Origin of the sequence: Bacillus sanguinis, from assembly GCF_018332475.1 — a bacterium.
Taxonomy (GTDB): domain Bacteria; phylum Bacillota; class Bacilli; order Bacillales; family Bacillaceae_G; genus Bacillus_A; species Bacillus_A sanguinis.
On record NZ_BOQB01000027.1, the window covers coordinates 1 to 45,807 of the forward strand.

The 45,807-nt window shown below is 35.0% G+C and carries 45 protein-coding genes, 2 pseudogenes, 1 riboswitch and 1 other annotated feature; of the genes and pseudogenes, 29 read left to right on the forward strand and 18 right to left on the reverse strand.

The features are described from left to right. The first annotated feature begins 349 nt into the window (after window positions 1–349). The 5 genes from KI369_RS04120 to KI369_RS04140 all read left to right on the forward strand — a co-directional run bounded on the left by KI369_RS04120 (window position 350) and on the right by KI369_RS04140 (window position 5,309). Entirely contained in the window at window positions 350–1,027 is a 678-nt protein-coding gene (locus KI369_RS04120) for a response regulator transcription factor (RefSeq protein WP_212955116.1), read from the forward strand. 422 nt (window positions 1,028–1,449) lie between these two features. Then, window positions 1,450–2,463: a siderophore ABC transporter substrate-binding protein gene (locus tag KI369_RS04125; RefSeq protein ID WP_212955117.1), complete on the forward strand. Its 1,014-nt coding sequence runs from the start codon at window positions 1,450–1,452 to the stop codon at window positions 2,461–2,463. A gap of 19 nt (window positions 2,464–2,482) precedes the next feature. Beyond that, window positions 2,483–3,499, forward strand: a complete 1,017-nt coding sequence (locus KI369_RS04130; RefSeq protein ID WP_061679285.1) for an ABC transporter permease — start codon at window positions 2,483–2,485, stop codon at window positions 3,497–3,499. Beyond that, a complete protein-coding gene (locus KI369_RS04135; RefSeq protein WP_087959326.1) occupies window positions 3,496–4,560 on the forward strand; it encodes an iron chelate uptake ABC transporter family permease subunit in 1,065 nt (354 codons plus the stop codon). Before KI369_RS04130 ends, KI369_RS04135 begins: the two co-directional genes overlap by 4 nt. Then, the gene (locus KI369_RS04140; RefSeq protein WP_048566655.1) at window positions 4,557–5,309 is read left to right on the forward strand and encodes an iron ABC transporter ATP-binding protein; all 753 of its coding nucleotides are present in this window, start codon (window positions 4,557–4,559) and stop codon (window positions 5,307–5,309) included. Before KI369_RS04135 ends, KI369_RS04140 begins: the two co-directional genes overlap by 4 nt. Before the next feature lie 134 nt (window positions 5,310–5,443). Here the strand turns inward: KI369_RS04140 and KI369_RS04145 are convergent, their stop codons facing one another. The 3 genes from KI369_RS04145 to KI369_RS04155 all read right to left on the reverse strand — a co-directional run bounded on the left by KI369_RS04145 (window position 5,444) and on the right by KI369_RS04155 (window position 7,934). Continuing rightward, on the reverse strand, window positions 5,444–6,724 hold the full coding sequence (locus tag KI369_RS04145) for a purine/pyrimidine permease (protein WP_212955118.1): 1,281 nt from the start codon (window positions 6,722–6,724) through the stop codon (window positions 5,444–5,446). A 123-nt stretch (window positions 6,725–6,847) separates the two neighbouring features. Then, entirely contained in the window at window positions 6,848–7,297 is a 450-nt protein-coding gene (cynS, locus tag KI369_RS04150; protein WP_033665564.1) for a cyanase, read from the reverse strand. Between the two features lie 55 nt (window positions 7,298–7,352). Further along, window positions 7,353–7,934, reverse strand: coding sequence for a beta-class carbonic anhydrase (locus KI369_RS04155; RefSeq protein ID WP_212955119.1), 582 nt, complete (start codon window positions 7,932–7,934; stop codon window positions 7,353–7,355). A 167-nt stretch (window positions 7,935–8,101) separates the two neighbouring features. Here KI369_RS04155 and KI369_RS04160 point away from each other — a divergent pair, with 167 nt between their 5' ends. Further along, window positions 8,102–8,533: an Lrp/AsnC family transcriptional regulator gene (locus KI369_RS04160; protein ID WP_002008929.1), complete on the forward strand. Its 432-nt coding sequence runs from the start codon at window positions 8,102–8,104 to the stop codon at window positions 8,531–8,533. Between the two features lie 201 nt (window positions 8,534–8,734). On the opposite strand, the gene KI369_RS04165 is transcribed toward KI369_RS04160, so the two are convergent. After that, the gene (locus tag KI369_RS04165; RefSeq protein ID WP_212955120.1) at window positions 8,735–9,700 is read right to left on the reverse strand and encodes a DUF4822 domain-containing protein; all 966 of its coding nucleotides are present in this window, start codon (window positions 9,698–9,700) and stop codon (window positions 8,735–8,737) included. Window positions 9,701–10,138: 438 nt separating this feature from the next. Here KI369_RS04165 and KI369_RS04170 point away from each other — a divergent pair, with 438 nt between their 5' ends. Beyond that, entirely contained in the window at window positions 10,139–10,573 is a 435-nt protein-coding gene (locus KI369_RS04170) for an Lrp/AsnC family transcriptional regulator (protein WP_212955140.1), read from the forward strand. Window positions 10,574–10,613: 40 nt separating this feature from the next. On the opposite strand, the gene KI369_RS04175 is transcribed toward KI369_RS04170, so the two are convergent. Beyond that, on the reverse strand, window positions 10,614–11,171 hold the full coding sequence (locus KI369_RS04175; protein WP_212955121.1) for a cysteine hydrolase family protein: 558 nt from the start codon (window positions 11,169–11,171) through the stop codon (window positions 10,614–10,616). Between the two features lie 269 nt (window positions 11,172–11,440). Next, window positions 11,441–11,680 (reverse strand): DUF896 domain-containing protein, encoded by a 240-nt coding sequence (locus KI369_RS04180; protein ID WP_212955122.1) that lies wholly within the window; start codon window positions 11,678–11,680, stop codon window positions 11,441–11,443. Between the two features lie 163 nt (window positions 11,681–11,843). On the opposite strand from KI369_RS04180, the pseudogene KI369_RS29850 reads away from it, so the two are divergent. The 7 genes and pseudogenes from KI369_RS29850 to KI369_RS04210 all read left to right on the forward strand — a co-directional run. Further along, window positions 11,844–11,951 (forward strand): annotated as a pseudogene (locus KI369_RS29850) (winged helix-turn-helix transcriptional regulator); the annotation flags it as partial. A 71-nt stretch (window positions 11,952–12,022) separates the two neighbouring features. Continuing rightward, window positions 12,023–12,427: a phosphate-starvation-inducible protein PsiE gene (gene psiE / locus KI369_RS04185; protein ID WP_000834704.1), complete on the forward strand. Its 405-nt coding sequence runs from the start codon at window positions 12,023–12,025 to the stop codon at window positions 12,425–12,427. Between the two features lie 143 nt (window positions 12,428–12,570). Then, window positions 12,571–13,086: a spermidine N1-acetyltransferase gene (gene speG / locus KI369_RS04190; protein WP_212955123.1), complete on the forward strand. Its 516-nt coding sequence runs from the start codon at window positions 12,571–12,573 to the stop codon at window positions 13,084–13,086. 435 nt (window positions 13,087–13,521) lie between these two features. Further along, window positions 13,522–15,069 (forward strand): ABC-F family ATP-binding cassette domain-containing protein, encoded by a 1,548-nt coding sequence (locus KI369_RS04195; RefSeq protein WP_212955124.1) that lies wholly within the window; start codon window positions 13,522–13,524, stop codon window positions 15,067–15,069. 5 nt (window positions 15,070–15,074) lie between these two features. Beyond that, window positions 15,075–16,268, forward strand: coding sequence for an MFS transporter (locus tag KI369_RS04200; protein WP_212955125.1), 1,194 nt, complete (start codon window positions 15,075–15,077; stop codon window positions 16,266–16,268). Between the two features lie 190 nt (window positions 16,269–16,458). Next, a complete protein-coding gene (locus tag KI369_RS04205) occupies window positions 16,459–16,665 on the forward strand; it encodes a DUF3955 domain-containing protein (RefSeq protein ID WP_212955126.1) in 207 nt (68 codons plus the stop codon). A 138-nt stretch (window positions 16,666–16,803) separates the two neighbouring features. Then, on the forward strand, window positions 16,804–17,043 hold the full coding sequence (locus tag KI369_RS04210; RefSeq protein WP_000980969.1) for a DUF3947 family protein: 240 nt from the start codon (window positions 16,804–16,806) through the stop codon (window positions 17,041–17,043). Window positions 17,044–17,070: 27 nt separating this feature from the next. On the opposite strand, the gene crcB (KI369_RS04215) is transcribed toward KI369_RS04210, so the two are convergent. Together crcB (KI369_RS04215) and crcB (KI369_RS04220) are read right to left on the reverse strand one after the other, a co-directional pair. After that, window positions 17,071–17,427: a fluoride efflux transporter CrcB gene (crcB, locus tag KI369_RS04215; RefSeq protein WP_212955127.1), complete on the reverse strand. Its 357-nt coding sequence runs from the start codon at window positions 17,425–17,427 to the stop codon at window positions 17,071–17,073. After that, a complete protein-coding gene (gene crcB / locus KI369_RS04220; RefSeq protein ID WP_212955141.1) occupies window positions 17,424–17,828 on the reverse strand; it encodes a fluoride efflux transporter CrcB in 405 nt (134 codons plus the stop codon). The genes crcB (KI369_RS04215) and crcB (KI369_RS04220) overlap by 4 nt, the downstream gene beginning before the upstream one ends. 54 nt (window positions 17,829–17,882) lie before the next feature. After that, a riboswitch (Fluoride riboswitch) is annotated at window positions 17,883–17,942 on the reverse strand. Window positions 17,943–18,163: 221 nt separating this feature from the next. On the opposite strand from crcB (KI369_RS04220), the gene KI369_RS04225 reads away from it, so the two are divergent. The 5 genes from KI369_RS04225 (at window position 18,164) to tyrS (ending at window position 24,275) form a co-directional block, all read left to right on the forward strand. Then, window positions 18,164–19,222 (forward strand): endonuclease/exonuclease/phosphatase family protein, encoded by a 1,059-nt coding sequence (locus KI369_RS04225; RefSeq protein ID WP_212955128.1) that lies wholly within the window; start codon window positions 18,164–18,166, stop codon window positions 19,220–19,222. Window positions 19,223–19,249: 27 nt separating this feature from the next. Continuing rightward, entirely contained in the window at window positions 19,250–20,752 is a 1,503-nt protein-coding gene (locus KI369_RS04230; RefSeq protein ID WP_212955129.1) for a DUF4077 domain-containing protein, read from the forward strand. 196 nt (window positions 20,753–20,948) lie between these two features. After that, a complete protein-coding gene (locus tag KI369_RS04235; RefSeq protein ID WP_000573651.1) occupies window positions 20,949–21,344 on the forward strand; it encodes an SET domain-containing protein in 396 nt (131 codons plus the stop codon). 389 nt (window positions 21,345–21,733) lie between these two features. After that, a complete protein-coding gene (gene murB, locus KI369_RS04240) occupies window positions 21,734–22,651 on the forward strand; it encodes a UDP-N-acetylmuramate dehydrogenase (protein WP_212955130.1) in 918 nt (305 codons plus the stop codon). Window positions 22,652–22,747: 96 nt separating this feature from the next. After that, window positions 22,748–22,963, forward strand: a binding site (T-box leader). Window positions 22,964–23,015: 52 nt separating this feature from the next. Beyond that, on the forward strand, window positions 23,016–24,275 hold the full coding sequence (gene tyrS, locus KI369_RS04245; protein WP_212955131.1) for a tyrosine--tRNA ligase: 1,260 nt from the start codon (window positions 23,016–23,018) through the stop codon (window positions 24,273–24,275). 230 nt (window positions 24,276–24,505) lie between these two features. Here tyrS and KI369_RS04250 read toward each other — a convergent pair whose 3' ends face one another. From KI369_RS04250 to KI369_RS04260, 3 genes are all read right to left on the reverse strand, one after another. After that, a complete protein-coding gene (locus tag KI369_RS04250; RefSeq protein WP_000043194.1) occupies window positions 24,506–25,684 on the reverse strand; it encodes an NAD(P)/FAD-dependent oxidoreductase in 1,179 nt (392 codons plus the stop codon). A gap of 44 nt (window positions 25,685–25,728) precedes the next feature. Continuing rightward, a complete protein-coding gene (locus KI369_RS04255) occupies window positions 25,729–26,169 on the reverse strand; it encodes a DUF1641 domain-containing protein (protein WP_001115309.1) in 441 nt (146 codons plus the stop codon). Between the two features lie 434 nt (window positions 26,170–26,603). Further along, window positions 26,604–26,948, reverse strand: coding sequence for a winged helix-turn-helix transcriptional regulator (locus KI369_RS04260; RefSeq protein WP_000760481.1), 345 nt, complete (start codon window positions 26,946–26,948; stop codon window positions 26,604–26,606). Window positions 26,949–27,321: 373 nt separating this feature from the next. Here KI369_RS04260 and KI369_RS04265 point away from each other — a divergent pair, with 373 nt between their 5' ends. From KI369_RS04265 to KI369_RS04280, 4 genes and pseudogenes are all read left to right on the forward strand, one after another. Next, entirely contained in the window at window positions 27,322–28,485 is a 1,164-nt protein-coding gene (locus KI369_RS04265; RefSeq protein ID WP_212955142.1) for an MFS transporter, read from the forward strand. 15 nt (window positions 28,486–28,500) lie between these two features. Next, window positions 28,501–29,340 (forward strand): glyoxal/methylglyoxal reductase, encoded by an 840-nt coding sequence (pgoN, locus tag KI369_RS04270; protein WP_212955132.1) that lies wholly within the window; start codon window positions 28,501–28,503, stop codon window positions 29,338–29,340. A 107-nt stretch (window positions 29,341–29,447) separates the two neighbouring features. Beyond that, complete coding sequence (locus KI369_RS04275; RefSeq protein WP_212955133.1) at window positions 29,448–30,365, forward strand: thioester domain-containing protein; 918 nt, start codon at window positions 29,448–29,450, stop codon at window positions 30,363–30,365. Window positions 30,366–30,940: 575 nt separating this feature from the next. Further along, window positions 30,941–33,538, forward strand: a pseudogene (locus KI369_RS04280) (M60 family metallopeptidase); the annotation flags it as partial. Window positions 33,539–33,632: 94 nt separating this feature from the next. Here the strand turns inward: KI369_RS04280 and KI369_RS04285 are convergent. Further along, complete coding sequence (locus KI369_RS04285) at window positions 33,633–34,271, reverse strand: NAD(P)-dependent oxidoreductase (protein ID WP_212955135.1); 639 nt, start codon at window positions 34,269–34,271, stop codon at window positions 33,633–33,635. Window positions 34,272–34,572: 301 nt separating this feature from the next. Between KI369_RS04285 and KI369_RS04290 the strand changes: the two genes are divergently transcribed. The 4 genes from KI369_RS04290 (at window position 34,573) to KI369_RS04305 (ending at window position 40,997) form a co-directional block, all read left to right on the forward strand. Next, window positions 34,573–36,003 (forward strand): alanine/glycine:cation symporter family protein, encoded by a 1,431-nt coding sequence (locus KI369_RS04290; protein WP_212955136.1) that lies wholly within the window; start codon window positions 34,573–34,575, stop codon window positions 36,001–36,003. A 333-nt stretch (window positions 36,004–36,336) separates the two neighbouring features. Further along, entirely contained in the window at window positions 36,337–37,776 is a 1,440-nt protein-coding gene (locus tag KI369_RS04295; protein WP_087968626.1) for an alanine/glycine:cation symporter family protein, read from the forward strand. A 295-nt stretch (window positions 37,777–38,071) separates the two neighbouring features. Then, on the forward strand, window positions 38,072–39,253 hold the full coding sequence (locus KI369_RS04300) for a NupC/NupG family nucleoside CNT transporter (protein WP_212955137.1): 1,182 nt from the start codon (window positions 38,072–38,074) through the stop codon (window positions 39,251–39,253). A gap of 562 nt (window positions 39,254–39,815) precedes the next feature. Then, window positions 39,816–40,997 (forward strand): NupC/NupG family nucleoside CNT transporter, encoded by a 1,182-nt coding sequence (locus tag KI369_RS04305; protein WP_063222188.1) that lies wholly within the window; start codon window positions 39,816–39,818, stop codon window positions 40,995–40,997. Window positions 40,998–41,172: 175 nt separating this feature from the next. On the opposite strand, the gene KI369_RS04310 is transcribed toward KI369_RS04305, so the two are convergent. Both KI369_RS04310 and KI369_RS04315 read right to left on the reverse strand, forming a co-directional pair. Further along, the gene (locus KI369_RS04310; protein WP_144615194.1) at window positions 41,173–41,679 is read right to left on the reverse strand and encodes a ferritin; all 507 of its coding nucleotides are present in this window, start codon (window positions 41,677–41,679) and stop codon (window positions 41,173–41,175) included. A 53-nt stretch (window positions 41,680–41,732) separates the two neighbouring features. Further along, window positions 41,733–42,056: a MazG nucleotide pyrophosphohydrolase domain-containing protein gene (locus KI369_RS04315; RefSeq protein WP_000355762.1), complete on the reverse strand. Its 324-nt coding sequence runs from the start codon at window positions 42,054–42,056 to the stop codon at window positions 41,733–41,735. A 73-nt stretch (window positions 42,057–42,129) separates the two neighbouring features. Here KI369_RS04315 and KI369_RS04320 point away from each other — a divergent pair, with 73 nt between their 5' ends. Both KI369_RS04320 and KI369_RS04325 read left to right on the forward strand, forming a co-directional pair. Beyond that, window positions 42,130–42,708, forward strand: a complete 579-nt coding sequence (locus KI369_RS04320) for an LOG family protein (RefSeq protein WP_483297925.1) — start codon at window positions 42,130–42,132, stop codon at window positions 42,706–42,708. Window positions 42,709–42,826: 118 nt separating this feature from the next. Further along, window positions 42,827–43,111 carry a hypothetical protein gene (locus KI369_RS04325; protein ID WP_212955138.1) on the forward strand — a complete coding sequence of 95 codons (285 nt, stop codon included), beginning with the start codon at window positions 42,827–42,829 and terminating at the stop codon, window positions 43,109–43,111. A gap of 15 nt (window positions 43,112–43,126) precedes the next feature. On the opposite strand, the gene KI369_RS04330 is transcribed toward KI369_RS04325, so the two are convergent. The 4 genes from KI369_RS04330 to KI369_RS04345 all read right to left on the reverse strand — a co-directional run. Then, window positions 43,127–43,324 carry a hypothetical protein gene (locus KI369_RS04330; RefSeq protein ID WP_000656322.1) on the reverse strand — a complete coding sequence of 66 codons (198 nt, stop codon included), beginning with the start codon at window positions 43,322–43,324 and terminating at the stop codon, window positions 43,127–43,129. Between the two features lie 171 nt (window positions 43,325–43,495). Then, entirely contained in the window at window positions 43,496–43,909 is a 414-nt protein-coding gene (locus KI369_RS04335; protein ID WP_212955144.1) for a hypothetical protein, read from the reverse strand. A gap of 91 nt (window positions 43,910–44,000) precedes the next feature. Beyond that, window positions 44,001–44,441 (reverse strand): Dps family protein, encoded by a 441-nt coding sequence (locus KI369_RS04340; protein ID WP_001041892.1) that lies wholly within the window; start codon window positions 44,439–44,441, stop codon window positions 44,001–44,003. Window positions 44,442–44,655: 214 nt separating this feature from the next. Next, window positions 44,656–45,807 (reverse strand): alanine/glycine:cation symporter family protein (locus KI369_RS04345; protein WP_212955139.1); only part of this gene is annotated, 1,152 nt, incomplete at its 5' end.

Here is a 45,807-nt window from a genome sequence, read left to right on the forward strand (position 1 = left end):
TATACTGTGTTCACAGTATTTACATCCTCCCATAATATTCAGAAAACTCCAGAGTGATTTGATTTCTAGATTTAAAGTAATAGAAAAAATATCGTATTTTGTTTTGTAGTTTTATAAAATGCTTATGTTGATGGAGAAGGAGAGGTACCCCTTAATGATTAAACAACATGTATTTAAATCTTCATATGTTTTGTGTTTTTATCCATATCTATTGTAAGATTATATAGGGTTCTCCTAATAAGCTGTTATAATGGCTTTTTTTAGGGGTTTCATATTTATAAATCGTAAAATATTTTTTTGAGATAATTTTTATGTAACTAAGTTATATTGAAGTAGAGGTGAACCATCGGTGAAGCAGGTGTTAGTAATTAAGAATGAAAGGTCTTTAGCGAAGAAAATCGTAAGCGGTCTAACGCAAGAAGGCTATTTCATTTTAAAACTTCACAATGAAAACCAAGGTTTAAATATAGTATATGAACAAGATTGGGATATTATCATATTGGATTGGGATTCATTAAGTATATCGGGACCAGAAATTTGCAGGCAAATACGACTTGTTAAAACGACACCAATCATTATTGTGACTGATAACATTTCTAGCAAGGATTGCATAGCGGGGTTACAAGCAGGAGCAGATGATTATATTAGAAAACCATTTGTGAAAGAAGAATTAGTAGCAAGAGTTCAAGCTATTTTAAGAAGAAGTGACTATAATCAGCAAAATGAGATAAACTTTTTTCAGTTTAAAGATCTCTTTGTTGATGCATCTAGCAATATTGTGAAAAAAGATGGTAAAACCCTCTCGCTTACGAAGCGTGAGTACGATTTACTTTTATTTTTAATCAAAAATAAAAATACAATATTGAGCCGTGAAATGCTTTTGAATCAGGTTTGGGGATATAACGTAGTAGTAAATCCAAATGTAGTAGACTTATATATTGGGTATGTAAGAAAAAAGTTAAAATGTGAGAAGAAAGACAGATATATTCAAACGATACATGGTAGAGGCTATTCAATGGTTGATTGATAAAAATAAGATAATAGAAAAAACGAGTAAAACTATTACATTCAGTTTTACTCATTTTTTTATTAAATATGATATTCAAATAGTTTCTGAGAAATATTAGCTATTAATGGGTGTGTTTTGTAAGGGAAGTCGCTTATCTATTAGTTATTGTGGAGGGAGGACTCTCTCTCTCTCTCATTCGTTGAGAAAGTATTTAATGAAGGTAAACCAACATGCCTGACTTCACATATTACTTTTTGATCTTGATTTTATGAATTCACACCATTCACAAGATTTTCACATAATTAACGACTATACTTATTATCAGGATGTTCAAATGAAAATGATTATCAATAGCAATTTAGATGTATAAAAGTTACTATCTAATTTAATCTATGGACTTTATCATTTTCGAACTAAATTACATAATAAGGAGTATACGTATGAAAAAAACTATGCTTTTAAAATTAGTAAGTATTCTAGCAATTTTCACTTTAATGTTAGTAGCTTGCTCAGATTCAGGTAAAGAAACTTCGAAGGCTACTAAAGATAATAGTGGTGATAAGCCAAAAACGGTTGAAATCACTGATGCACATGGAAAGGTTACTGTTCCTGTAAATCCAAAGAATGTAGTTGCTTTAGATAATAGAACTTTTGAAACTTTAGCTGATTGGGGAATTAAATTAGCGGCTGCTCCAAAGGATATCATGCCTGCAGATTCAGCATATAAAAAGGATGAAAAAGTTCAAAATATTGGGAATCACCGTGAGCCAAATCTTGAAATTATTGCAGCGGCAAACCCTGAACTTGTAATCGTTGGTCAAAGATTTGCTGATCATTACGAAGAAATCAAAAAATTAGTGCCAGATGCAGCTGTTATTGATCTTAATTTTGATGTTTCTGAGAAGGCTACTAAGCCTGGAGAAAACTTAGTAAAAGGACTTAAAGACTCTACAACTACTTTAGGCAAAATCTTTGCTAAAGATAAAGAAGCTAAACAATTAGTAGCTGATTTTGATAAATCTATTGAAAAAGCAAAATCTGCTTATAACGGAAAAGATAAAGTGATGAGTGTTATCGTTACTGGTGGAAATATTGGCTTTGCTGCGCCGCACTCTGGTCGTGTTTGGGGACCAATGTATGACATTTTCGGTTGGACTCCAGCATTAGAAGTATCTAATTCTACTGCAGGTCATAAAGGTGATGACGTTTCTGTTGAAGCTATTGCACAAACAAATCCTGATTGGCTTTTCGTATTAGATCGTGATGCTGCAACATCTGATGCAGCTAAGTCAACACCTGCTAAGGATGTTATTTCTAAATCACCAGCTCTTCAAAACACAACTGCTGTTTCTAAACAACAAGTTGTTTATGCACCAGAAGATACTTACACAAATGAATCAATTCAGACTTATGTAGAGTTATTTGGAAATCTTGCAAAAACTTTAGCTAAGTAGTGTAAAGGGGTACGAAACAGTGTCAAAAAATATGATTTCTAGGGTTGAGAATATTTCTCAACCCCAGTTTTATAATCACAATAAAATATGGACAAAACCTTTTATAATAGCGGTTATAGTTGTTATAATTTTAGGGATTATATCACTGTTTACTGGAGTTTATGATATACGTGGACAAGAGGATGGAATGGAGATGTTTTTCATCACTCGTGTTCCGAGAACAGTTGCATTAATGCTTACTGGAGCTGCAATGGCGATGGCAGGACTCGTCATGCAACTCATTACACAAAATCGCTTTGTTGAACCTACTACAACGGGGACGATTGAATGGTCAGGCTTAGGCCTGCTTTTTGTGTATTTACTATTTCCTGCCCCGACTTTAGTTCAAAGAATGACTGGTGCAATCATTTTTTCTTTTATAGGAACTATGATTTTCTTTCTATTTTTAAGAAGAGTTAAGCTTCGCTCATCTTTAATTGTTCCGATTATTGGATTGATGCTTGGAGCAGTTATTTCTGCAGTGTCTACTTTTTTGGGACTCCTTTTTCAAATGACGCAAAGTATTGAAACTTGGTTTGTAGGTTCATTTGCTAACATTCAGGTGGGAAGATATGAATATTTATGGCTAATTGTTATCATTACTTTGCTTATTTTTATGTATGCGAATAGATTGACTTTAGCTGGACTAGGAGAAGATGTCGCAACAAGCCTTGGCGTTAATTACAATAGAATTGTTCTTTTTGGGACTGCTCTTATCTCTGTTGCTGTTGGAATTGTTGCAGCTGTTATTGGACACTTACCTTTCTTAGGATTAATTGTGCCAAATATTGTTTCCATGTTTAGAGGTGATGATCTTAGAAGTAATTTACCTTGGGTTTGTGTGATTGGAATGGGGACAATCACTGCCTGTGACATCATTTCTCGAACAATTATAAAGCCTTTTGAAGTCCCTGTTTCTTTAATACTTGCAACAGTGGGAGCGGTCGTGTTTATTACTATTCTATTGAGACAAAGAAAACCAAGGAGGCTGCGATGATCACATTAGAATATAAAAATAAAGAAAATGTCGAAATCGATTCTAGCCTTCATAATGCAAGTAGATCAGCTAGTGCTTTTCGTTCTAAGAAGGAAGCAAGACGTTATTGGATTTTACTCATAACATTGATTGCTTTAGGTCTCCTTTCTTCATATGGACTTTTAGTTTATAACAACCCAGTTCCGATAGATTCACCTTCTTTTATCCCAGTTGTTCAGAGAAGGATAGTAGCTATCGTTGCAATGATTATTGCTGCAGTTTGCCATAGCTTGGCGACAGTTGCGTTCCAATCTATTACGAATAATAAGATTATTACTCCTTCACTTTTAGGTTTCGAATCACTTTATTCAGCAATTCAAACGAGTACAATATTTTTCTTTGGTGCTAGTGCATTAATAAACTTTAATGGAATTGGATCATTTTTATTTCAAGTTGTTGTGATGGTCTTCATGAGTTTGATACTTTATGGATGGTTACTTTCCGGTAAATACGGGAATTTACAACTTATGCTTTTAGTTGGAATTATTATTGGTACCGGGCTAAATTCTGTGTCAACTTTCATGAGAAAACTACTTGCGCCTTCAGAATTTGATATTTTACAAGCGAGATTATTTGGTTCTGTTAATCATGCAGACCCTGCATATTTTCCTATTGTAATTCCCATGATTATAATTGTAGCAGTATTAATTTTTGCTCATTCTAAGAAGTTGAATGTTTTGTCATTAGGGAAGGATGTTGCTACTTCTTTTGGAGTTAAATATCAACCTAGTGTCATTTATACGCTTGTATTAGTAGCTATTTTGATGTCTATCTCAACAGCTCTAATTGGGCCACTTACGTTCTACGGCTTTTTAGTAGCAACTTTGAGTTATCAGGCGGCGTCAACTTATGATCATAGATATATTTTCCCAATGGCTTTTGCTATAGGATTTTTAATAATGACGAGTGCATACTTTTTAATGTATCATGTATTCCATGCTCAAGGTGTAGTTTCAGTTATTATTGAATTATTTGGTGGAATCATATTCTTAACTATAGTTTTAAGGAAGAGGGCTTTATGATAAAAATTGATAATGTTAAAAAGTTCTATACTGATAAGGTGAAAATAGGACCTTTGGATATTGAAATACCAAAAGCGGGCTTTACTTCTTTAATTGGACCGAATGGGGCTGGAAAGTCAACGACACTTTTGATGATTGGTAGACTTTTGGATATGGATGAAGGTCAAATCCAAGTAGCGAATATGGATGTTTCTGAATCCAAATCAAAAGACTTAGCAAAAGTTTTGACTATATTGCGACAAGAAAATCATTTTGTAACGAGGCTTACTGTTAGACAACTAGTTGGATTTGGACGCTTTCCGTATTCAAAGGGAAGATTAACTAAAGAGGATGAAGTTATTATTTCTAAATATATCGACTTCCTAGATTTAACTAATTTAGAGAATAGATATTTAGATGAGCTTTCTGGTGGTCAAAGACAAAGGGCATATGTAGCTATGGTATTGTGCCAAGAGACTGAATATGTGCTGTTGGACGAGCCTCTGAACAACCTTGATGTTGCTCGTTCTGTCCAAATGATGGAGCATTTGAGACGTGCGGCTAATGAATTTGGAAGAACAATTTTGACTGTTATGCATGACATAAATTTTGCAGCTAAATACTCTGATAAAATTTGTGCTATGAAAGATGGACAAATTGCTGCTTTTGGAACAGTAGAAGAAGTTATGGACCCAACACTTTTGACAGATATTTTTGAAACAAAAATAGAGATTATTAAGGGCCCTTATGGACCAATTGCTGTTTATTAGTTACAAAATTTCCTATTAACAATTGAAATAAAAGTTTCAATTGGAGGAACAACATTATACCCAACTGCCAGTATTAGTCATTAGGTATAAAAAGCGCCCTGTAAGCAGGGCGCTTTTTTACTTAGTTATAAATTTTACTCTTTCCAAAACTGTTCTAGCAAAATAACGATCATAGTACCTACGAGTAATCCGTTACTTAAAACATATTTTAAGGAAGAAGGAACTCCGCTAAATGCACTTTCTGGAAGAAACATTATACCCAAACTGATTAATAATGAAATTCCTAATATAGTGAATCGGCGTTGATTTAATTCTTCGCGTAAAATGGATTGAAATGAAATGCCTATGACTTGGACAAATGTTGCTAAAAGTGCAGCATTAGCAATAGGTCCTGGTAGCAAGGATATAAAGCTTACAATTGAGGGGATAAAAGAAATACCCGCTAATATAAGACTTGCTATAAGGAACGACTTCACTTTTCTTTGTCCTGTTAGTTGGATAAATCCTGCCGATGCAGGTAATGGTACAATTCCAATTGTAGAGAACAACGACGAGATAATATGTGATATACCTCCGACCCATACACCACGGTTCAGTGTTTGCTTTTCATCTTCTTTAGATAACGGAGCCACTTGTTTTACAGCCGAAATAGCAGCGATTGTATTTGCAACTAAAAGAAATGTAAATAAAGTTGCAGTTAGAGTCATTCCAATATCGAATCTAGGTGTACCCCAAGCAAATATCTCTGGTAACTTAACTAGCGTTGTGTGCGAAGGTATATGAGATGATTTTCCTAATACTGCATATAAAAGCCAACCGCATGAAATTCCAAGTAATACAGCGTAACTTTTCATCCATCCTTTCCCTTTAATTGATAAGAAAGTAATAAGGGCAAAAACAAAGAGCGCAATAGTAGCTGTTGTATAGTCAGGATGAGTTGCAGATCCTTGTAATCCCATCATGCCTTTTAGTAACACACCACTAAGCTGAAGTGCTAAGATTAAAAGAAAAGTTCCTGTAACTAAAGGGGTAAATAAACGTAAGATTCGATGAACAAGCCCTGTTATACCAAGAATGAAGAGTAATATACCTGTAATAATTAATCCGCCTTCTAAAAGTTGCAACACGTCTTTTGCACTTTGTCCCTGGTGCATAGCGACTTGTCCCAATATGACAAATATACTTACCCATGAACCGGCTGGCCCATCCGCAATAGGATAACGATGCCCAAACCATGCTTGTATAAATGAACTTAATCCTACAACTAAAAAAGTTCGCTGCATTAATGTTGAGATATCTTCTATTGGTAAATGGAATATGCTACCAATAATTATAGGTAATGCAATTGCATTTGCTAATAAAAAAACAAACCACTGTAGAATACTAAAGCTCGTATCAAAGTATTTTTTATTCATATTAATCTCCTTTGCCCAAAAAGAATTTCATAGTTAAAATCCATCCTTTCTACACAGTTAGAAAGGATGGATTTTGTAAATCTATAAAATTACTTTAAATATATAGATGAATTTTTAAATTATTTACCATGTACGGAATGGTAAGAATTTCCCATTAAGTGTAATGACGATACGAGGGTCGCCACCTTGTGGATCTTCTTGTGTATCCACACCTAGGTTGAAGTTAATTGCACTCATTACACCTTCGCCGGCTTTTTCTAAGATTAATTCTCTAATAGTTGGTGCATATTGTAACATCATTTCATATAAACGATATGCAATCGGGTCAGTAGGAGGCATTTCCATTACTTGGCCACGAAGTGGAACTACTGTTAATGCTTGAACTACTTCTTCATCTAATTCTAATAGTTTACCGATTTTTTCTGCTTCTGGACGTGTCATTGTAGCTTGTCCTAATAACGCTGTTACAACCCAAGTCTCAGAGTTTTCACTTACTTTTGCAATTTCTTCCCAAGTTAACCCTTTTTTAATTTTTGCCGCTAAAATTTTTTGCGTAGCTTCTTGTCTATTCATATCTAATACTTGTTTTTTCATGTCTCATAACTTCCCTTCATGTACGTAATAATTATTATTTTGTTTCACTATTTAACGCTTTATATCCATCAACCAATACATCTAATTTACCTGTGTGAGGGTCAATAACTAAACCATGTACAGGAACATCTTTTGGGATAAGTGGATGATTTCTTACTAAATCAACATTAGCTTGCGTTGAGTCGCAAACATCATCGAATCCGAATAACCATTTTTCAAGGTCAATACCAGCATATTCAATTGCTGATAAAATTTCTGGTGAAGCTACTCCGCGATCTAATATTTTTTGAAGGGTTCCTTTTGGATTCGTTTGGCTCGCACCACATCTATGGTGTCCAATAAGGAAGATTTCATCTGCATTTAAATCGTATACTGACGCTACAACACTTTGCATAACACTATCGAAAGCAGAAGCAATTTTACCACCTGCATTTCTGATAACTTTTGCATCACCATCGTGTATATCTAAAGCTTTTGGAAGTAGCTCAATTAAACGAGCATCCATGCAAGAAACAACAACCATACGTTTTTTAGGCATTTTCGTCGCTTCACGAGGAGCGTATTCTTTATTTTCTACAAAATGTTCATTGAACGATAGAATTTCTTGTAATAACATATTTGTAACCTCCTTTAAATCTAGATGTATTTTTTTGTTGCGTCCTCTGTGTTATAAGTAAATATAACTGATAAATAATGTGATGTAAGAGGATAAACTAAGTATAGTGAATTGTATCGATAAGCAGAATAAGTTGGCGAAACACTTTCGGGCTTTCTACTTTCACGGTGAAAGGATTGGTTTATATTATTGATCAAACAGATTTTGAGATACTGAAATTATTAGGAGAAAACTCAAGAATACAATGGAAAGAGCTTGGCCAAAAAATACATATGACGGGGCAGGCCGTAGGAAACCGAATTCGAAGATTAGAGGATTTAGGGATTATTGAGCAATACACAATCGCAATAAACCGAATCAAATTAGGACAAGTAGTGACTGCATTTGTTACTTTATTCGTAACAACAGCTAATCACCAAGAGTTTATGAATTTCTTTCAAGGAGAAGAAGGGATTTCTGAAGTACACCGTATAAGTGGTGAGGGGTGTTATTTATTAAAAACACATTTTGCTTCCAATGAAGACTTAGATAACTTTCTAGGACGACTATTAAAATACGGGAATTATCGTGTTAACTTATCAATAGGAAAGTTGAAATAAGGTTTCTTTTCCTTGGAGGGGATGGTAACATTATTTGCTACACTTTATTTGTATAGAGATAATGAAGTCGTTTAATGTTTATCTTAAATAGTCAAAGCCTTACTACAATTTATGTGTAGTAAGGCTTTTTTAAGGGAGTCATAAATAATTTCGCCTTAAAAAAATCCTGTAGCTCAGTACAGGATTTGTAATAAAATGTTTTTAAAAGCTAAATTGTGGTTTCATATCACTTTTATAAGGCTCATGTTCAACGAATATAGTTATGTCCTTACCAGCTTGATCTTTACCGGTTCTTTTATACGTAAATTTATTCTTATTCAACTCGGTAAGTTCAAGAGCGGCACCATATTTATTATTTCCAAGTGAAACATGAGCTCTTATTTTATTTTCGTGTAAAACATCGAAGTAGCCATAGTCACCACGGCTTTGACCTGTTTCGCTATTGAAGAACTCATATTTATTAGATTTGTCATCAAATTTTGCTAGACTAATAAAATTTGAATTAAACTGTGTTACGTCATTACCAGCTTCATCTAATACTTTTGTTCCGTGCCAAAGGGTTCCACCTAAAATTTTATCTCCATCAATGTTTTTAACGATATCGCCTGTAGTCGTGTTCAGTTGCTTGTCCGGATCAGTGAAAGAAAGCTCGTTTTCTTTATATGGAACATGTTCAACGAAGACTTCTACATCTTTACCGTTAGCATCTTTCCCCATTCGTTTATAAGTAAATACATTCTTATTTAGCTTTTTCATGTCAACAACAGCTTGATATTTCATTGATTCTGAAATTAATATTCTCTTCTTACCATCATTTGTGATAAAGAAAGTTCCTTTATCGCCACGACTTGCACCTGTTTTAGCATCAAAGAATTCATATCTTCCAGACTTTGCATCATATTTTGCAAGACCAATGAAGTTTGCATTCTCTTTTGTTACATCATTTTTATCTTTGTCGTATACTTTTGTACCTTGCCAATTTGTATCGCTAAGAATGTTAGCCATTTTTTGGCCTTTCGTTAACTTATTTTCCTTTTTTGTTTCTTTAGCAACTTGTTCTTGTTTCGGCTTACTATGATTTTCTTCAGCTTTAGTACCAACACACCCTGTTAGTGCTAATGTGAATCCGAGCAATATAGATGATAGTGTTTTCGTTTTTTTGTTCATTTTTATCGTCTCCTCATTTTATAATTTTCATGTTATTCACATGGCTTTAAGTAGTACAGTTTGTGATTATAGTAGCAGTTCGTTCTTCTAAAATTTTGTTATATGAAAAGCTTCGGGCTGAATCAATGAACTTATTTGCTACGTTTATTATGTTAATCCTCGAGTATAAACTGCCTCTAAATAAAACATTAAAAAAAGATAAACTAATTCCTAAAAAATTTTCATATTTATAAAAAACAACCGCTACTTTGCTGTATTATTCTTTTAAATACTTGGTTTCTACAGGTAACTCAAAGACATATTGTAAAGAAAAGGGACGCCGTTAACCAGATTAATAATGGAATTCCTAATATGGTTAATCAATTATATTGCAAAATTTTTGAGCAAAACTGTAGGGGAAATGAAAAGTTTATAGAAGTTGATTCATATAGGAAGGGGATGGCTATGTTTGATTCAACAGATTTTAAAATTATACAGTTACTACAAGAAAATGCTAGGATGAATTGGAAGGAAATCGGAGAGATAGTACATTTGACTGGCCAGGCTGTTGGGAAACGAATTAATAAATTAGAAGAGGCAGGTGTCATTCAAAAATATACGATAGATATCGACAGAGCTAAGCTGGAAGGATCTATCATGACCTTTGTTACGCTATTTTTGCATGCACCACATTATCATAATCAAATTCAAACCTTTTTCATAAAAACGGACGTAATTACTGAAATGTATCGTATAAGTGGCGATGGGTGTTATATCATGATTCTTCATACCTCTTCGCATCAGCAATTAGAAGAGACTCTTGCAGATGTTTTACATTATGGTGATTATCGTATAAATACTGTCATTAAGACAATTGAAAAAAAGAAAGAATAAGAGATTTATCCTTTCTTTTTTCATATGGAACTGTAATTCTTTATTTTCTTTTGTTTATAAAACAGTTTGTTGACATAACTTTTGCATAAATATCACCAAACTCTAATGCGCTCATAAACGATTGATGAGCGTGTACTGCGGGGATTAGATTTCCTTGGAATTCTAAATCTTTTGTTGTACAAGCATCTTCAATTACAACACATTGAAATCCTAAATCACTGGCAGCGCGTACTGTTGCATCAATACATACATGAGTCATCATACCGCAAATGACTAGTTGGTCTATTTTCTCTTCTTTTAATGTTTGTAATAAGTTAGTTCTTAAAAAACTGTTAGGGTGATGTTTTTGTATAACTCTTTCATTAGCAATCGGTTGAACATCATCGTGAATTTGAACACCTAATGTGTTGGGTAAGAAGAAAGTAGCTCCTTCATTGTTCGCAATATGTTGTACATGAATAACTGTTTTATGTGTTTCACGAAATAACCTCAATACTTCCTTTGCTTTTTGAACGGATTTTTCAGGTTGATGTAATTCCATATTGCCGCCTTCAAAGTAATCATTTTGTATGTCTACTAATAGTAACGCTTCGTTCATCGTTATTCCCCCATACTTATTGATTCAGCACTTTAGTTGTACTGTACCGTTATTATATAAAGTGCAACTATGTGGAAGTAATAACGTCGTGAAACGATTTTGATGTATATAGTTTCATTATGAAAAAGATAAAGGATACAAAGAAAAGATGGGGATAATTTGTTTGTAGATTTTTGATGTAGAAATAGAAAGTGTATGTTAACTTAATGATCCATCTAATAATATGTTCACCTAGACGAATCATTAAGTAACAAAAGTTCTTTTTATTTTCATGCGTTATTATCGATTTTTAGTGATAGCTTTTGTTGTTCTTTTAATTTTTCAGGTGTCACGTCATTTCCTAAAGGATCTAATATTTTTAATCCTGTAACAGTGGTGTGGATTTGGCCGCGAATTATTTGAAGGTATTTCTCGCATAATTCCATACGCTCATTTAATTCTGTTTTTGTTAAACCTTCTTCTTTTTGTTTTTGAGCTAGTTCATTAATTCGCTTTAAAACTTCAAGCATTGTTTTCCCGTCTTTCCATACATAGTTTAATGAATAGTGTTTATCGTACTCTCACTCCAAAAGTGCGATAAACACGGTGATTAAAACTGGCTATTCCAACAAGTTACTTCATCTACAGTTAATCGAACTGTTGGGAATCCTGAATCTTTTGCTTTACCTAATGCAATCATTAAAACAAGGTTTAAAAGTACTTTGCGATTGGGGCAGCGATTATATTGAGCATAAATATCCTAATGGTGAAGTGATAGTGAAAGAGGACGATCATATTTGATTTAACACTTCTGTAAGTATAATTTTGCTATAATAAATAAGTACCTACACGAAGGGGAGCTAAAAGAGAACATGAAGTCGTTTAATATTGATCATTTTATCGCGAGTGTTTTACAGTGGATATTAAATATAGCGCTAATTATATTATCCATTGTCTTATCTATTTTTTTAATTAATGAGACGATTACTTTTATTCAATACATATTTTCAGCGAAGAAGTATACGTCATATAAATTGGTTGAAAGTATTATCGTCTATTTCTTATACTTCGAGTTCATTGCATTAATTATTAAGTATTTTAAATCGAACTATCATTTCCCATTACGTTATTTTATTTATATCGGAATTACGGCTTTAATTCGATTAATTATCGTATCTCATGAGGAACCGATGGAGACGTTATTATACGCAGGAGCGATTCTTGTTTTAGTTATTGCCTTATACATATCAAATATGAGAGATTTGAGAAAAGAGTAGTAGTGCAGACATAAGTTTGCACTACTTTTTTATATCTTGACCTTAAAGTTACTTGAAGGTTTACAATGTAAATAGGGCGTTTGAAATTGAAAAAAATTGAGAAATTAAGTGAAGAGGTTTCTTTTACTTTGGAGGTTATAGAAATGAATCAGGAATTGAAATTGCGTCCATTAGAGCGAGAAGATTTAAAGTTTGTACACGAACTTAATAATAATGCACATATTATGTCGTATTGGTTTGAAGAGCCGTATGAGGCATTCGTGGAGCTGCAAGACTTATACGATAAACATATACATGATCAAAGTGAACGCCGATTTATCGTGGAAAAAGATAATGAAATGGTTGGATTAGTTGAGTTAGTAGAAATCGATTATATTCACCGTAGAACGGAATTCCAAATTATTATTGATCCGAATTATCAAGGATATGGTTATGCAGCGGAAGCGACGCGTTTAGCGATGGATTACGCTTTTTCTGTATTAAATATGCATAAGATTTATTTAGTGGTGGATAAGGAAAATGAAAAAGCAGTCCATGTGTATAAAAAAGTTGGATTTATGGTGGAAGGCGAGCTTTTAGACGAGTTTTTCGTTGATGGTAACTATCATAATGCGATAAGAATGTGTATGTTCCAGAAGGAATATTTTAAAAATAAGTAGTTGAATAATTTGGAATTAATGTTGACGCTTCATAAAACCGTGTGCTAAAATCCCTTTTAAGTATTAAGGAAGGTGCAGAACATGCTTTATATAAAATTTGTAAAACTCATTAGAAAACTTTGCTCCGCACAAATGTATACGGTGAAGCGTTGTACGGAGCTTAATCAAGGGGTATAAATCCCCTATATTCATCGGCTGAATAACTTTTCGAAAAAGTATAGTTTACCTATGCTTATTTGGTTATGGTTTTTCAGCTGATGTATAAATAGATTAAGGGGCCATAGACAATGCTTTGTCTATGGCCCTTTGTGTATATTATTCCAATGAGCTTTTACTGTAAATTGGAGTAGTATGGGAAAAATCACGAAGCAGAGGGCTAGTGTCGAATGACGCTATCTCTCTGCTTTTTTTAATTTCAGGAAAAGAGGAATAAAAATGAGTTTACTTAAAGTTGAAAGTTTATCACATAGTTTTATAGATAAAGTATTATACGAAAGTGCTTCTTTTGATTTGCATAAAGGAGAACATATGGGGATTGTTGGACAGAATGGTGCAGGAAAAAGTACATTAATGAAAATATTGGTGGGAGAAATTATTTCCGATAAGGGGAGCATTAAGTGGCAACCTAATATTCAAATTGGACATCTTGATCAATATGCAGAAATTGATGGGAGCTATACCATTTCACAATATGTAAAGCGAGCCTTTTCTGATTTGTTTGAAATGGAAAAGAGAATGAATAAGTTATATGAAGAAAGTGCGATGACTGGAGATGAGAATCAACTATTGAAAGCAGCTGAAATACAAGAGCAGCTTGAGGGTCGCGATTTTTATTCAGTAGATAGCGTAATAAATAAGGTGGCAGCCGGTTTAGGTATTGATGCTATTGGGATGGATCGTGTTATTGGCGAATTAAGTGGAGGACAACGGGCAAAGGTAATTTTAGCAAAGCTTTTATTAGAAGAGCCTAATATTTTATTACTAGATGAACCGACAAACTTTCTTGATAAAGAGCATGTTGAATGGCTTGCTAATTATTTAGTGAATTTTGAAGGGGCGTTTATTGTCGTGTCACATGATTTTGATTTTCTAGAAAAAGTGACTTCTTGCATATGTGATGTAGAGTTTGGAACGGTGAAGAAGTATTACGGCAAATACTCAGATTTTGTAAGACAAAAGGAGCATTTGCGAAAAGATTATATTCGCCAATACTATGCACAGCAAAAGAAAATTGAAAAAACGGAAGAGTATATTCGTAGAAATATTGCTGGAGTGAATTCAAAAATAGCACAAGGGCGTAGAAAGCAGTTGCAACGTATGGAAAGAATTGCCCCGCCAAGTTTCACTCATAAACCGTTTATTCATTTTCAGGAACTTCCTATTTCTGTTCAGACAGTTCTCGAAGTAAATAACCTTGAAGTTGGTTACGATTTTGCTCTCTTACCAAAATTGAATTTTTCAGTAATGGGTGGGCAAAAACTTGTTATTACAGGGTTCAATGGAGTGGGGAAATCTACTTTATTAAAAACAATCGTTGGAAATATTGCTAGTATTTCTGGAGGGTTTCACTTCTCAGAGCAAATAAAGATTGGATATTATGAGCAAGATTTAAATTGGAGCAATGATTCTTTAACGCCGCTTCAAATTATTTCAGAACAGTTTCCTAAACTAAATATGAAGGAAATACGCCATCATTTAGCTGCGTGTGGCGTGAAGGATACGCACGTTTCGCAAGAAATTCGTATGTTAAGTGGTGGTGAACAATCGAAGGTGAAACTGTGCGGATTATTGCTATCACCTTGTAACTTCTTAATTTTAGATGAGCCGACAAATCATTTAGATGCAGAAGCGAAGGAAGCTTTGCAAAAGGCGCTAATTCAGTTTAAGGGCAGTATTATACTCGTATCTCACGAAGCAAGTTTTTATCTTGATTGGGCAGATAGCATCTTTGATATAGAGACAGGATTAGTTAGGGAGGTGTGAAACATATGATTGAAAACAATTGGAAAACGAAAATTATATTATTTTTGACCGCTCAAACGATTTCGTTATTCGGTTCATCTCTCGTACAATACGCGATTATATGGTATATCACCTTAACGACATCGTCAGGGTTAATGTTGACCATTTCAACCGTTTGCGGTTTCTTACCACAAATTGCGATTTCTTTATTTGCGGGTGTTTGGATTGATCGTTATGACCGTAAAAAGATGATTATGTTGTCGGATGGGGTTATAGCGATTGCGACGTTAGTTTTAGCAGTTTTATTTTTAACTGGATATAAAAGTATTTGGTTACTTTTTATAGTGCTACTCATTCGTTCAGCTGGGACAGGGGTACAAACGCCAGCTGTGAATGCGATAATCCCACAAATCGTTCCGAGAGATCATCTTATGAAAGTAAATGGGATGAATAGCAGTATTACATCTTTAATTATGTTTCTTTCTCCAGCAGCAAGTGCTGCAATTCTTTCTATTGCTAACATTGAAACGACATTTTTTATTGATGTTATTACGGCTATGATTGGAATTAGTATTATGTTTATCATTCAAGTGGAGAGACATGTGAGTGCAGAGAGTAAGCAAAAATCTAATCTACAAGGCATAAAAGAAGGCTTTGCCTATTTAAAAGAAAATGAATTGATTAAAAGGCTACTCGTTTTATTAATTATTGTCATGATTTTAATAAGTCCAGCTGCCTTTTTAACTCCTTTAATGGTAACTCGTTCTTTCGGTGCAGAAATGTGGAGACTTACTGCTAGTGAGATGACTTTTAGTGCGGGAGCGGCAGCTGGTGGCATATTGATTGCAACGTGGGGTGGTTTCCGTAATCGTATGCATACAACAGCGCTAGCTTGTGCGTTGTATGGACTGCTTATGATTGGACTAGGAATTGCTCCGGTATTTATTGTGTATTTAGTATTTAATTTTTTAATTGGTATAACAATGCCGTGCTTCAATACACCGGTTACCGTGTTATTGCAGGAAAAAGTAGAACCTTCAATGCATGGAAGAATGTTTAGTCTTGTACAAATCGCTAATTCATGCGCGCTTCCTTTAGGAATGATAATATTTGGCCCATTGGCTGATATGTTTCGTGTAGAAATGTTGTTAATTTATGCTGGGATGTTCGTATTGTTGTGTGCGATTTATGTTGTAGTAAGTAAGAGATTTGAAGTGTAAATATTCATGATTAAAAAGGTTTGTGAGGCGATTTAAGTTGCTTCATAAACCTTTTATTTAAATTACAAATCAATAATAATTTATCGAAAAACAATAAAAAAATATTGACTTATATTTTTGTTGAATTTATTATGATGGTAGTAAAAAGGAATACAAATAAATGAATGATGAAATTAAAGGAGAATATATTATGAAAAATAAATTTTTATTAGCTATCGTACTGCTATCGTTAGGAGTTACTTGTTTATTAATGCACGGGGCAACTAGTAAAGTAGCGGATAATGGTTTGCTTATAGAACCTTTCTTTTTCCTAGTACCAATAAGTTATTTATTGTTCTTTAGTGGTATTGGTGTATTACTATTTGGAGTTATTACTTCGAAGTTGAGAAAACAGTAATAGACAAAATAGAACTTTAGTCTGTGGGGCCAGTCTGATAGGTTATTAGCTTACGGCAAATGGAATTTTATGAGCTAAAACACCTACTATGAAATAGAAACATATAATATGGAAGAAAAATAATAAGTGAGCTGAATCATAATGAATCATTATTTTTATAGTGGTAGACAAGTGGGAGCAGCTATTACACTGGCAGGGGCACAGGGAACCATTCATGCTGTGAATCAAGTTATTCAAATGCAGCAACAAGCACAATTTGCAAAAATGATGCAGGGGCAGTACATGCCGTATTCACAGATTCCAATGCAAATTGTACATTATAATGTGTATCCAGCTACTTTCTTTTCCATACCATATGGGGGGACTTACTTCTTATAAAAAAAGCGACTGATAAGAGTCGCTTTTTTATATTCCGCCTAGCTGCATTCCAAGAAATGCGAAGAGGATACCAATTATGTAAGTAGCGCTTAAGTATAGGAGGAAAGTGCTAATGTTTTTATGATTGAGAAGCTGAACAGATTCTAATTTAAATGTTGAAAATGTCGTGAAGGCACCCATAAATCCAGTACCTAATAATAATTGCCAACCTGTAGTGACGCCGTTGCCAATTATATATCCGAGTAAAAACGCGCCTGTTATATTAATGAGAAATGTAGCAATTGGAAAGGAAGTTTTATTTCTTTTTTTAAACCAATTGCTAATTGCAAATCGTGTAATAGCACCGAAGAAACCTCCAGTTGCTACTAATAAAGCTTCTATCATAAGTGATCACCTTCCGCAAGGTGTTTCTTAATTAAGAAATCACCTAGTGTATAGCCAAGAGCAGACATAATGAGACCACCAAGTATGCTGCATGATACATATAAGAAAGCAGTACTCCATTCAGAGTGATTGATTAATTGCACAGTTTCTACACTGAATGTCGAAAACGTCGTAAAGGAACCGATGAATCCAGTTCCAATGCCTGTAATAATTTCTGAAGGTAAGATATTTCTCCGAGCGACATACGTAGTTAGCCACGCTAATAAGAAGCAGCCGATTAAGTTAATGAGTAATGTAGCAAGTGGAAATGAATGATGCCATGAAGTATGAATAGTAAGACCTAAATAATAACGAGAGAGGGCTCCTAATATACCGGCTATGCCGACAATAATATAAATCAATATTTTCACCTCTTTAAGTAGTTTGCTCAAAAAAATAGACTCCTACCAGTAGTTGTACTGGTAGGAGTCATTAGCTAAGCAGCGGTTAAGGCGAACTCCATCGCCTATAATTATTACATATAGTGTACTAAAAATCGCATTGAATTTCCAGTGAAGAAGTGGAGTCGTTTTGTATGTTTGTGATGGTTTAAGATAGGGAATTCCCTCTTATAAACTAAATATAGTGATATAGGGTTTTTGATATGATAAAATGTTTCGTATGTCTGTAATTTATTTTTAGTTGACTGAAAATAAAGAAAAGTAAATTTGATAGTTTTAGAAAAGGAGTCGTTTATTTGAAGAAATTATTAAAAATAGTACTTATATGTGTTTTAGTAGGATTGGGAGTTGTAGGTGGGTTTTTAGCGTATATGACACTTACTAAAGAACAGCCTGCTGATGTTGTAAGTTTAAAGGTGGAAAGTAATCAGGAGCGTGTATTAACGCCTGACAATGAGTTTAAAGTTACAACATTTAATATTGGTTATGCTGGATTAGATAAGGATCAAGACTTCTTTATGGATGGCGGAAAGGGTTCTGGTTCTAGTAGTAAAGAGCAGACTGAAGTGAACTTAAAGAATATGCTTTCGTTTTTGCAAAATGAGAATAGTGATTTTACGTTGTTACAAGAAGTGGATATAAAATCACTTCGATCATTTGATGTAAATGGGCACGAATTTTTGAAAAAAGGATTACCTAATTATGCTTCGTCATTCGGAAAGAACTACGATACAAAATGGGTTCCTGTTCCAATAACAAGTCCAATGGGATATGCGGAGGCTGGATTAAGTACATTTTCTAAATATAAAGTTCAAACAGCGGAGAGGTTCCAGCTTCCTGGAATGGAGCCTTGGCCAAAGCGTTTGTTTGATTTAGATCGAGCGATTGTTGAACATAAAATACCTGTTAATAATGGGAAGTTTGTGAGACTCGTAAATTTACATTTGTCTGCTTATGATGAAGGCGGGAAAATTAGAAAACAGCAAGTAGAGTATTTAAAAGAATATATGAACAAGCATTATAAAAATGGTGATTATGTAATAATGGGCGGAGATTGGAATCAATTACTTTCTAACGTTCAATTAAGTGATCCGAAGTTTGTGAAAGAGCGTCCTGAGTGGTTAGTAGAGTTACCGAAGGACTTTACTGATGGTGGCTTTAAGTGGGCTGTAGACCCATCTGTTATGACGGTGAGAGATGATGTGAAGAAGTATGTAGAAGGTGAAAACTTCGTCACGATTATTGATGGCTTTATCGTTTCACCGAATGTTGAGATTGTAAATGTACAAGGGAAAGATTTAAAGTTTGAAAATAGTGATCATAACCCAGTGAGTGCGGTATTTAAGCTGAAGTAATTAAGTGCAGAAGGTGGGAATTTATATATGGAGTGGTTAAAGAAAACTTGTTTTTCTAACCTTGAGAAAGAATCACAGAAAAATCATTTATTGCTGTTTATTACGATTTGTAGTTTCTTCCTTGGAATAATCGCGATTGGGTATTACGGATATATTTTTACAGAGAGAGCAATAGCTTTTTGGATTTGTGGTATTTCTGTTGTTGTATTTGGAACGCTGTTTACTTTTATAGAAAGCATGGAAGCGATGTATAAATATATCATGACATTTATGCTGCTTATTATGTCTTTCATTATGGTACAAGCTTTTAATGAAAGTCCGGCTGTATTTCAAATGGTCTATTTTACATTAGCAGTTTCACTCATTTATTTAAGTGAACGGCTCGTTATCATTCTTGGCGGAGTAGCGGTTGTAATCACATTTATTCTTTGTAGTTATTGGCCGGAGCAATTTTTTGCTTATACAGCAGCATCTGAAGCTGCAAACTTCGCAAGCCTGTTAGCGATTGTAACGATTGCGATGTGGGGTGTAACGAAGATTGGCTCTAATTTGTTGTCTCGTTTAAGTGCTGAAAAGCAAGAAGTAATGAGGAAAGCTCAGGAGTTAGAAGAAACGCAAAGACTTATTGAAGAAACCGTTGTGAAACTAGATAGTAATTTCAATTATTTAAGACAAAATATGAATACATCGATGGAGTCGATGAGTGAAATTAATTTCGCTTTTGAAGAGGTGGCAGTTGGCACTCAATCACAATCAGAGATGATGCATCGTTCAGTAGAAGTATTGAATGATATGGAAGGAAATATTGAACAAATTATTTCTCAAGTAAGAACTGCCTCGATTCGTGTTGATGAAAGTTTAGAAATTTCAAAGGGTAGTGTACATACTTTACGAAATTTTGAGGCAAATATGAGAAGTTTAAATGATGTTGTTTCACAATCAGGAATTATATTTAGAGATTTAATGATACAGTCGAAGCAAATTAATGAAATTGTAGATGTAATAACGAATATTTCAAGTCAGACGAGTTTGCTAGCTTTAAATGCAAATATTGAAGCGGCAAGAGCAGGTGAGCATGGAAAAGGATTTGCTATTGTAGCGAATGAAGTATTAAAGCTTGCCGAAGAATCGAATCGTTCTGCGGGGAGAATTCAAAGTATTTTGCAGGAGTTTAGTAATCAAGCAAGTAAAGTAGAAGTGCAAGTAGAGAAATCAGAAAGGGTACAAGAAGAATGTAACGAAATGTTAACAAGCGTTTTAACAAACGTAACGGATTTAGGGAAGTTTATTGATGCAATTAATGATGTAATGAGAGAAATTGTGGGGCATCAAGAAAGTTTCCAAGTTAAAACGACGAATATCGTAAAGGATGTTACACATGCTTCTAACGTAATTCAGCAAACTTCTGCGGCTACGGAAGAAGTGTTAGCAAGTGTGGAAGAAGAAAAACATCGAAATGATATATCAGTGAAGACGTTACATGCTGTTAGTGAGCAAGTGAAGTTGCTAGAAAATATTTTAGAAAAGTAATATCGCTTCAAAGGGGCACACGATGTGTGCTCTTTTTTTATTTAAACGAATACTTAATCGGAATTTAATTGCTTTTCTGCGCGTTTTCTGCCAAGCTTAAGGAGATAAAGTGAGACTAATACCTACTCATTATTAGTTGAACCTCGCGAATAGCGAGATAAAATACTTCAAAGAAAGAATTATATAGGTGACGCATATGATCGAAGTTAAGACTTCTGAACTTAGTGATGGAGAATTTAATAGAGGTGTATTTGCAACTCGTGATATTAAAAAGGGTGAGCTGATTCACTCAGCACCAGTTATCTCTTATCCGAATGAACAGCACGAACACATTGAGAAAACGTTACTTGCTGACTACGCATTTGAGTATGGGGTAAATCATACGGCATTCCTGTTAGGATACGGTATGTTATTTAATCATGCATATAATCCGAATGCAACGTATGAGATTGTCTTTGAGAATCATACGTTTAACTTCTTTGCTTACAAAGATATAAAAGCGGGAGAAGAGATTTTAATCAATTATAATGGTGAAGTTGATGATGACGAGCTGTTATGGTTTGATAAGGAAAAAGAAGAGAACGAAAAGTAATTTATAATAAGTGATGAAAAGGATGCTTTTACATAGGTAAAAGCATCCTTTTTTAGTAATGAAAATAAAGTAAAGATTACAAAAAAATACCACTTTATTTTCGTGTGATATAGTAAGATACTGAAGGATAGTGTTTTGAAAAAGTAATATATTTTACAAATTGTTGTCTTTCTGATGACATGTCAAGTTTAGTAGCTCATTTGGGTTGCTTTATTATGCAATATATATTTTAATATGAGTGGCACCTCTTATAAATTAAGAGGTTTATAGGTGTCTCGAATTGATTTTGGGTACACTGTATCCACCACTTTAGGTTCGTTCATGTATGTGGGGATATTATGGGCCCGTATAACGGGATAAAAAGAATATAGAAATAGAGGAATCGTAAAATGAATATGCAAGAGGTTTATGAATATTTAAGTACGGTATTGCCTGAAGGTCATGTGAAACAAGATGAAATGTTAAAGAATCATACGCATATTAAAGTTGGCGGAAAAGCAGATGTGTTCGTTGCTCCGACAAATTATGATGAAATTCAAGAAGTTATTAAATATGCTAACGAATATAATATTCCAGTTACGTTTTTAGGAAATGGATCGAATGTCATTATTAAAGACGGTGGAATTCGCGGAATTATAGTAAGTTTAATTCACATTACAGGTGTGACTGTAACAGGAACAACGATTGTAGCACAGTGTGGTGCAGCAATTATTGATGTATCACGTATTGCGTTAGATCATAATTTAACGGGTCTTGAGTTTGCTTGTGGTATTCCAGGTTCAGTTGGCGGAGCATTATATATGAATGCTGGTGCTTACGGCGGTGAAGTATCATTTGTATTAACAGAAGCTGTCGTAATGACTGGTGATGGAGAGTTACGCACTTTAACGAAAGAAGCATTTGAATTTGGCTATCGTAAGAGTGTATTTGCGAACAACCATTACATTATTCTTGAAGCGAGATTTGAACTTGAAGAAGGTGTACATGAAGAAATTAAAGCAAAAATGGATGATTTAACGTTTAAACGCGAGTCAAAACAGCCTCTAGAATATCCTTCATGTGGTAGTGTATTTAAACGTCCACCAAATAACTTTGCTGGTAAATTGATTCAAGAATCAGGACTACAAGGTAAGCGAATTGGCGGAGTGGAAGTTTCTTTAAAACACGCTGGATTTATGGTGAATGTTGATAACGGAACAGCACAAGATTACATTGATTTAATTCACTTTGTACAAAAGACTGTTGAAGAGAAATTTGGCGTGAAGTTAGAGCGAGAAGTAAGAATTATTGGAGAAGATAAAGAATAAAAAATACGTATGAAAATGCGAATTATTTTAAAATAACATTTGGGTATTGTTGACAATTTGTTTTCAATTCAATATAATGGCTAATAATTTAACAAATAACATACGTTGAAAGAGCCCAGTAGCAGTTTGTCACTGTTAACGAGAGAGCTAGGGGGTGCTGGAACCTAGCACAAACAAACTTGCGAATTACACTCTGGAGTATCTTAGGTAATGCTAAGCGGATTGGCAATCGATATTATTGCTAAGAGTGGTATGAGTAGCTATGCTATTTATACAAACTGGGTGGTAACACGGTGAATAATCGTCCCTATGTCATAGACATAGGGACTTTTTGTTTTCAAAAAAATAGAGGGGATGACAAAAGATGAATATTATTGATGAATTAGAATGGCGCGGTGCCATTAACCAACAAACGGACGAAGAAGGTTTACGTAAGTTAGTAGAAGAGAAAAAGATTTCACTATACTGCGGAGTTGATCCGACTGGTGATAGTATGCATATTGGACATTTGATTCCATTTATGATGATGAAGAGATTTCAGTTAGCTGGCCATCATCCAGTTATTTTAATTGGCGGGGCAACAGGAACAATTGGTGATCCGAGCGGACGTCAATCAGAACGTCAACTTCAAACGTTAGAAGTCGTTCAGCATAATGTGGATGCATTAACAGCGCAAATGAAAAAGCTATTTGATTTTGGCGGAAATAGCGAAGTGAAGATGGTAAATAACTACGACTGGACACATGAAATAAACATTATTGAGTTTTTACGTGATTTCGGGAAAAACTTTAGCATCAATAGCATGTTAGCGAAGGATATTGTAGCAAGTCGTTTAGATACAGGTATTTCTTTCACAGAATTTACGTACCAAATTTTGCAAGCGATGGACTTCCATCATTTATACACGAAAGAAGATGTTCAACTGCAAATTGGTGGTAGTGACCAATGGGGAAATATTACGAGTGGTTTAGATTTAATTCGTAAGTTAGAAGGGCACGAAGCGAAAGTATTCGGATTAACGATTCCGTTACTATTGAAATCTGATGGTACGAAATTCGGTAAATCTGCAGGTGGTGCGGTTTGGCTTGATCCTGAAAAAACAACACCGTTTGAATTTTACCAGTTCTGGGTGAATACAGATGACCGTGATGTAGTGAAATACTTGAAATACTTTACGTTCTTAACGAAAGAGCACATCGATGAATTGGCAGTGCAGGTAGAAACAGAGCCTCATAAACGTGAAGCGCAAAAAGTATTAGCGAAAGAAATGACGAAATTCGTTCATGGAGAAGAGGCATTTTCACAAGCAGTGAAAATTACAGCAGCGTTATTTAGCGGAGATATTAAATCGTTAACAGCTGATGAAATTGAGCAAGGATTTAAAGAAATGCCAACATTCCAGTCTTCAAAAGAGACGAAAAACATCGTAGAATGGCTAGTTGATTTAGGAATTGAACCATCTAGACGACAAGCGCGTGAAGATATTAATAACGGAGCTATTTCTATGAATGGCGAAAAAGTAACGGATGTGGGTACAGATGTTACTGTAGAAAATTCATTTGATGGACGATTTATTATTATTCGTAAAGGGAAGAAGAACTATAGCCTAGTTAAATTAGGATAATGAATGAGGTAGAAAAATTATATCGGCGATTTTCTCGATATATCGCTTTACCGACAAAAGGTGACAATAAAAGCTGTTCCAAAACGGGACAGCTTTTATTGTTAAAAAGTCAGTATATTTCGATAATTAAAGAGGATTAACTTATTCTTCTGCCGAATATATAAGTTAGAGAAAATTACGGATAAAAATAGCCCGAACCATGCAGGGCATGATTCGGGCTTCTATTCAGATTAGTAAGCTAAGCTGAATAGACCTTTAATGTGTGATAAGTAACGAACGTTACTAGCTTCTTTCATTAATGATGCTGGTAAGCCTTTAAGTGGAGTATTGCTTGCTCCGATTGTAGCAACAGCATCTTTACGTCCTAGACTAGCAAGTGTTCCAGAGTTTACAGGTGCGAACTCTTCGAATGCTTTGCCTTCTAGTGCTGCGTATAAGTTGTATCCAATTAACTCACCCATTTGCCAAGCGATTTGTGCAGTTGGTGGGTATGGACGTCCGTCTGGAGCGAAGACAACAGCGCTGTCTCCAGCAACGAATACGTCTTTGTGAGAAGTAGATTGTAGGTATGCATCAACTGTTGCACGTCCACGGTTAACTTCAAGACCTGATTCACCGATTAATGGGTTACCTTGTACGCCGCCCGTCCAAACGAATGTGTTAGCAACAAGTTTTTGACCGTCTTTTAAGTCGATTTCGTTGCCAGCAACGTTTGTTACAGGAAGACCAGTTAAGAATGTAACACCGCGTGCTTCTAGGCTAGTAGTTGCACGTTCGATTAAGTGGTCTGGTAATACTGGAAGGATTTTTGGACCTGCTTCAACAAGAAGAAGTTTCACTTCTTTTGGATTTACGCCGTGGCTTTTTGCAAGTTTAGGCATAATGTCAGCAAGCTCACCAACTAGCTCAACGCCAGTTAATCCGCCACCACCGATTACGATTGTAGCATCAGCTTCGTTTTTCGTTTTCGCGTATTCACGAATACGGTCTTCAACGTGTTTGTAGATTTTGTTTGCATCAGCAGCAGATTTTAATACCATGCTGTTTTCTTCTAGTCCTGGAATACCGAAGTAAGCAGTTTTACTTCCTAAAGCAACTACAAGTGCATCGTAAGATAAAGTAGTGCCACCAGCTAGTTTAATTTCTTTGCTATCAACTGAGAATGACTCAACTGTTGCAATTTTAAGATCGATGTCTTTACCTTTGAAAAGCTTTGTAAGTGGCATTGCAATTGCTTGCTCAGCTACGTTACCAGCTGCAAGGCGGTGTAGTTCAGTGATGATTTGGTGTGTTGGGTATTGGTTAATCACTGTAACTTGTGCTTCTGATTTGCTGTAATATTTACGTACGTTTAAAGCGGCAAGAAGACCGCCATAACCAGCGCCTAAGATGACAATTTGTTTTGACATAGTATGATATCCCCCGTCTTTACTAATTGTTGTTATAAGTTAACTTATTTATTGTTACGTTCTGCACTAATTTGAAGATATGCGTTCACAAAGCGGAACATTTTTTGTGCTTGTGGGTCTTTTAATAATTTTAATAGACCGAACAGGCCGATAACTTCGTTGCTTTCGTCAGCACGATCTTTCGCTTCGATTGCAGTTGCAGCCATGCTTTTCACTGTATCTTTTACAGGCTCTACAAGCTCTGTGATTGCACCAACAGTGTCGCTTTTTAATACTTCATCAGTAGCAACAGTTTGAGCGAAGTCATAAGACTTAGTTAAAATGTTAACAAGCTCAGTTAATTTTGGAAGCTGTTCTACTAGTGTTGTTAATGATTCTTGTACCTCAGGTTTTAACAACTGATCAAGTACATCAAGTTGTCCTTGGCTAGCAGAAATTTGTACAGTTTCTTGTTCTGGCTTTGTTTGAGTCATAGTTTCTGGCATCTCCAATTCTCCTTTACGATAGCAATACTCTTATTTTTGATAAGTAAGATAGTAAACGGTTACGAAACTTTATACAAAGTTTCACAAAACACAATAAAATGCCTTTAAATTTATGACAGCAAGTAAGCTGCAAACATAAATCTAAAACCATAACGTCTTACCTATTATTTATGAACTGTCCGATACATGGCTTGTCCGTATAATGGAAAGCTCCGTTACCGGAAAGTGTATATAATATATATCCTATATTATATACTATATACACCTATGTTAACATAAAAATGATTCCTAATTATTTGATATTGAGCGTATAACGTAGTACTGACAAGGTATGAAAGCGTATAAAATATTTTGTTTCAGTTAGAAATGTACATATATATATAGAAAAAAAGGAAAAAACGAACAAATTCATGTTCGTTTTTTCCTTTTTCCTATTATTCACCTTCCGCAATTAGCATCGATGTGTTACCTTCTTTTTCAAGATGGCATTCGCCCCAAGAACAAAGAGAATCAAGAATCGATTCTAAAGACCAACCGTAGTCTGTAAGAGAATATTCTACTTTTGGTGGAACTTGATTGTATACTTTTCTTTGAATAACGCCGTCGTCTTCTAATTCACGTAATTGCTGTGTTAACATTTTTTGTGTAATACCAGGCATGGAACGTTTTAGTTCACTCGTTCTTTTTGTACCTTTCGTTAAGTGACAAAGGATAACAACCTTCCATTTTCCGCCGATAACTTCTAAAGTCGCCTCTACAGGAATATTGTATTTCTTCATATGAAATCCTCCCTTTGTGAGTAAAATAAGTTAAATTATACAAATGTTACTTTTTAGTACCTATAGCACTTTAAAGTACGTACTTTTTATCATGTTGAATATGTTTCATAATAGCACATGTAAGAGGCAAATGAGTAGTACGGTACTGAAAAGTGACTATGTTACTTTTTGGTGCCTATAGTACTTTAAAGTGCGTTCTTCAAAAAAAGAATGAAACCATTCATAATAGCATTTGTAGAGATTAAATATATTTTTTAGAAGATAAAAGGGCCTTTTTATCGCACTATTATGATTGGATTTCTTGTAATAAGGAGGAATTCAATTGAGTTCATATACAGTACCATCTTCGGAAGTTCAGACGAATCGAAGAAGTATGTTTGCTTTATTAGCACTAGCAATTAGCGCGTTTGGGATTGGTACAACCGAGTTTATTAGTGTCGGTTTATTACCATCTATTTCAAAAGATTTAAATGTTTCGGTTACAACAGCTGGTTTAACTGTTTCCCTATATGCGTTAGGGGCGGCAGTAGGAGCTCCTGTCTTAACAGCGTTAACGGCTAGTATGTCGAGAAAGACATTGTTAATGTGGATTATGGTTATTTTCATTATTGGTAATGGTATTGCGGCATTAGCAACAAGCTTCACTATATTAATTATTGCAAGGATTGTAGCTGCATTTGCACATGGTGTGTTTATGTCGATAGGATCTACAATTGCAGCTGCGATTGTACCAGAGAATAAACGTGCTAGCGCCATTGCGATTATGTTTACTGGATTAACAGTTGCAACTATTACAGGTGTGCCAATTGGAACGTTTATCGGTCAGCAATTTGGCTGGAGAGCGTCATTTATGGCGATTGTCGTAATTGGAATGATTGCTTTTATCGCAAACAGCATACTAGTCCCATCTAATTTAAAAAATGGTGTACCTGTATCGTTTCGTGATCAATTTAAACTAATTAAAAATGGAAGACTGTTACTTGTTTTCATTATTACTGCACTTGGATACGGTGGTACATTCGTAACATTTACGTATTTATCACCGCTATTACAAGAAGTAACAGGATTTGAAGCAAGTACCGTTACGATCATTTTATTAGTGTACGGAATTGCCATTGCGATAGGGAATATGGTCGGCGGGAAATTATCGAATCATAATCCGATTCGAGCGCTATTTTACATGTTTCTTATTCAAGCGATTATATTATTTGTTTTAACATTTACAGCGCCGTTTAAAGTAGCTGGATTAATCACAATTATTTTTATGGGACTATTCGCATTTATGAATGTTCCAGGGCTACAAGTATATGTAGTTATATTGGCAGAGCGCTTTGTTCCAAGTGCGGTTGATGTTGCTTCAGCAATTAATATTGCCGCATTTAACGCAGGGATTGCTTTAGGTTCTTATATAGGTGGCCTTGTAACGAATTCATTAGGATTAATCCATACTGCTTGGGTAGGCGGCATTATGGTAGTAGCCGCTGTTATTTTAACAGCGTGGAGCATGACATTAGAAAAAAGAGATCAAGCAAAATAAAGGAGAGAAAATAAAATGAAAAACTTACAAAGTAAAGCAGTATTAAATAATGGTGTAGAAATGCCTTGGTTCGGTTTAGGTGTATTTAAAGTAGAAGAAGGGCCAGAACTTGTAGAAGCTGTAAAATCAGCAATTAAAGCTGGATACCGCAGCATTGATACAGCTGCAATTTACGGAAATGAAACAGCTGTAGGTGAAGGAATCCGTGCAGGTATTGAAGCGACTGGCATTGCAAGAGAAGAATTATTTATTACTTCAAAAGTATGGAACGCAGATCAAGGATATGAAACAACAATTGCTGCATACGAAGAGAGTCTAAAAAAATTAGGACTAGATTATTTAGATTTATATCTTGTTCACTGGCCTTCAGAGGGAAAATATAAAGATACATGGAGAGCGCTAGAAACACTTTATAAAGAAAAGCGCGTACGTGCAATTGGTGTAAGTAACTTCCAAATCCATCACTTACAAGATGTAATGAAAGATGCAGAAATCAAGCCAATGATTAACCAAGTAGAATACCACCCTCGTTTAACACAAAAAGAATTGCAAGCTTTCTGTAAAGAACAAGGTATTCAAATGGAAGCATGGTCACCATTAATGCAAGGTCAATTATTAGATAACGAAACATTACAAGAGATTGCTGAGAAACACGGTAAAACAACAGCGCAAGTTATTTTACGTTGGGATCTTCAAAATGGAGTAATTACAATTCCAAAATCAACGAAAGAACACCGCATTATTGCAAACGCTGATGTATTTAACTTTGAGTTAACGAAAGAAGATATGGAAAAAATCGATGCGTTAAACCAAAATCACCGCGTGGGTCCAGATCCTGATAACTTCGATTTCTAAGATTAAGGTAAGAAAAAAGAGTGCGTAAAGGCACTCTTTTTTTTGCATAAAAATAGTTTCTAAATAAATACTACTTAGTATTAAGTTTGTTATAAGGGGCTGTAAACATGAATATAAAGCAATCGTTCAAACTTTTAACTGTGTTTTTAAGTATTTTATTTGTGTTATTCCCACTTCAAAAAGCATTTGCAGAAGTTATGGACCACACAAAGTATCAAATGGATTGGAGTTATAGTAAGTCAAAAAAGAAGCCAATTCGAACAGAGCTTATTAAAACAGCAGATGGAAAAATTGCCTTTTGCTTAAATGTAGATTTGAAATCTCCAAGTGGTCAAGATTTACCGGAAATGGGGAAAGTGGATATTAATGTGTACCGCGTACTATTGAATGGATATCCACAAAAGAGTCCGCAAGAATTAGGTGTTTCTGATTGGCGAGAAGCACATTATGCAACGCAGCTTGCAGTGTGGAACGCGTTAAAACAAATTGATATTAATGATTTAGATTTCCGTAATAAAAATGTAGAAAAGGTAACGAAAGATATCGTTGCAAAAGCAAGTGCTAGTGAAGAGTTACAAGAAATTACAATGAGTGTAACTCCTACAGAAGAACAAGAAGCAGTATTAAAAAATGATTTCTTTGAAACAGGCTTATATACAGTAGAAACAAATGCAAAAAGTGGAACGTATAAAGTGCAAGCAACAGGTGCACCAGCGGGAGCGAAATTTGTAAATGAAAAAGGCGAAGCAAAAACAGAATTTAATGTAGGAGAAAAGTTCCGCATTTTAATTCCGAAACAAACACCAGCTGGTGGATTTAGCTTTAAAGTAATCGGGAAATTAACGAAGCTACAAGGGATTGCACATAAAGGTACACCAACAATTCAAAATGCAGTTGTATTACTTGAGCGTAGTGAAGAAGAAACAAGTCCGGAGTTATCAGTGAGTTGGAAAAAAGGAAATGGTCATGATAATAATAAACCACATACTCCAAATGAACCGCATAAACCGAATCAAAAAAGATAATGAAAAAGCATTGGCGTGTGCCAATGCTTTTTTATATGAATTCTTTTAAAAATATATCAAGATAACAATTAATCAAATAAAACACTATTTTAACGTTTGAAAAAATATTTAAAAATAATAAAATATGACAAAATCTAAACGTTGCAATAAATGGATTTTATTCACGAAATTGTAACATTATTCTAATTATAGAGGCTATCAAACAAAGTAGAAAGCGTGTAAAATTCAGTTGGAAAAACTACCTATAGATGGTCATATATGAAGAAAATGTAAGATTCCATTAATATTTTATTTTTAGATGTATAGATGACAAGACTAAAATATATCATTTACTATACCTTTTTATGTAGAAAGAGAACTCATCTCACGAGGAAATAAGTGAGGAGGATACAATACATAAAAATTTTATAGTGTAAGAAAGCGAATACATAGGGAGAAATGCGGTAGTAATTGATACGAGTGCGCGAGGTGTTAGTCTATTCATTAAATGTTTTTATAAAAATAATAGGATGTCTTATTAAATGAATATCTATATAGAATGGTTTTTCTAAATAAAGGAACAGGGGACACAGATTATGTCGAAGAAAAAGAGTAGTAGGGTATTAGTAGCTGGTATATGTATATCTACATTATTATCACCAGTAGCTTTCGAAGCATCGAAAGGATATGCCGCACCTTTGGAAGAGAATAAGGGCGGAAATTTAGAAGAGGTTAAAGAGAATAATTTTGAGCAGAGAGTATTTCAGTTACCGGGGAAAGGCGATGTAAAAGAAGAAAAATCACGTTTAAAGATGCGATTTGCTTTTTCAAAAAATGAACCGACAGGCATTTATGTGAAGCCAAATGAAGATGTTAGCATTGAGGTAAAAGGGAATCAGTCGATTAAGGCTTTTATAGGTACATACGCTTATGATAAAGAAGATCCGAAAGAATTTGATTTGAAACCTGGTAAAAATCAAATTTCTTCAGCTAATGGAGGTATTTTATACTTTTATAATTTAAATAAAACTGGAGAAGTAACTGCAGAAGTTACAAATGGTGGTACGCATTTCCCTCTATTTATATTAGGTAAGCATACAAAAGAAGATTGGGATATGATGCTTGAAAAGTATAAAGACCCTTATGCAATAGAATTAAAAGGTGAAAGAAGTTTAATAACTACTAGTCATGAAAAAGTAAAACAACATATGGAAAATACAAATCCGATAGAATTAATGAAGAAACATGATGAAGCTATTCGAATTGAGAGTAAGATATCTGGATTATTGGATGAAGCAATGGGAAGTGCAGGTCCTGTAAAACATTATACACACTTTGTACAAGCAAACTATTCAAAGCTAGATATGTTTGCCACTGAATACCACACGGGATATACAGGGGATTATATTAAAGATGTATTAGATATAAACACTTTCCAAAATGATGGATGGGGACCCTGGCATGAAGTAGGACATATATATCAATTAATGCCTTGGATATGGGATGATACGTGGGAGACTACAGTAAATATTTATGCTTTGGCAGTTCAAACAGCTTTTGGGAATGAATCGCGCATGGAAATCGATGGACGTTATGAAAAAGCATTCGAGTATATAAATCAACCAGCGGACAAGAAGAATTTTGATAAATCAGATCCCCTTATAATGTTCTGGCAATTACATCTAGTTTATGGAGATCAATTCTATCCAAAGCTTCATCAAATGTATAGAGTGTTATCTGATACAGAATACCCTATGCTAGATGCTGACGAAGTTATTGGGGATAGAGAGAAAAAGCAAATGTTTATCTATATGGCTTCAAAAGCATCGGGACAAAATTTAATTTCTTACTTTGCGAAATGGGGATTACATGCAGAACCGGATACGGTAGAAAGAGTAAATAAACTACAATTACCTGAACCGAAAAATGAAATATGGTTGTCGAGAGATAGTAATCCAATTCGTGAAAAACAAGTTGAAGCATATAAAGTTCCATATGGAGAGCCAGTTAATATAGTACCAGATATTTTAATAGGCACAGAGTTTGATGAGAAGAAGGCTAATGAACTTGTACAGAATTTAGCTGAAAATGTAAAAGTGACGGGCAAAATAACATGGTCTAAGCAAGAAAATGGAAAACAAACTGTGAATGTAGAAATTGTGGATGCACAAGGAAATGTAAATGCAATTCCTGTACCAGTTAACGTTGTGTATGGGGATAGTATGGCATTTAAAACATATTGGAATACAAATTCTGTGTTAACTTTAAATCATAACGACAAGAAATTTAATGCGACACTAGTAAGAAATATATTGAATCATAGTTATCGAGATCAAAAATATGTAGGTGTTACGATCTATGATGCAAATGGAAATGAAAAGAAGAGTGTTTCCGCAGAAGGTCATGAAGGATTAAAGAATTTCGTAAAAGAGTTAGATGGAATGTCGTTCGAGTATGGAGATATCGTTAAGGTATATCATATCCAGCCAGGGTATTTAGAATGGTATGATGACAATAAACGTGTAGACCAAGGGGAAGCTAAAAAGAAAAAGGAAAAATTATTTAAAATTACCCCGCAAGGATATGAATTAATTGATGGCTTACAAGAAGTAACGGCAGTACCGCAAAAAGTAGTAATTGGAACAGATGTTGAAAAATTAAATGCGAAAGACTTTGTTCAAGTGAAAGACGGAGAAGTAATTGGATTTGTAGAAAAACCAACTACAACAAAAATCGGTGAACAAAAAGTAAAAGTAGAAACGAAAGATCGTTTAGGAAATAAGCAAGTGACGGAAGTTCCTATGGAAGTTACATATGGAGATAGTATAGTGTATCAAGGTGTGTCCAATGTAACGCGTTCGATTGTTACGTTAAATTATGATGAAAAGAAATTACATGCAACATTTACAAATGATGAGATTCATTACCGTTTTGTAAATGAACAGTATATAGGCCTTACGATTTATGATGAAAATGGGAAAGAAAAAAAGCATGTAACAGCAGAGGGACAAGAGACTTCAAAGAATTTCGCTGAGCAAGTAAATGGCACTCCATTTGAGTATGGAGATGTTATTAAAGTGTATCATGCGGAACCGAGTCGTCTAAAATGGTATAAAAAGAGTAATTTAGAAGCGCAAGTAGCTTCAATGGAAGTTTCATTTAAAATTACTCAAAGTGGATTAGAACAAGTTAAGGGAACATTGTAATAAAAAACGCGCATAGATATTGTATCTATGCGCGTTTTTCTTTTTATCCAGTAAAATTCCCGCTAATTAAAACTTCGCTTTATTATTCAGCTTCAGAAACTACTGTGAAGCGTTCGTTTACGTGTTGTGGGTTTTCGATTTCATCAAGTGCTGCGACTGCGAAGTCTTCATAACTTACGTAGCTATCGCCTTTTGCGTTCACAAGAAGGTTGTCTTTACCAGCTTTGTAAGAACCAGTACGTTTTCCTAATGCGAATAGTGCAGAAGGGCTGATGAATGTCCAAGTGATTTCATTTGTTTGTTGTAAGATTTCTAAGTTTTTACCTTGGTTTTGAGCTGTTGCAAGGTATTCATTTGGGAAACCTGGCGTATCAAATACACGTGTTGTTTTCTCTTCGTCTACAAATAAGCTTCCAGCGCCGCCAACTACAAGTAATTTTGTATTTGGTGCACCTTTCATAGCTTCAATAAGTACGTTTCCTGCATCTACGTGAAGGTGTTCTTCGCCTGCTGGAGCACCGAATGCATTTACAACTACATCGAATGCTTGTAAATCGTTAGATGTAAGAGAGAATACATCTTTCTCTAAAACTTTTACATTTTCTTCTGTAATTTTTGCAGCATCTCTTACAATTGCAGTTACTTCATGTCCGCGATCTAACGCTTCTTTTAAAATACGACTTCCTGCTTTACCACTTGCTCCGATAATTCCGATTTTCATAATAAATCCCTCCAAAATGTTTTGTTAAAGTGTATATCTGAAAGTGAATGAATGTATTGTAATTAGGTTTGTTACAACCTGTTGTAATCATTATAGTTACAGGTTGGTATTTTTGTCAATGGGGTTGTTTGTGAATTTATTTTTTGTTTTAGTATGTACAGTTAGAGGGAGAGCAGTCATAAAGATATTGTTACTTTGTAAACCTCTAACATTTGGAAATCGTAAATTGTCGAAAAATGTTGATTTTTAAATATTTTTTAAATATAATTCGTTTTATGGAGAAAAGGAGGGGGTTAATTGTATGAATATTTTAGAGCAATTCGTTTCATCAACGAATACAATTCTTTGGTCGTATATTCTTATTGCAATGTTAATTGGTTTAGGTCTTTATTTTTCTATTAAATTGAAATTTGTACAACTTACTCATTTAGGGGAAATGATTCGTTTAATGAGTGATGGATTAACTGGAAAGACGCGTAAAAAAGGTAGTGTATCTTCTTTCCAAGCGTTCTGTATGAGTTCAGCAGCTCGTATTGGAATCGGGAACTTAGCCGGTGTAGCGTTAGCCATTTCTATGGGAGGACCTGGCGCAGTATTTTGGATGTGGGTGATTGCGATTATCGGAGCGTCTTCAAGTTTTGTAGAAAGTACGCTTGCGCAAATTTATAAAGTAAAAGATGGCAGTGGCTTCCGTGGTGGTCCTGCTTATTATATGGAAAAAGGTTTAAATAAACGTTGGATGGGAATTTGGTTCTCTATCCTTATTACAATTAGTTATGGTTTAATTTTTAACTCAGTACAAGCAAATACAGTAACATTAGCGTTTGAAAATGCATTTGGTTTAGAGCGTTATATTGTTGGTATTGTATTAGCTGCATTAGTTGCAGTTATTATTTTTGGTGGTGTAAAAAGTATTGCACGTATGTCGGAAATGATTGTTCCACCAATGGCGCTTATTTATATTGCGGTAGCTATTTTTGTTGTTATTAAAAACTTCTATTTAATACCAGATGTGTTTACGGAAATCTTTAAAGGTGCATTTGGTTTAGATTCAGCTGTAGGTGGCGGTATCGGTGCTGCGATGAAATATGGTATTCAGCGCGGATTATTTGCGAATGAAGCAGGTATGGGTAGTGCTCCGAATGCGGCAGCAACAGCTGATGTAACGCATCCAGCAAAACAAGGTTTTATTCAAACAATTGGAGTGTTAGTAGATACATTCTTAGTATGTACATCAACAGCATTTATCGTACTATGTTCTGGTGCATATAAAGCAACGAATTTAGAAGGTATTGAACTAACACAAAATGCATTAAGTTCACAAATTGGCCCATGGGCAAGTAGCTTCTTAGCGATTATTATTTTCTTATTTGCATTTAGTTCTCTTCTAGGAAACTACTATTATGGCGAAACGAATATTGAATTCATTAAACAAAGTAAAACGTGGTTAACAATTTACCGTATTGCGGTAGTGGGAATGGTATTATTCGGTTCTGTTGCGACACTTCAAGTTGTATGGAATATGGCGGATTTATTTATGGGACTAATGGTAATCACAAACTTAATTGCGATTACACTTCTTGGAAGATTTGCGTATGCTGCATTGGCAGACTATGTGAGGCAAAAGAAACAAGGAAAAGATCCAGTCTTCAGTGCAGATTCTATTCCGGGTTTAACGAATACAGAGTGTTGGGGTAAGTCAGCAGTAACGGATAAAGAAAAAGCAGTATAATGAAAAGGCGAGCATCGAGATGAATTCGATGCTCGTTTTTTTTATTGTAGTAAATGATGAAAGGAGTGAGAAGTAATTATTAATATAATTTTTGTTTGTTCATTTCTCATGTTATTTGTAGGGAACGTACTGTCTTAAAGGTATGATTGGTCCTATAGGATGAGTGATTTAGTATTGAATAAATGCACGTATTGGTTATAGTTTTACGTAAAAAAACATGCATGTTAATTGTTTTTACGCACTCGTGTTAGGAAACCTAACATAAAGTTCTTGATTACTAAGAGTTTTTAGAATATAATTTTCTTATTGTTAGGAAGAGGGGGCAATGCAATTATGGATTTTTTAGCTAAGGTAATTGGGGATGTAAATAATGTCCTTTGGTCATATATCATTATTGCGATGTTAATTGGGTTAGGACTCTACTTTTCATTCCGTGTGAAATTTGTCCAAGTTCGTTACTTCGGTGAAATGATTCGATTGCTTGGGGATGGGGCAAGCTCGAAAACGAGGAAAGCGCAAAAAGAGAAGAGTGGTGTATCATCATTCCAAGCATTTTGTATGAGTACAGCTTCTCGTGTAGGTACTGGTAACTTAGCTGGTGTAGCTATCGCAATTTCAGCAGGTGGACCAGGAGCAGTATTTTGGATGTGGTTAATTGCGGTAATTGGGGGTGCTTCTGCATTTGTAGAGAGCACATTAGCGCAAATTTATAAAGTGAAAGATGGGAATGCGTTCCGTGGTGGCCCAGCGTATTATATGGAAAAGGGATTAAATAAGCGCTGGCTTGGAGCTATTTTCTCTGTATTAATAACAGTAAGTTTCGGATTGATTTTTAACGCTGTACAATCTAATACTGTAGCGGCTGCTTTTGATGGGGCATTCAAAACAGACAGTAGATTAGTAGGTCTTGTAATGGCTGGTTTACTTGCAGTTATTATTTTCGGCGGAGTAAAACGAATTGCTCGCGCAGTTGAAATGATCGTTCCAGTAATGGCAATTATTTATGTAGCAGTAGCATTATTCGTTGTTGTAACAAACATTACGGCAATTCCATATGTATTTAAAGAAATTTTCTTACATGCTTTCGGAATTAAAGAAGTAGTAGGCGGAGGATTAGGTGCTGCGATTTTACTAGGGGTAAAACGTGGATTATTCTCAAATGAAGCAGGTATGGGTAGTGCGCCGAATGCAGCTGCGACTGCAAATGTAACGCATCCAGTTAAACAAGGTTTTATTCAAACTCTAGGGGTATTTACAGATACATTATTAATTTGTAGTTGTACAGCATTTATCATTCTTTTATCAGATGTGCATAATGCAGCTGATTTAAATGGTATTCAATTAACGCAGCAAGCATTAAGTCAACATATCGGTCCATGGGCTTCTATATTTGTAGCAGTCGCAATCTTCTTGTTTGCATTCAGTTCATTAGTAGGTAACTACTACTATGGTGAAACGAATATTGAATTCTTAAATGGAAGTAAAGTGCTATTAAATGCATACCGCATTGCTGTACTTGGCATGGTTATGTTAGGATCTGTCGCAACAATTCAAATCGTTTGGGATTTAGCAGATTTATTTATGGGAATTATGGCTGTTATTAACTTAGTGGCGATCGTATTCCTTTCTAAGTACGCTTTCGCAGCGTTATCAGATTATATTAAGCAGAAGAAACAAGGAAAAGATCCGGTCTTCTACGCAAATTCTATTCCAGGCCTGAAAAATACAGAGTGCTGGGATGAGCAAGTAGCTGATAAAGAAAAAGCAGTATAATGAGGTGAGCATCAAGTGAAACTTGATGCTCATTTTTTATTTTCTCCAGCTATTTGTGAGAAGTAAAAGACGAACATTAATGAGTGTTTTATAATAAAATGTAATTTTTTTAAGAAAAGTGCGGATGTGAGTTGAGATTTATGTTAGAATGGAAAATGCCTTTGAAACAAGAGATTTCATGATCTTTCCCATCCGATTGAAGGTTTTGGAGGGGGAATGGAAAGTTCGGATTATTTCTTATTTTGAGTGGTCAGACGTTCAACGTTAATGAAGAGTTAAATGGAGGATTTTATTAATGAAGTTTGTTATGTTTCTTGTAGGATTGCTCGTTGTATTCGTACTCGGTTTTCTTATAAGCTCCGATCGAAAGAAGATTAAGTATAAACCTATTGCAATCATGCTTGTTATTCAGCTAGCGTTAAGTTATTTCTTATTAAACACGCAAGTTGGTTATATTTTAGTAAAAGGAATTTCAGATGGATTTGGCGCACTTCTTGGATATGCGGAAGCTGGAATCGTTTTCGTATTTGGTGGTCTTGTTAATAAAGGAGAGGTTTCATTCTTCTTAACAGCGTTATTACCAATCGTATTCTTTGCCGTTTTAATCGGAATTCTGCAACACTTTAAAATTTTACCGATATTTATTCGTGCTATTGGTACTGCGCTAAGTAAAGTAAATGGTCTAGGAAAACTAGAATCATATAACGCAGTAGCAGCTGCCATTGTTGGGCAAGCGGAAGTATTTATTACAGTAAAAGATCAATTAAGTAAAATCCCAAAACATCGTTTATATACATTATGTGCATCTTCCATGTCGACAGTATCAATGTCAATCGTAGGTTCTTATATGAAAATGATCGAACCGAAATATGTAGTAACAGCACTTGTATTAAATTTATTTAGTGGTTTCATTATTATTCATATTATTAACCCGTACGATATTACAGAAGAAGAAGATACACTGAAATTAGAAAATAAGAAAAAACAGTCATTCTTTGAAATGCTAAGTGAATATATTATGCTTGGTTTCACAATCGCGATTACAGTAGCGGCAATGTTACTTGGTTTCGTAGCATTAATTACAGCAATTAATAGCTTGTTTGATTCCATGTTCGGTATTACATTCCAAGCTATTTTAGGATACATTTTCTCACCATTAGCATTCGTAATGGGTATTCCGCAAGCAGAGATGGTAACAGCGGGACAAATTATGGCAACAAAATTAGTATCAAACGAATTTGTTGCAATGCTTGATCTTGGAAAAGTAGCTGGTGATTTATCAGCTCGTACGGTTGGTATTCTTTCTGTATTTCTTGTATCATTTGCGAACTTCTCATCAATTGGAATTATCGCAGGTGCAACGAAAGGTATCGATGAAAATCAATCAAATGTTGTATCATCATTCGGTCTACGCCTTGTGTACGGTGCGACATTAGTAAGTATTCTATCAGCGATTATCGTTGGTGTTATGTTATAAAAAGATGGCCCTAGCTCATAGCTAGGGCTATTTTTTATGGTAAATTTTCATGAAAAAACCAATTAGTTAGGAATATATAAAAATCTTGTGAACTACTCGCCACTTAGTAAAGCTCCCTATATACGGTTGATATTTTACGCAGGAACCGAATGGCTTGATTTTCGCACGCTATTTTCTTCCTGCAACCTTCTATATCAAGTTATCAAAGAACTTCATATAGCTAGTTTATCAAAAGTGTTTGGCTATGCCAAACCGAAAGAATTCTCCTTCACGCGTCTCTGGAAGGAGAATTTTTCCGGTAAATTCGTTAAAATTTATATTGCATTTCGATTAGATAACGCTTACAATTTGATTTGTAGGTGGTATCAATTTCAGACTTTCAAGTATGGTAGGAGAGAAGAAGCTACCTTTAATAAATTGCAATTTATGTAAACGCTTACTGATTTTAGATAACAGTTGAATAGTATTTAGGGGTTTTAAATTTTTTTAACATCAATGGTCAGACGTCATTCGTTATACGTTATACGACCAATAACTCGTGGGAGAAGTGGAGGATTCACATATGAAAATAGTAATGTTTCTAGTCGGTTTACTTGTAGTATTTGTACTAGGTTTCCTTATCAGTTCAGATCGTAAGAAAATTAAATATAAACCAATTGCACTTATGCTTGTCATTCAATTGGTACTTGCGTATTTCTTATTGAATACAAAGGTCGGATTTGTATTAGTAAAAGGGATTGCAGATGGGTTTGGCGCTATTTTAAAATTTGCGGAAGCAGGGGTTAATTTCGTATTTGGTGGTTTAGCGAACGATGGACAAGCACCATTCTTCTTAACAGTATTATTACCAATTATTTTCTTAGCAGTACTAATTGGGATTCTACAACATATTAAAGTTTTACCGATTATCATCCGTGCAGTCGGTTTCCTATTAAGTAAAATTAATGGCTTAGGAAAACTAGAATCATATAATGCAGTAGCAGCTGCAATTGTTGGTCAAGGGGAAGTATTCATTACAGTAAAAGATCAACTAAGCAAACTACCGAAAAATCGTTTATACACACTTTGTGCATCTTCCATGTCAACAGTATCGATGTCAATCGTCGGTTCTTATATGAAAATGATTGATCCAAAATATGTAGTAACAGCACTTGTACTAAACTTATTCAGTGGATTCATTATCGTTCATATCATTAATCCATATGAAGTAAAAGAAGAAGACGACATTTTAGAATTACAAGAAGATAAAAAACAAACATTCTTTGAAATGTTAGGCGAATATATTATGCTTGGTTTCTCTATCGCTGTAACAGTAGCGGCGATGCTAATCGGTTTCGTAGCATTAATTACAGCAATTAACGGTGTATTCGATTCAATTTTCGGAATCACATTCCAAAGCATTTTAGGATATGTCTTCTCACCATTAGCATTCGTAATGGGTATTCCAACATCAGAGATGCTAGCAGCAGGACAAATTATGGCAACGAAATTAGTAACAAACGAATTTGTTGCGATGCTTGATTTAGGAAAAGTAGCTGGCGACTTATCAACTCGTACAGTAGGTATTTTATCAATTTTCCTTGTATCATTTGCGAACTTCTCATCTATCGGAATTATCGCAGGTGCAACGAAGAGTATCGATGGTAAACAAGCAAACGTTGTATCATCATTCGGACTAAAACTTGTATACGGTGCAACGTTAGTAAGTATATTATCAGCGATTATCGTTGGGGTTATGCTTTAATAAATAGTAAAGAAGTCGTTTATCTCTCGCCTAGAGGGATGAGCGACTTTTTTTATTCATAGTGACTTTGTTGAAAAGGTTTCAAGTTTTTATAAGAAGGATTTGGCTAAGGTTATTAAGCTGAGAGAAGAGATAAAAAAATCACCTTAATACATTCATTAAGGTGATCAAAATACTATTCAGCTGGAGGCGTAAATGTACGTTTCTCTAATTCAGCGTCTAGCATAAATAGTGCGTTTGAATCGCTTGTAATACGTTTTAATTTTTGGATGATGCTATCAAATGAAGCTTCTTCTTCAACTTGCTCGTCAACGAACCATTTTAAGAATGTAATTGTTGCGTGTTCACGCTCATCCCAAGCGATATCAGATAAGTTGTAAATACGCTTCGTTACTTCACGCTCGTGCTCAAGTGCTACTTCAAAAGCGTTCAGTACAGATTCATATTCGTTATTTGGATTATCAAATCCAGTAATAATAGCGCGCTCACCGCGATCATTAATGTAGTTATAAAGCTTCATTGCGTGAAAACGTTCTTCTTCAGCTTGTACAAGGAAAAAGTTAGCGAATCCATCATAGCTCTCCGCCGTACAGTAAGCAGCCATTGCCATATAAGCATGGGCAGAGAAAAATTCAAAGTTCATTTGATCATTTAATGCGTCGTGCAATTTTTTAGATAACATAAAATCCCCCTTAGTATTGTGACAAGAATATTATACCATAATTGATAATATTCTCATTTGGATGTCTCGAATCTTTTCGAAAGCTTTGTGACGTGTGCTTCCATAATGTCTTGCAGGTCTAAATCATATTTTTGTGAAAGAATAATAAGATTAGATAGTACATCACCAAGTTCTTCTTTTAGCTCTTGTTTTAGTTCTTCTTCCGTTTTCGCGTCTTCATCAGGACGATCACGACCAATTTCAATAGCGCGAACAACTCGTGAAACTTCCCCGACTTCCTCTGTTAAGAAATTTAAGCGAATAAAGGAATTATACTGTGACCAGCTTCGTTTTTCGTAAAATTCCTCCACCCATCTTTGAAATGCAACGATATCCATTTCTTCCTCATCCCTTCAATATGTTGTACAATATTGATTGTATCATAACAATATATAGTTTCGGGGTGTAGGAATGAGAAAGATTTGTGTGTTTGCAGGTTCAAATTTAGGGGAGAGACCAGAATTTAAAGAGCAGGCAATTGAATTAGGTAAAATGTTTGTTGAAAATGACTATGAGCTTGTATATGGTGGTTCATGCGTCGGTTTAATGGGAGAAGTAGCAAACGAAGTTCTTCGTTTAGGCGGGCGTGTAACAGGTGTTATGCCGCGCGGTCTATTTCGAGGAGAAATCGTTCATACAGGGTTAACAGAATTAATTGAAGTAGAAACGATGCATGAACGTAAAGCGAAAATGGCAGAGCTTGCGGATGCTTTCATTGCACTGCCAGGCGGATATGGAACGTTTGAAGAGCTATTTGAAGTAGTATGTTGGTCACAAATTGGTATACATAATAAGCCAGTTGGTTTATTGAACATAAAAGATTTTTATGGACCAATTCTGCAAATGGTTGAACGTGCAGCAGAAGAAGGATTCATGAATCCATCGAATAAAGAGTTAATCGTTGCCGCTGAAACGGCAGATGCACTCATTCATAAGATACAAAATTACGAGCGTCCTGTTTTAGGAACGAAGTGGAAGCAACTATCATAATACAATTGTATAGGAATTTTTGGAAACACATGTCATTTTATCTTGAAAAGGCATGTGTTTTTAATTTGGTTAAATATGTTAATGTTAAGGTGTAATGTTTTTGGAAAAGGAGAAATAGATGGAGGAATTCGTATTTTTAAGGCCGGTTTTTAAATGTGTTTTAGCGGCATCTATTCTTGTTATGCTAATTGTTTCAACACAGAAGAAAGAGCTTATTAATGCGTTTTCGCTTTGGTTTATTTCGATACTATGTATCGGTGTTTCCGCGATCACGTTGTTTATGTCTGGGTTTATTGTTGATGAGTATAATTTAGGTGGAGATGCACAATCGTTTTGTATGTTTATTGCGATTGGTTGTATTAGCAGTTTGAATTTAATTATTTACTATAGACGGAAACAATAAGGAAGGCATTCCGTATTACTTTGGAATGCCTTTATCATTTTGATTACTTTGTTTTTTATACAGGTACCAGCCACCCCAGCCGCCACCAATTGCTACAACAACGAGGAAAGCATAGTCTTTCACCTCGATACGTATATTGAAAATATTAGCTATAAGTAAGACAATCCCAACTGTTATTAATGCAAAAAATGCTCTAATTAAGTAGTCTTTCAACTGAACCACTCCCGCCATTTAAGTAGTAAATGATGAATATGGAAAAGCTTTTTTGATCTATTTTACTAAAGGGTGTTACCTATATTTTAACATAAAAGGGATTGTAATATATTGATAAAAGTAGAGGAGAAGGGTGTTGATATTGTCGTGATTTGTCGGTAAGTCGACATCCTATGTCGAATCGTTGATATATTTGAAAAATCGTCGATATATTTGAAAAATCGTTGATATAATTTTATGTACCATCGAGTGCGACCACTTCATAGAAAAAAGCGACTCTGAACGAGCCGCTTCCGCTTTAAAATAATATCCAGCTCCGGTAGCTAGAATGTTCGGTGGCTTCGCTTTTTCCTGCGAGGCAAAGAGCGCCTCTACGTCAAAAGCTCCATCCCCCTCACATTCTGAGCAAGCTACCTCCGCTTTTAAGTAATATCTAGCTCCAGCGGCTAGAACAGTCGGTTGTTTCACTCCTTCATTCGAGGCAAAAAGCGCCTCGTAATCAGGAGTTCCAACATCCTCCTGTTCTGAACGAGCCGCTTCCGCTTTTAATGATATCCAGCTCCGGTGACTAGAACAGTCGGTCATTTCGCGCCTTCCTGTGAGGCAAAAAACGCCTCTTCGTCAGGAGCTCCAATGCCCTCCTGTTCTGAGCAAGTCACCTCCGCTTTAAAGTCTATTATTGATTCAAGAATGCGCGTAGCATCCAAGCGTGTTTTTCTAGTTCTGTGTAGATGCCTAGTAGTAGGTCAGATGTCATTTCGTCGTCAGAGTTTTGAGCGATTTCCATGCCTTTTTTCAGTTCGACTAGCATCATTTCGTAGTCTTTCATGATTGCTTCGACCATCCCTTCTGCAGTTTCTCCGTATGCTGCTTCTTGAATAGTAGAGATTTCTAGGTATTCTTTCATTGTTGCTACTGGTTTACCACCAATTGCTAAAATACGTTCTGCAATTTCGTCGATGTGAGTAGCTGATTCTGTGTAAAGTTCTTCAAATTTCTCATGTAGTGTGAAGAATTGAGGTCCTTTTACGTACCAATGGAAGTTGTGTAGTTTTGTGAATAAAACGCTCCAGTCTGCTACTTGTTTGTTTAATACTTCGATTACTTGTTTGTTCATTATGATCAATCTCCTTTTGAGTTGTTATGTGATATCAATTACTAATTTATAATTATTATAATCTAGTAATTTATATAAATCAACCCTTTTGCTGGAATTAATTTGAACAAATTATGAACTGTTGTATATAGAAAATCCCTATTACTGTGAAGTAATAGGGATTTTTTTTGATATATAGCTACTGTTCTAAACGAGCCGAATCCGCTTTTAATCGTTATACAGCTTTTTTATTCTCTTCTACATCCTGCCCATCCCAGCACTCTGTATTCTGTAAGCCAGGGATAGAACTTGCAACGAAAACAGGATCTTTTCCTTGTTTCTTTTGCTTCATATAGTCTACTAATGCTGCGTAGGCGAACTTGCTTAGGAATGAGATGGCAATTAAGTTTGTGAATACCATTAGTCCCATGAATAAATCAGCTAAACTCCAAACTGTTTGAAGGGCAGCGATTGATCCGAAGAATACCATTCCAACAACTGCAATGCGATAAATCGTTAACCATGTTTTGCTTTCTTTAATGAATGCGATGTTTGTTTCACCATAATAGTAGTTTCCTAGTAAAGAACTGAACGCGAATAGGAAAATAATAATCGCTAAGAAAGTGCTTGCCCATGGTCCGATTTGTGAACTTAATGCACTTTGTGTTAATTCAATACCTTGTAAATTTGTTCCTTTGTAAAGTCCAGAGCATAATACGATAAATGCTGTTGATGTACATACTAAGAATGTGTCTACGAAAACTCCTAATGCTTGAACAAGTCCTTGTTTTACAGGGTGAGATACATCTGATGTTGCAGCTGCGTTAGGAGAGCTACCCATACCTGCTTCTGTCGCGAATAAACCGCGCTGAATTCCGAACTTGATTGCTGCTCCAATACCACCAGCGATGGCTTGGTCTAAACCGAATGCACCGTTAAATATTTCCATGAAAATGCTTGGTAACATATTGAAGTTGTTAATTACGACGAAAATAGCCACACCAATATAAACAATTGCCATTGGAGGAACAATCATTTCTGTAATACGTGAAATGCTTTTGATACCACCGAAAATAATAACTGCAACTAATAAAGCTAATAGAGCTCCTACAATCGTTCGCTCTAGTCCAAAAGCATTTTCAAATGCTATTGTTACTGTGTTTGCTTGTACAGAATTGAAAATTAATCCGTACGCAACTGTAATAAGAAGTGAAAACCAAACACCCATCCAGCGTTTGTTTAAGCCTTTTTCCATGTAATATGCTGGTCCACCACGGAACCTGCTTCCATCTTTTACTTTATAGATTTGCGCGAGCGTACATTCTACGAAACTAGTAGCTGCGCCAAGGATGGCGATAAACCACATCCAAAATACTGCGCCAGGTCC

Coding starts and splice junctions, on each gene's coding strand:
- KI369_RS04125 (WP_212955117.1), top strand. CDS start 1,450: ATGAAAAAAACTATGCTTTTAAAATTAGTAAGTATTCTAGCAATTTTC.
- KI369_RS04135 (WP_087959326.1), top strand. CDS start 3,496: ATGATCACATTAGAATATAAAAATAAAGAAAATGTCGAAATCGATTCT.
- KI369_RS04140 (WP_048566655.1), top strand. CDS start 4,557: ATGATAAAAATTGATAATGTTAAAAAGTTCTATACTGATAAGGTGAAA.
- KI369_RS04145 (WP_212955118.1), bottom strand. CDS start 6,724: ATGAATAAAAAATACTTTGATACGAGCTTTAGTATTCTACAGTGGTTT.
- cynS (WP_033665564.1), bottom strand. CDS start 7,297: ATGAATAGACAAGAAGCTACGCAAAAAATTTTAGCGGCAAAAATTAAA.
- KI369_RS04155 (WP_212955119.1), bottom strand. CDS start 7,934: ATGTTATTACAAGAAATTCTATCGTTCAATGAACATTTTGTAGAAAAT.
- KI369_RS04165 (WP_212955120.1), bottom strand. CDS start 9,700: ATGAACAAAAAAACGAAAACACTATCATCTATATTGCTCGGATTCACA.
- KI369_RS04170 (WP_212955140.1), top strand. CDS start 10,139: ATGGCTATGTTTGATTCAACAGATTTTAAAATTATACAGTTACTACAA.
- KI369_RS04175 (WP_212955121.1), bottom strand. CDS start 11,171: ATGAACGAAGCGTTACTATTAGTAGACATACAAAATGATTACTTTGAA.
- KI369_RS04180 (WP_212955122.1), bottom strand. CDS start 11,680: ATGCTTGAAGTTTTAAAGCGAATTAATGAACTAGCTCAAAAACAAAAA.
- psiE (WP_000834704.1), top strand. CDS start 12,023: ATGAAGTCGTTTAATATTGATCATTTTATCGCGAGTGTTTTACAGTGG.
- speG (WP_212955123.1), top strand. CDS start 12,571: ATGAATCAGGAATTGAAATTGCGTCCATTAGAGCGAGAAGATTTAAAG.
- KI369_RS04195 (WP_212955124.1), top strand. CDS start 13,522: ATGAGTTTACTTAAAGTTGAAAGTTTATCACATAGTTTTATAGATAAA.
- KI369_RS04200 (WP_212955125.1), top strand. CDS start 15,075: ATGATTGAAAACAATTGGAAAACGAAAATTATATTATTTTTGACCGCT.
- KI369_RS04205 (WP_212955126.1), top strand. CDS start 16,459: ATGAAAAATAAATTTTTATTAGCTATCGTACTGCTATCGTTAGGAGTT.
- crcB (WP_212955127.1), bottom strand. CDS start 17,427: ATGATAGAAGCTTTATTAGTAGCAACTGGAGGTTTCTTCGGTGCTATT.
- KI369_RS04230 (WP_212955129.1), top strand. CDS start 19,250: ATGGAGTGGTTAAAGAAAACTTGTTTTTCTAACCTTGAGAAAGAATCA.
- KI369_RS04235 (WP_000573651.1), top strand. CDS start 20,949: ATGATCGAAGTTAAGACTTCTGAACTTAGTGATGGAGAATTTAATAGA.
- murB (WP_212955130.1), top strand. CDS start 21,734: ATGAATATGCAAGAGGTTTATGAATATTTAAGTACGGTATTGCCTGAA.
- tyrS (WP_212955131.1), top strand. CDS start 23,016: ATGAATATTATTGATGAATTAGAATGGCGCGGTGCCATTAACCAACAA.
- KI369_RS04250 (WP_000043194.1), bottom strand. CDS start 25,684: ATGTCAAAACAAATTGTCATCTTAGGCGCTGGTTATGGCGGTCTTCTT.
- KI369_RS04255 (WP_001115309.1), bottom strand. CDS start 26,169: ATGCCAGAAACTATGACTCAAACAAAGCCAGAACAAGAAACTGTACAA.
- KI369_RS04260 (WP_000760481.1), bottom strand. CDS start 26,948: ATGAAGAAATACAATATTCCTGTAGAGGCGACTTTAGAAGTTATCGGC.
- KI369_RS04265 (WP_212955142.1), top strand. CDS start 27,322: ATGTTTGCTTTATTAGCACTAGCAATTAGCGCGTTTGGGATTGGTACA.
- pgoN (WP_212955132.1), top strand. CDS start 28,501: ATGAAAAACTTACAAAGTAAAGCAGTATTAAATAATGGTGTAGAAATG.
- KI369_RS04275 (WP_212955133.1), top strand. CDS start 29,448: ATGAATATAAAGCAATCGTTCAAACTTTTAACTGTGTTTTTAAGTATT.
- KI369_RS04285 (WP_212955135.1), bottom strand. CDS start 34,271: ATGAAAATCGGAATTATCGGAGCAAGTGGTAAAGCAGGAAGTCGTATT.
- KI369_RS04290 (WP_212955136.1), top strand. CDS start 34,573: ATGAATATTTTAGAGCAATTCGTTTCATCAACGAATACAATTCTTTGG.
- KI369_RS04295 (WP_087968626.1), top strand. CDS start 36,337: ATGGATTTTTTAGCTAAGGTAATTGGGGATGTAAATAATGTCCTTTGG.
- KI369_RS04300 (WP_212955137.1), top strand. CDS start 38,072: ATGAAGTTTGTTATGTTTCTTGTAGGATTGCTCGTTGTATTCGTACTC.
- KI369_RS04305 (WP_063222188.1), top strand. CDS start 39,816: ATGAAAATAGTAATGTTTCTAGTCGGTTTACTTGTAGTATTTGTACTA.
- KI369_RS04310 (WP_144615194.1), bottom strand. CDS start 41,679: ATGTTATCTAAAAAATTGCACGACGCATTAAATGATCAAATGAACTTT.
- KI369_RS04315 (WP_000355762.1), bottom strand. CDS start 42,056: ATGGATATCGTTGCATTTCAAAGATGGGTGGAGGAATTTTACGAAAAA.
- KI369_RS04320 (WP_483297925.1), top strand. CDS start 42,130: ATGAGAAAGATTTGTGTGTTTGCAGGTTCAAATTTAGGGGAGAGACCA.
- KI369_RS04325 (WP_212955138.1), top strand. CDS start 42,827: ATGGAGGAATTCGTATTTTTAAGGCCGGTTTTTAAATGTGTTTTAGCG.
- KI369_RS04335 (WP_212955144.1), bottom strand. CDS start 43,909: ATGACCGACTGTTCTAGTCACCGGAGCTGGATATCATTAAAAGCGGAA.
- KI369_RS04340 (WP_001041892.1), bottom strand. CDS start 44,441: ATGAACAAACAAGTAATCGAAGTATTAAACAAACAAGTAGCAGACTGG.